Here is a 57,118-nt window from a genome sequence, read left to right on the forward strand (position 1 = left end):
GTCAACCGACTGCCCGCCTCAACTACTTCCACCCCAAGAACAAACAAAGAACAGAGATTTGAGATGTGGCTGAGCCGGGTGGGGAGCTGGCTGCTGGTCGGGGGTCGTGCAGGGCAAGTGCAAGTGCGAAGAACAGAGCTCTGAGGAGTGGCTGGCCTGAGTGGGGCGCTGGCGGCTGGTCAGGGGTCGTGCAGGGAAAGACCAAGAGCGAAGAACAGAGTTCTGAGATGTGGCTGGGCTGGGTGGGTAGCCGGCGGGTCGCGGGGCTCGAGGAGGGGAAGCAGGGGACTGAGGACGGGACTGGTGGTGGGCTATGACTTGGGACCGATGAAGGCGTCTAGTTGGGTGACTGCTTCGCGGTGGGCTACGGAGAGGGCGTTGGGGCGAGGCACGCGCCAAGGGATCTTGAGTAGGTCTAGGGACCGTTGGCAGAGGTGCATGATGTCGGTGGATTCGTTGGAGAACATGTAGCGGGGGTATTCGTAGCGTTTGAGGTGGCCGGCGACGGTGCGGGTTGTCCAGTTGGCTACTCGGCAGCCGTCGGAGTTGAAGAGGCCGCGGAGAAAGAGTTCGGGGTACTCGGCAACGATCTCCTGCTGCCAGCCTTCGAGTTCGATCCTCCGATGATGCTTGGGCCCCGGACCGTGCTGAGGGAACAAGCACGGCCAGTGCTTCCAGTAGGCGACGACGGACGTGTAGCCGACGGCCTGGATGCGGTGCACCGGGCGGGTTGGATGTACGGCGAGAACGGCCTCCGCCGCCTCGTCGATTAGTCGGGGGTAGGAGTCGTCGCAGGCGATCCGCAGCGCGTACACCTCGCGCCGGTGCTTCGACAGGCAGCCATCGCCCAGGTAGAGGCCTAGTAGATGCGCGTACGGACCTCGGGAGAGGTGCCCGTTCGAGCAGCGTGGGCAGGCGGTGGGGTCGTTCGTGGGTGCCGGACGGTCCCGCCAATTACGGAGCGTCGCACGATTCATGCCGAAGCGCTTGCTGATCGACGACAAGCTCTCGCCTCGAGCCATCGCAGCAACTGCGGCGGCACGGACCTGCGCGTCGTACATGACGAGAGATTCGCAGGCAGCACCGACAGATCTTGTGCCCTGGGTGGGACTCGAACCCACACTGTACGGGTTTTGAATCCGCATTCTCTGCCAATTGGAATACCAGGGCGTGGCCTGAAAGATGTTAGCGCATCGCCGCCGGTGCTCGCGCATCGGCACGACGGCCCGAAACTGTCGGTGGGCGACGCGAGTATGTCGCATGGCTCACTTCAGGTCGCAGGAGACGGTGGACTCCGCGTTGCGGATGTCGGACAACGGCGTTAGTGACAAGACGAACGCCGAGATCCACGGTGTTGCTGTCAAGACGATCCGGCGTTGGCGGCGGCTGTATCAGCGTCAAGGCCTGCCGCGGGGGACCCCGTATCCGGGGACGCCTTGTCCCAGGTGTGACGGAGCCGAGCTGGACGAGTCGGCGTACGCGCTGTTGCTCGGTTGGTACCTGGGCGACGGCCACATCGCGAAGGCCAGGCGAGGTGTCTACGTCTTGTCGATCTCGAACGATCCGAAGTACCCGATCCTCAACCAGGAGATCGCCGCGACGATGCGACTGGTGAAACCTACCGCGAGCCCTTGTCTGCGGAACGGTAATGCGATCCGGATCGAGGCGCGTTGGAAGCATTGGACGTGTCTCTTCCCGCAGCACGGCCCTGGGCTGAAGCATCTGCGGAAGATCGAGTTGGCTGACTGGCAGCGGGAGATTGTTGCCAAGTACCCCGAACAGCTCTTGCGGGGGTTGTTTCACTCGGATGGGTGTCGGTTTGTGAACTGGGCCAGTAAGCCGGCGACGGGGAAGCGGTACTACTACGTGCGGTACATGTTCTCGAACGAGTCGGAGGACATTCGGAAGATTCTCACTGATGCGTTGGATCTGCTCGGGATCGCCTGGCGGCAGCCGAGGCGGAACGTGATCGCGGTCAGTCGGAAAGAGGGGGTGGCTGTGTTGGACGGGTTCGTGGGGGCCAAGGCGTGAGGTCGCTAAGGTGTGGGCGTGACTGCTAAGCGTGTGGTGATCGCTGAGGACGAGGCTCTGATTCGGATGGATCTGGCTGAGATGCTCGCGGAAGAGGGGTATGACGTCGTCGGGCAGGCGGGGGACGGGGAAGAGGCGATCCGGCTGGCTGAGGAGCAGCGGCCGGATCTGGTGATTCTCGATGTGAAGATGCCCAAGCTGGACGGGTTGAGCGCGGCGGAGAAGATCGCGGGGGAGCGGATCGCCCCGGTGCTGATGCTGACCGCGTTCTCGCAGCGGGAGCTGGTCGAGCGGGCGCGGGACGCCGGCGCGATGGCGTACCTGGTGAAACCGTTCTCCAAGGCCGATCTGCTGCCCGCGATCGAGATCGCCGCGTCCCGGTACGTCGAGCTCGCCGAGCTCGAGCGGGAGGTCGCGGACCTGGCCGAGCGGCTGGAGACGCGCAAGCTGGTCGACCGGGCCAAGTCGATCCTGCAGACCAAGTTCGGGTTGTCCGAACCGGACTCGTTCCGGTGGATCCAGAAAACCGCAATGGACAAAAGAGTTTCGATGCGACAGGTCGCGCAGTTGGTCGTTGACGAGGCTGGCAGTAGCGACTGAATCACTCTCCGCTCATCGGGCTGAGCGCGCGTACAGTAACCACTACTCCCCATGCTGCTTACCGCTGTAACGACCTCACAACACACGCTCTGTCACATCGCCTGAAGAGCCACCCGAGGTCTAACCTGCGGATGCTCGCGGCAAACGCGAGAGTCCGGGGATTTGCCGGACTATCCAGACATGGGAGGAACAGTGCACCAGCGTTCCGTAGTAAGGGTCGGCGCGTCGCTGATCGTTGCGTCGTTGGCTCTGACTGCCTGCGGCTCACGCAGTGGCAACGACTCCGGGGGGAGCTCCGGAGGTTCGACGAAGACTGCCAAGATCGGTGTCATCGCGCCGCTGTCCGGAGACTTGTCGGCCCTGGGTCTGGGTATCCAGCACTCCGTCGAGCTGGCCGTGAAGCAGGCCAACGATTCCAACGCGATCCCGGGCTGGAAGCTCGAGGTCGTGCCGAAGGACGACGAGGCGAAGCCGGACCCCGGTAAGAACGCCGCCACCGCCCTGGCCGGCGACGCGGACGTGATCGGCGTGGTCGGCACGCTGAACACCAGCGTCAGCCAGCAGGTCCAGCCGGTGCTCGCGCCGAAGAACATCGTCCAGGTCTCGCCGGCCAACACCGGTCCCGGCCTGACCCAGGGTGCCAACTGGCAGACCGCGCCGCAGCGGCCGTACAAGACGTACTTCCGCACCTGCACCACCGACGCGGTCCAGGGTCCGTTCGCGGCCCGGTACCTGTACGAGACGGCGAAGATCACCAAGGTCGCCACGATCCACGACAAGAAGGCGTACGGCCAGGGTCTGGTCGGCACCTTCACCGAGGAGTTCAAGAAGCTCGGCGGTCAGGTCGTTGCGGCCCAGACCATCAACCCGGACGACTCGAACTACCAGGCCGTGATCTCTGCGATCAAGCCGTCCGCCCCGCAGGCGGTCTACTACGGTGGTGAGTACCCGCAGGCCGGTCCGCTCTCGCAGCAGATGAAGGCAGCCGGTCTGAACGTCCCGCTGATGGGCGGCGACGGCATCTTCGACCCGAAGTACATCACCCTGGCCGGCAAGACCTCCGACAACGACCTGGCCACCTCGGTCGGCGCGCCGGTGGACTCGCTGGAGTCGGCGAAGAAGTTCGTCTCCGACTACAACGCGCAGGGCTACAAGGAGCCGTACGCGGCGTACGGCGGTTACTCCTTCGACGCGGCCAACGCGATCATCGCGGCGCTGAAGACCTCGCTGAAGGACGCCAAGGACGTCGAGTCCGCGCGTCAGGCGACGGTCGATGCCATGAGCAAGGTTTCGTTCGACGGCGTGACCGGCAAGGTCTCCTTCGACCAGTACGGTGACACCACGTCGAAGGTGCTGACCGTCTACAAGGTTGCCGGTGGCAAGTGGGCCACCGTCGAGACCAAGGCGTTCGAAGACAAGTAAGCGAAGTCGACCTCATGTCTCGGGGGTGGGAGCGATCCTCCCACCCCCGTGGCGTGTCATAACTGAGGCAGATGGGAGGTCGACGTGGACCAGTTCCTCCAGCAGCTCGTCAACGGGCTGACCTTGGGCTCGCTCTACGCCCTGATCGCGGTGGGTTACACCGTGGTCTACGGCATCGTGCAGCTCATCAACTTCGCCCACGGCGAGGTCTTCATGATCGGCGCGTTCGGCGCGCTGACCACGTACTTGCTGTTCTTCAACGGTCATACCAGCGTCTGGATCCTGCCGGTGATGATCATCGGCGCGATGATCGCGTCGGTCGGCACCGCGGTGCTGATGGAACGTGTCGCGTACCGTCCCCTGCGGAACGCGCCACGGCTGGCACCGCTGATCACCGCGATCGGTATCTCGGTGTTCCTGCAGGAGTTCATCCGGCTCTTCTACGAGCAGCCGGGCTGGACCGTCGCGGTGTTCGCCGGCCTGGCGATCGCCATCGGTTACGTCGTCGGCGCGCGGCAGGCCAAGGTCAACCTGAACCACCCGGTGTCCAAGTGGAACGACCGGGCCCCGTTGCTCGGCGCCGCGGTCGGCGCCGTCGTGCTGTGGGGCGTCGTCCGGCTGTACAACGGCGACGTGTCCGCGCTGTACATCGTGGTGGCCGTCGTCGGCGGTGCCATCGTCGGTACGGCGGTCGGCGTGCTGGCCGGCCGGCTCGCGAAGAAGGGCGCGCGGGTCGAGATCAACGTGCAGGCCGTGGCTGCCACGGCCGTCGCGTCCGCACTGACCGCGGAGATCGGCTGGGTCATCTTCAAGGAACTGATCAACAAGGTCGAGTGGCCGAGCGCGAAGCAGCGCATCCCGTTCCCGCAGCTGGACGTGGTGACCGGTACGGCGCTGCAGGTCGGCGGCGTGACCATCCAACGGTCCGCGATCTTCACCGTCGCAGCCCTCGTGGTCTGCGCCGTACTGCTGTGGTTCTTCATCAACCGGACCCGGCTCGGCCGCGGTATGCAGGCCGTGTCGCAGGACCCGGACACCGCCCGGCTGATGGGTATCAACGTCGACCGGATCATCGTGGTCGCGTTCGCACTCGGTGCGGTGCTCGCGGCGATCGCGGGTGTCTCGCAGGGTCTGCAGAACAACAACATCGACTTCCGGATGGGCTTCCTGGCCGGTCTGAAGGCGTTCACCGCGGCCGTGCTCGGTGGTATCGGCAACGTGTACGGCGCTGTCGTCGGCGGTCTGGTGCTCGGTGTGGTCGAGGCGATGGCCACGCAGTACATCCCGGGTCAGTTCGGCGGAAGCACCTGGAAGGACGTCTGGGCCTTCGTCATCCTGATTCTGGTTCTGGTCTTCAGGCCGCAGGGCCTGCTCGGCGCGAGGGTGGTGGACCGGGCATGACGGATGTGAAAACTCCGGTGCCGGAGGCAACGGAAGCGCCGCCGGCGAAACCGGTCAGCCCGATCGCGTGGCCGTTGGGGATCGCGGGCGTCGTGCTCGTGATCGTCGGCTCGTTCCTGTCGTGGAGCTACGACAAGACGATCCTGAACGACCTCTCGATCAACTTCTATCCGGGCGGGCTGCAGATCCTCGCGATCATCACCGCCGTCCTGGCGCTGGTGCTGCTGCTGGCCGAGAAGGGCCCGCTGACCAGGCTCGGCGCGTGGCTGGACGCCACGCTCGGGATCCGGACGCTCGGCGCCGGTCTGACGCTCTACATGGTGCTGATCCTGGTTGCGATCGGCACCGAGTCCGACGGCCTGATCAACGTGAACCCGGGTGCGTACATCACGCTCGTCGGTGCCTTGGCGATCGCGGTCTCGGGCTGGATGCTGCCGTTGCGGCAGTTGCGGGACATGAGCGAGGCGAGGCTGCCGGGCTGGTTCGAGATCCTCACGATCGCGGTGCTGATGGCCGCGGTGCTGTTCGCCGCGGCGTACGCGCTCGGTCTGCAGGACGCCTGGTCGTTCGTGCTCTGTCTGGTGTTCATCGCCGTGATCGCGACGGCGTTGTTCCGGACCGGCACGATGACGTTCGTCGGTCACGTCGGGCAGCGGCACCGCAAGGTGCTCACGCTCGCCGCGTTCGTGGTGGCGTTCCTGTTCCCGTTCACCCAGAACGGGTCGGACGCGAACATGTCGATCGCGAACCAGGTGCTGATCTTCGGCGCCACCGCGATGGGCCTGAACATCGTGGTCGGTCTGGCCGGCCTGCTCGACCTCGGGTACATCGCGTTCCTCGGGGCCGGCTCCTACACGGCCGCGGTGCTGTCGAACTCGGCGTTCGCCACCGTCGGGTGGAAGCCGCCGTTCCTGGTCGTGATGCTGGTCGGTGCGGCGGTGTCCGCGACGCTGGGTCTCATCATCGGTACGCCGACGCTGCGGGTCTCGGGTGACTACCTGGCCATCGTGACGCTCGGCTTCGGTGAGATCTTCCGGTTCTCGATGGGCAACCTGGACGGCAACAACGGCCCGAACCTGACCAACGGACCGAACGGTATCCCGGGTATCCCGGACCTGGAGATCGGCGGGTTCAACTTCGGTGACGAGCACGCGATCGCCGGGATCGAGCTGGGCCGGTTCTCGAACTACTACTTCCTGCTGCTGATCCTGATCGGCTTCGTCATCCTGGTCTTCGCCCGGCTGAACAACAGCCGGATCGGCCGCGGCTGGGTCGCGATCCGGGAGGACGAGAAGGCCGCCGAGGCGATGGGCGTGAACGTGTTCGGGCTGAAGCTGCTCGCGTTCGCGGTCGGCGCGTTCCTGGCCGGTCTGGCCGGCACCATCAAGGCGCACCAGGACGCCGCGGTCAGTCCGGACCAGTACCAGTTCATCGAGTCGGCGTTCCTGCTCGCCGCGATCGTGCTCGGCGGTATGGGCACCATCGCCGGTGTGTTGCTGGGAGCAACGATCCTGAAGCTGCTGCCGGAGAAGCTGCGGTTCTTCTCGGAGTACCGGCTGCTGATGTTCGGCCTGCTGCTGGTGCTGATGATGCGGTTCCGGCCCGAGGGCCTGGTCGCGAGCAGACGGAGACAGCTCGAGTTCCACGAAGAGGACGAGGAGCTGGCCGTCGAGATCGAAGAGGAACGCCTGGCCGTCGGGGAGGCGAAATGACAGTGACCGAGTCCCGGCCCGCGGCCTCCCGGCCGATCGGCGAGCCGGTCCTGGAAGCCTCCGGCGTGACCATGCGGTTCGGTGGTCTGCTGGCGGTCAACAACGTCAACCTGACCGTCCGCGAGGGTGAGATCGTCGGTCTGATCGGCCCGAACGGGGCCGGTAAGACGACGTTCTTCAACTGCCTCACCGGTCTGTACAAGCCGACCAGCGGTCAGGTCCGGTTCGCCGGCGTACCGCGGAAGGCGCCGAAGGCCCCGAAGCTCAAGAAGGGCGAGGAGCTCGATCTGGAGGCTGTGCCGGTCCAGGAGCTCGCCGCGCTGTCGCCGTTGCCACCCAAGCCGCGGGCGGTCGTCCGGGCCGGGATGGCGCGGACGTTCCAGAACATCCGGCTGTTCGCGAACATGACCGCGCTGGAGAACGTGATGGTCGGGCGGTACTGCCGGACCAGCGCGGGCGCGCTCACGTCGGTCCTGCGGGGGCCGAAGTTCCGGCGCGAGGAGGAGGCGACCCGGGCCCGGGCGCAGGAGCTGCTCGACTTCGTCGGTCTCGGCCGCTCGACCGAGCACCTGGCCCGGAACATGCCGTACGGCGACCAGCGCCGGCTCGAGATCGCGCGGGCGCTGGCCACCGACCCGAAGCTCATCCTGCTGGACGAGCCGACGGCCGGTATGAACCCGCAGGAGACCCGGCAGGCGATGGACCTGATCTTCAAGATCCGGGACTCCGGGCTGTCGGTCGTGGTGATCGAGCACGACATGCGGTTCATCTTCAACCTGTGCGACCGGGTGCTGTGTCTGGTCCAGGGGGAGGCCCTGATCGAGGGCAGCCCGGACGAGGTGCAGTCCGACCCGCGGGTGATCGAGGCCTACATCGGCACCGGCGAGGACGACGAGGACGAGGCAACGGGAGAGGAGACCTCATGACCGCCATGCTCGAGGTCAAGGACCTGGAAGTTGCCTACGGCAAGATCCTTGCGGTGAAGAAGATCAGCTTCAGCGTGGAGCAGGGGCAGGTGGTGTCGCTGATCGGCACCAACGGCGCCGGCAAGACCACCACGCTGAAGACGATCTCCGGTCTGCTCCGGCCGACCGGCGGCGAGATCTGGTTCCAGGGTGAGCGGATCGACCACGTGGCGGCGCACGACATCGTCACCCGGGGTCTGGCCCACTCGCCCGAGGGCCGGCGGATCTTCCCGCGGCTGTCGGTCGAGGAGAACCTGATGCTCGGCGCGTTCTCGCGCCGGGACCCGACCGGCGTACGGACCGACCTGGAGTCCGCGTACGAGCTGTTCCCGATCCTGGGGGAGCGGCGCAAGCAGCCGGCCGGTACGTTCTCCGGCGGTGAGCAGCAGATGCTGGCGATGGGCCGGGCGATGATGAGCCGGCCGAAGCTGCTGATGCTGGACGAGCCGTCGATGGGTCTGTCGCCGATCATGATGAAGCGGATCATGTCGACGGTGACCGAGCTGCAGCGGCAGGGTACGACGATCCTGCTGGTCGAGCAGAACGCCCAGGCCGCGTTGAAGCGGGCCGACTTCGGCTACGTGCTCGAGGTCGGGAAGATCGTGCTGTCGGGCTCCGGCAGCGATCTGTTGGTGAACGACTCGGTCCGTAAGGCCTATCTCGGCGAGGACTGAGGGTTCGTCGCTGCTGGTTCAGTTGCGGATGACAACGAGCAACTGAACCAGCAGCGGCGCCACGATCAAGGCAGGTAGCAGGTCGGCGACTGCTACCTGCTTCAGTTTCAGCAGCCTGAGCGCCACGCCGATCAGCATCACCCCGCCGGTCGCGCCGAGTGCGGTCACATGAGCATCGGGCAGTACGTCGCCCAGCACCGCACCCACAGCCGTCATCGAACCCTGGACCACGAGTACGACGAGAGCCGACGCCGCCACGCCCCAGCCGAACGACGCGGCGAAGGCGATCGAGGTGAAGCCGTCCAGAACCGCCTTCAGGTACAGCTGATCCGCGCCGCGGCCGAGCCCGTCGGACAGCGAACCGAGGAACGTCAGCGGCCCGACGCAGAACACCATCGACGCCGACACGAACCCTTCGACGAACGTGCTCTGTCCCTCGCCGCGGTCGAAGCGGCGCTGCATCCAGGCGCCGAAACCTTCCAGCCGTTCCTCGATGTGCAGCAGCGAGCCGGTGATCCCGCCGATCAGCATCGCGCCCAGCACGATCAGCACCGGGGCGCTGTCACCGACCGCGTCGCTGAGCGCCTTGTCGCCGACGGTGAGTGCCGAGGAGATCGCGATCAGCAGCGTGACCAGGCCGATCGCATCGGTGACCAGGTCCCTGGTGCGGTGACTGAGCCGGTGTCCGACGAGTACGCCGAGTACCGAACCGACGAGCACTGTCGCGACGTTCACGACGGTCCCGATTCCGATGAACAAACTGGTCCCTCCGGACAGCTCTGGTCAGCTTTGCATGTGACCCCCGAGGGCCTACTGTTGCGCGAGGACGAGCGTATCGGCCCGTCCGTTCACCTCGGGGGTGGACCGGACCCAGGAGGTCGCTGTGGTGGCAGCCATCGAGGTGAGGGACGCACGCGTGGGTGACGCCGGCGCCCTGGTCGCGTTGTGGCGTGAGCTGACCACCGCCGGGCTACCGTCCCGGTTGCCCGCGCCGCCGTCGACCGCCGCCGCCGAGGTTGCCGTCAGCAAGCATGTGGACGATCCGTTCGGCCGGCTGCTGGTGGGCGAGCTGGACGGCGACATCCACGGCATGGCCTACCTGCGCAAGACCGCCGTCAGCCCGCTGCACGACGACACCACGGTCACGGTCGAGTACCTGCATGTCAGCGACACCGCCCGCCGGCACGGTCTCGGCAAGGCCCTGATCGCCGAGGCGGTCACCTGGGCCGAGCACGAGAGCTGCGCCCACCTCGCCGTCGTCGCGCCCGCGATCGCCCGCGAGGCGAACCGGTTCCTGGCCCGGCTCGGTCTCGGCCAGGCCGGCGTACTGCGGTTCGCGAACACGCACACGGTCCGTCGCCGGCTCGCCGCCGAGCACGCGCCGAACCTGCTGGCCCTGCTCTCGTCCCGCCGGTCCGCGTTCGCCCGCCGCGCCCAGCTCAGCGGCACAGTCGGCGGCTCGGTGGGCGGCACAGTAGGCGGCGCCGTGGTCAGCTCCCCGGCGGAGCCTGAATCAGCTGGCAAGTGATCCGCGCGGTGCAGACCCGCTTGTCCCGCTCGTCGGTGACGATCACTTCGTACGACGTCGTCGTCCGGCCGAGGTAGATCGGGGTCGCGACCCCGGTGACCACTCCCTCGCGGACCGCCCGGTGATGGGTCGCGTTGATGTCGACACCGACCGCGACCTTCCCGTACGTCGCCGCGTGCAGCGCGGAGCCGATCGAGCCGAGGCTCTCGGCCAGCACGCAGGACGCGCCGCCGTGGAGCAGACCGTACGGCTGCGTGTTGCCCTTGACGGGCATCGTGGCGACCACCCGCTCGGGTGACGCTTCGCTGACAACGATTCCCATCAGCTGGAGGAGCGTGCCCTCCATGCCCATACCCGGTCCGAGGTTCGTTTCATCTGTCACGGAAGCAGTGTGTCAGAACTGTCCACGGGACCCACTAGAGTCGGTGTGTGGCTCCAGATACCGACACCTCGACGATGACAAAGGACACCGCGACCCCGGGCACCGGGCGACCGCGGATCCTGCTGCTGGACGGGCACTCGCTGGCGTACCGGGCGTTCTACGCGCTCCCGGTGGAGAACTTCTCCACCACCACCGGGCAGCACACCAACGCGGTGTACGGGTTCACCTCGATGCTGATCAACATGCTCCGCGACGAGCAGCCGACGCATATCTGCGTGGCCTTCGACGTGTCCCGCAAGACCTTCCGCTCCGAGCAGTACGCGGAGTACAAGGCGGGCCGGTCGAAGTCGCCGGACGAGTTCAAGGGGCAGGTCTCGCTGGTCAAGGAGGTGCTGGAGGCGCTCCGGATCCCGACCACCGAGATCGACGGCTGGGAGGCCGACGACATCATCGCCACGCTGGCCACGCAGGCGTCCGAGCAGGGCTTCGAGGTGCTGATCAGCAGCGGTGACCGGGACGCGTTCCAGCTGGTCAGCGACGACGTCACAGTGCTCTACCCGAAGCGCGGTGTCTCCGAGATCGCCCGGATGGACCCGGCCGCGATCGAGGAGAAGTACGGCGTCCCCCCGCGGCTGTATCCGGATCTGGCCGCGCTGGTGGGGGAGCAGAGCGACAACCTGCCCGGCGTGCCCGGGGTCGGGCCGAAGACCGCGGCCAAGTGGCTGAACCACTTCGGCTCGCTGAACGACGTGGTCGACCGGGTGAACGAGATCAAAGGCAAGGCGGGCGAGTCACTGCGTGAGCACCTCGCGGACGTGATCCGGAACCGGCAGATCAACGAGCTGGTCCGCGACCTGACCCTGGACGTCGTGGTGGACGACCTGGCCCGGACACCGTGGGACCGGGACAAGGTCCACACGCTGTTCGACAGCCTGGAGTTCCGGGTACTGCGGGAGCGGCTCGTCGCCGAACACGAAGAGGTCGACGCGACAGTCGACCACGGGTTCGAGCTGGAGGGCGCGCAGCTGAAGCCGGGCGAGGTGGCGGCCTGGCTCAAGGAGCACGTGAGCACGGGCGAGCGCGTCGGCGTCGCGGTCCAGGGCAGCTGGGGCGGCGGGACCGGCCAGATCACCGGGCTCGCGCTGGCGAACACGTCCGGCGCCGCGGCCTGGTTCGACCCGACGATGATGACGCCGGACGACGAGGCCGCGTGGAAGACCTGGCTCGCCGACGAGAAGCAGCCGAAGGCGCTGCACGACGTGAACGGTCCGCTCCTCGGCTTCCTGGAGCGCGGCTGGACGCTCGGCGGCCTGAGCTCGGATACCCAGCTCAGCGCGTACCTGGTCCGTCCGGACCAGCGTGCGTACGACCTGGCCGACCTGACCGTGCGGTACCTCAAGCGCGAGCTGCGCAACGAGGAGGCCGACAACGGCCAGCTCAGCTTCGACGACGTCGAGGGCGGCCCGGCTGCGGACCACACGATGCTGCGTGCCCGCGCGATCGCCGATCTCGCCGACACGCTCGACACCGAGCTCGAGAAGCAAGCCGGTACTCCGCTGCTCGCGGACGTCGAGTTGCCGTTGATCCAGGTGATCGCGGCGATGGAGCGTGACGGCATCGCGGTCGACCGGCCGTACCTGGAGCAGCTCGAGGAGCGGTTCGCGACCGGGGTGCGGGAGGCCGCGACCTCGGCGTACGAGGTGATCGGTAAGGAGATCAACCTCGGGTCGCCGAAGCAGCTGCAGGTGGTGCTGTTCGACGAGTTGCAGATGCCGAAGACGAAGCGGACCAAGACCGGGTACACCACGGACGCGGACTCGCTGCAGGCGCTGTTCGAGAAGACCGAGCACCCGTTCCTCGCGTACCTGCTGGCGCACCGGGACGCGACCCGCCTGCGGCAGACGGTCGAGGGCCTGCTGAAGACGATCAGCCCGCGCGACGGCCGGATCCACACGACGTTCAACCAGACGATCGCGGCGACCGGGCGGCTCAGCTCGACCGACCCGAACCTGCAGAACATCCCGATCCGGACCGAGGAGGGCCGCCGGATCCGGCAGGCCTTCATCGTCGGCGAGGGCAACGAGTCGCTGATGTCGGCGGACTACAGCCAGATCGAGATGCGGATCATGGCGCACGTGTCGAAGGACCAGGGCCTGATCGACGCGTTCAACTCCGGGATGGACTTCCACTCGGTGACCGCGTCCCGGGTGTTCTCGGTCGAGCCGGGTGACGTGACGCAGGAGCAGCGCGCGAAGATCAAGGCGATGAACTACGGCCTGGCGTACGGACTGTCGGCGTACGGGTTGAGTCAGCAGCTGAAGATCGGCGTCGACGAGGCCAAGGGCCTGATGGACGAGTACTTCGAAGGCTTCGGCGGCGTGCGGGACTACCTGCGCTCGATCGTGATCGACGCAGGCAAGACCGGGTACACCGAGACGATCCTGGGCCGCCGGCGGTACCTGCCGGACCTGACCAGCGACAACCGCCAGCGCCGCGAGATGGCCGAGCGGATGGCACTGAACGCCCCGATCCAGGGCTCGGCCGCCGACGTGATCAAGATGGCCATGCTCAAGGTCGATGCGTCGCTGCGCGAGTCCGACCTGAAGTCGCGGATGCTCCTTCAGGTCCACGACGAACTGGTCTTCGAGATCGCCCCCGGCGAACGCGAGGCGCTTGAGGAACTGGTCCGCCACGACATGGGCCACGCGGTCGAGATGGACGTCCCGCTGGACGTCTCAGTGGGCGTCGGCCGCACCTGGCACGAAGCCGCCCACTAGCTCGGCTCCGCGGTCAGATACACCGGCGTCGGATCGGGGGAGAGGGCGTTCTGGATGGACGCCTGCTCCCGGTCCGTCAGCTCGGGCAGGTCGTTCAGCGGCCACCAGCGGACGTCGAGAGACTCGTCGTCGTTGACCCGCGGCTCGCCGCGCAGCGGGCGGCAGCGAAAGCACAGGTCGAGGAACTGGACCTGGTCGCCGTTCGGGTAGCTGGCCGGCGGGAGCGACTCGAGACTGACCAGGCGCACGATCTCGGCCTCGACGGCAGTCTCCTCCTGGATCTCGCGGATCAGGCCGACAGCCGGCTGCTCGCCGGGCTCGAGGATGCCGGAAACCAGGCTCCAGCGGCCGTTGTCGGCACGCCGTACCAGCAGGACCTGTTCATGCTCGTCCAGGACCACGGCGGTGACGCCGGTCAGCCACAGCAGGTCGTGGCCGATCTTCTCGCGCAGGTCGAGGATGAACTTCGGTGTCGGCATGCCCAGCACCCTATAGAACGGCCCGGCGCGGGTTTCTTGACGCAAGAAAGTTGGATCGTCCAGCGCAAGCGGTAAGCGCTTGCCGCGCAAGATACCGACAGTGATGGACCGATCTCGGTCAGTGCTCGTCGAGGCCTTCCGTGCAAGCGCTTTCTATGTCATTCTCCGGGGCAAAGATCCGAGATCCTATCGGATATCGCTCTCGGATATTTCGTCTTTTGTTCCGACCAGCCGCCAGGAGGAACCATGCCGAACGATGACGCGCGCCCTGGAGTCAGCCGTCGATCATTGATCGCGGGAGCACTCGGCCTGACCGCGGCGACTGCCGGCGGCGGCCTGCTCAGCGGGTGCAGCGGCAAGAGCAACGCCGGCGCCGCGGCCGCAGGTGCCGGCGAGGCCGCTCCGAGCGTGACGCTCGGCCCGAAGCTGACCACCGTGCAGTACCCGGAGGGGTATGTCGGGCCGGTCGCCCGCACGCTGAAACCGCTCACAACCGAGAAGGTCACGTTCAAGATCGTCGTCCAGCAGGACGTGACGATCGGCGACTGGAAGACCAACGCGTTCACGAAGTGGCTCGAGCAGAAGACCGGTGTGCACATCGAGTGGAGCCAGATCGGCGGCACCGACGACGACGTGATGACCAAGGTCAACGCGATGATCGCGGCCGGCGACATCCCGGACGCGTTCCTCGGGATCGGGTTCACCCGCTCCCAGCTCTTCCTGTACGGCGCACAGGGACTGTTCACCGACGTCGGGCAGCACCTCGACGCCTATGCGCTGAACCTGCAGCAGGCGATGAAGGACTACCCGGAGACCCGCAAGCTGATCCAGGCGCCGGACAAGAAGATCTACTCGTTCCCGGGGATCAACGACTGCTTCCACTGCCGGGCCATCGACGGCCGCGCGTGGCTGAACGTCGACTGGATCAAGCAGGTCGGGCTGGCGATGCCGAAGACCACCGACGAGTTCCGCGAAGTACTGCGTGCGTTCAAGAAGGCGGACCTGGCCGGCAACGGTAAGACCATCCCGTTCGCGGGCTACAACGAGGCTCCGATCGACCCGTTCTTCATGAACGCGTTCCTCTACGATCCGGGCGAGCCGTGGCTGGTGGTCAAGGACGGCAAGGTCGACGTCGCGTTCGACAAGGACGAGTGGCGCGAGGGCCTGAAGTACGTGAACGGCCTCTACAAGGAAGGGCTGATCAGCCGGGACGTCTTCACCGCCGATGGCGACCAGTTGAAGCGGTACGGCAACGCGCCGGGCAAGCCGCTGATCGGCGGCGCCCGGTCGAACTACTGGGGCAACTTCCTCGACATCGACCAGAAGGACCCGAACGCCCGCTGGCGTCAGTACGAGGCCTGCCCGCCGCTGAAGGGTCCGAACGGCGTCCAGTACGCCGCCTGGGACTACCTCACCGTCGGCGTCGAGGTCGCGCATCTGGTGATCACGAAGAAGTGCGCCAAGCCGGATCTGCTGGTCCAGTGGGCCGACGCGCAGTACGAGCTGGAGGCGATCCTGCGCGGGTACGGCGGCCCGAAGTTCGCGTGGGCGAAGAAGGGCGATCTCGGGATCAACGGCAAGCAGGCGGTCTACGGCTTCGACGCGACCTGGAACTCGCAGAAGAACCTCAACTGGGGCCAGGACAACCCGATGTACCGCTCGCAGGACTTCCGGCTGGGCGAGCGGGTGGTGCCTGGTGACCTCACCTTCGAGAAGCCGTTGTACGAGCAGACCAAGGAGCGGTTCTTCCCGCTCAAGCAGCCGCAGGAGATGCAGTTCCCGCCGGTGACGCTGGACGAGGATCAGGCCGCGCAGGAGGCCGAGCTGCGGACGAACCTCAAGGGCGAGGTGAACCAGTCGTTCGCGAAGTTCCTCACCGGGCAGCTCGACCCGAACGACGACGGCGCTTGGAACGACTACAAGGACCGGGTCAGCAAGATCGGCGTGAAGCCTTATCTCGAGCTGCAGCAGGCCGCCTACGAGACGTACAACGGATGAGCGCCGGGACACTGCCGCCTGACGAGACGCGGCTGGCGGTCGGCTCTTCGATCCAGGACACCCGCGGCGACAAGATCGCGATGGCGTGCATCTACACCGCGCTGGGTCTGTTCTGCCTGGCGATCCTGTATCCGCTCGTCTACGTCCTCAGCGCCTCGGTGAGCAACACCAGGAAGGTGTCGGCCGGCGAGGTCTGGCTGTGGCCGGTCGGGTTCACGCTGGATGCCTACCGGGCGATCTTCGACTACAAGGCGATCGTCAGCAGCTTCGGCAACTCGGTGTACTACGCGGTCGCCGGCGCGCTGGTGGCGACGGTCCTGACCCTGCTCGCGGCGTACCCGTTGTCCCGGAAGGGCCTGCCGGGCAAGGGCATCATCATGGGCGCGTTCGTGTTCACGATGATGTTCAACGGCGGACTGATCCCGACGTACCTGGTGGTGGATCAGCTCGGACTGCTGAACACGCGCTGGGCGATCATCCTGCCGACCGCGCTGGCGGTCTGGAACGTGATCATCACCCGGACCTACTTCATGGTGACGATCCCGGAGGAGCTGGTCGAGGCCGGGAAGGTGGACGGCTGCAGCGACTTCAGCTTCTTCTGGCGGGTGGTGCTGCCGCTGAGCAAGCCGATCATCGCGGTGAACCTGTTGTTCTACGCGGTCGGGCAATGGAACTCGTTCTTCAACGCGCTGATCTACCTGACCAACGAGCACCTGTTCCCGCTGCAGGTGGTGCTGCGGCAGATCCTGATCCAGTCCAAGGTCGACCCGTCGCAGATGCAGGACACCAGCAAGCTGCTGCAGATGCAGGAGTTGCAGCAGCAGCTGAAGTACTCGCTGATCGTGATCGGGATGATCCCGCCGCTGCTGGTCTACCCGTTCGTGCAGAAGCACTTCGTCAAGGGAGCCATGGTCGGCTCCTTGAAGGGATAGCCGATGGCGACCTCGACAGAAGCTCGCTCGACCGTCCGGTCCGCCACCCACAAGCGGACCCGGAGCGCGAAGAACGCGGTCGGCCTGGGGCTGCGGATGCGGCGCAACTGGCAGCTGTACGCGATGCTCGCGCTGCCGCTGATCTGGCTGGCGATCTTCGCCTACTGGCCGATGTACGGCGTGATCATCGCGTTCAAGGACTACAACGTGGTGCAGGGGATCTGGGGCAGCCCGTGGGCCGGGATGAAGTACTTCCACCGGTTCGTGGAGTCGTACCAGTTCTGGCGGCTGATCAAGAACACCGTGTACCTGCACGTCTATGAACTCGTGGCGACGTTCCCGCTGCCGATCATTCTCGCGCTCTGCCTGAACACCGTCCGGAAGAAGTGGTTCAGCCGTGCGTCGCAGCTGATCACCTATGCGCCGCACTTCATCTCGACCGTGGTCGTGGTGGGTCTGCTCGTCGTACTGACCAGCCCGAACACCGGCGTGACCAACAAGTTCATCGGCCTGTTCGGGTTCGGTCCGGCCAACGTGATGGGTGACTCCGGCATGTTCCGGCACCTCTACGTGTGGTCCGGGGCGTGGCAGACGATGGGGTTCGCCGCGATCATCTACCTGGCCGCGCTGACCAGTGTGCCGCCGGAACTGCACGAGGCGGCGATCGTGGACGGGGCGTCGCGGTTGCGGCGGATCTGGCACATCGACCTGCCGGCGATCGTGCCGGTGGCGGTGATCCTGCTGATCCTGGACATCGGCAGGATCCTGTCCGTCGGGTTCGAGAAGGTGCTGCTGATGCAGAACAGCCTCAACCTCGATGTCGCCGAAGTGATCGATACGTACGTCTACAAGATCGGTCTGGCCTCGGCGGTACCGCAGTTCAGCTATGCGACCGCGATCGGGCTGTTCAGATCGGTGATCGGGTTGGTCCTGCTGGTGCTGGCGAACACCTTCGCCCGCCGGTTCGCGAAGTCCAGCCTGTGGTGAGCTAGTCGCCGGCCTGGCGGTGGAGTCCGGTCGCCAGGGCGGCGGAGAGCAGGAGCGCGCAGGTGCTGGTCATTGCGACCAGCACCTTCACGCCGTTCAGGCCGGTGGCGATGCCGGTGCCCAGGACGATCCCGGCCGCCACCGCGAGTACGACGAGGCCGATCCAGATCAGCAGCGCGGCGCGCTTCTCCTGCTGCGCGATCGCGGCGTACACGACGAGTTGGAGTACGGCGTACGCGGAGCCGGAGACTGCGAACAGCCAGGTGTACGGGCCGAGTGGCGCGTACTTCTCCTTGCCGCCGATCACCTCGACGACGACGCCGGGCAGGATCAACGTACCGACGACCGCGCAGACACCGAGGCCCGCGACGGCCATGATCGCGCGCCGCAGCCGGACGGTGTCGCCGGGGGAGTTGGCGAGCGACGGGAACACCAGCACGATGACGAACTGCGGCAGGAACAGACAGGCCTTCGCGATGATCAAGCCGGCCGCGTAGTACCCGCTGTCCTTCTCGTCGAGCAGGGCGCGGGCGAAGAGCACGTCCGCGTTCGCGAGCGCGAAGAACGCGAGCAGCGTGTGCGTGCCGTGCACGGACTCTCGCAGTACGTCCTTGACCTGCTGGCCGGTCGAGCCCGTCGATCCGCGGAGGAAGAACTGACCCAGCAGGGCCGGTACGGCGGCGCCGAGCGCGAGACCGGCCATGGCCCAGTCCAGCGACGGGTGGATCAGCAGTGCGCCGCCGCCGAGCACCAGTCGACCGACGCCGGTCGAGAAGTAGACCGCGGCCAGCTCTGTCCAACGCTTGCTGCCCTGCAGTACGCCGAGCTGCGAACCCATCAGCGTGAGGCCGCCCAGCGTCGGCGCCAGCAGCAGGATCGCAACGACCGAGTCGATGTGAAGCAGCCACATGAACAGCGGCGTCAGTACTAGGCAGAGCGCTGTGAGTCCCAGAGCAGATCGGCGGCCTGCGCGCAGCATCGCGTCAGCCAGCGCGGCCGCGCCGTCGCCGGTGTGCGTAGCGAGCTGGCGAGCACCTGCGGCCTGCAGACCCAGTGAGGCGACGTTGCCGATCAGCAGCAGACCGAGGAGAGCGGTGATCGCTCCGAACTCCTCGGGCATCAGCAGGCGCGAACCGATCAGCGTGAACCCGTAGGCGGCCACATTCATGATCGCCATCGCGACGGCGACCACGGTGGCGCTGCGCAGGAAGGCACTGCGCGGCGCCTGCGGTTGGGTGGTGCCCGACGTCATACTGCGCTGCCTCAGATCGGTGGGGTGATATTGCCGACCTCACGGTACGGCAACGATGCCGTCCGGAAGCCGCCGGATCCGTTAATGTCCCGCCGGTGGGGAGGCTGAAAGCAGGTAGTTCGGAGCAGGTGGTCTGGCGAGCTCGGCTCGTGCTGGGCTGCCTGGCTCTGGTGGCGCTGTGCTTTCAGCAGGCTCCGGGCAAGATCCTTGCGGACAGCAGGATCGAGCTGACCGCGGCACCCGGACGGTTCCTCTCGCGAGCTCTGCACTTGTGGGACCCGCACACGGCCTTCGGTCAGGTGCAGAGCGACGCCTTCGGCTACCTCCTGCCGATCGGGCCGTTCCACTGGCTGCTGGACGCGTTGTCAGTTCCGGACTGGATCACCCAGCGGCTCTGGTGGTCGCTGGTCCTCTGCGTCGCCTTCCTCGGTATCTGGAAGCTCTGCAGCGTCCTGGAGTACGGCGTGCCGTGGACCCGTTTCGCGGTGGCACTGCTCTACGCGCTCGTGCCGCGCGTGTTCGGCGAGTTCCCGATCGAGGTGTGGCCGATGGCCATGGCTCCGTGGATCCTGCTGCCACTCGTCTCACCGCGTGCCCGCTCCGGCTGGTGGCGCGCCAGCTGGTCGGCTCTGGCGTTCGCGCTGATCGGCGGCGCGGACCCGGTCGCGGGTGCGGCGACGCTCGTCGTACCGCTGGTCTGGCTGATCAGCCATGCGAAACTGAAGCTCGCACTGGGCTGGCTCGGCTTTGTGGTGGCCGCGTCGGTCTGGTGGCTGGTGCCGCTCGCGTTGCTGTTCCAGTACGGCGCTGCGCCGCCAGGCCCGCGCTGGCTGCCGGTGATCGGTGTGGTCGTCGGAGTGCCGCTCGCAGTCGCCGGAGCGCACTACCTGCGTCGCCTGGCCAATGTGTCCGTGTCCCGAGGCGTCAGCCGCCGTGTCGTACCGGCCGTCGTCGCGTGCCTGGCGGTGGCTGCAGCCGCGCCCGTGGTCCTGCTGCGACCGGACGGCGCGTCGGCTGCGATCCCAGCGCACTGGAACGCGGCGGCAGCGTGGCTGGACGATCAGTCTGCCCCGGGCAGTGTGCTGCTCCTGTCCACCACGACCGAGCCCCTCACGGCATTGGTCAAGCGACCGATGGCCGCGCTGACGGCTGACGTGCAGCGCCGCGTCGACTCCGGTGTCGGCGACCAGACGCTGCGGCAGGAGCTCAACCACGACGGCGTCCGGTACGTCGTCGTACGCAATGACCTGGCGGACACGCTCGCGATCCACGAGAGCCTGGCCGACGCCGGCATCGGACGAGTCGCGTACTTCGGTCCCGGCGGGCCGACCCGGATCGCGTACCCGAGCGTGGAGATCTACGACGTCGGCGCGACCACGCCGGGGCGCCTGATCCCGCGGTCCCGGCTCGTGGCGGTCGACGGTACGGCTGACGACGTACCGACCGTCGTGACGGCGCTCGGCGGGAGTGGGAGCGCAGTACTGCGTGAGGACAACAAGCTTGACGGACTGCCGTTGATCGATACCGATGTGAGCCAGGCAGTCGATCAGCAGCCGAGTGCGGTCGTGTTGCGGAGTCAGCAGATCGGGCGCTCCGGCTGCTTGCACCTCGGGGTACGGGCGCTGTGCAGCCAGGATCAGGCTGCTGATGAACCACGTGGTCTTTCTCGGACGGTGCAGTTGCCGCAGGCCGCGTCGTACGAGCTGCGGGGTATGGCCTTGCCGAAGGACGGTGAGGCGCTGGAGCGGCTGTTGCCGGTGGCCGGCGCGATCACCGCTACCGCGTCCTCGCGGGCCGTCACGGCGCCGGAGGGACGGCCGGGGGCAGCGGTCGACCGCGACCCCGGGACGAGTTGGCAGGCGGATCCGGATGACCCGAAGCCGAGCCTGACGCTGAAGTTGCCTGCGGCAAGGGATGTGCGGGGGCTGCGCTTCCAGTCCGACACCTACCTGGACGGCTCGCGGCCGGCCGAGGTCGCGCTGCACTTCGACGGTGGCGGGTCGATCCGGGCCACGGTCGACGCCGACGGATACGTCCGGTTCGCGGCGCGGCACGTGCAGACGATCAAGATCGACTTCACCGCGACGAAGCCGTTGCAGGACGCGCATCGCAGCCCGGTCGGGGTCACCGAGGTCGCCGTGCTGGGCGCGGACGAGCTGCGCAAGGCAGTCGATCCGGACCGACGCGTCCCGTCGTACTGCGGGAACGGGCCGGTGGTGCGCATTGACGGTGTAGCTGCGACGACGCAGGTCGCGGCGACGATGCGGGACCTGCTGAAGCGGCGGCCTGTGCCGTTCAGCCTGTGTGGTGCGACTTCGGTGTCGCTGCGGTCCGGGAGCCACCGCGTCGAGGTGCTCGCAGGCGGTGGGGTCGTGCCGATCGAGACGACGCTGGTCAAGGCCGGGTTCGGCGACGTGTCCGTGACGCCGGTGCAGGGTGTGGACGTGTGGCGTCCGAACCCGGCGGAGCTGACGGTCGAGGTGCCGGACGCCGACGAGCAGTCCGTGCTGGCGGTCGCGCAGAACTACAACGCGGGCTGGGAGGCGTACGACAGCACCGGCCACAAGCTGACGCCGATCCGGATCGGCGGCTGGCAGCAGGGATGGGTACTGCCCGCTGGACCCGAGCAGGTCGTCACGGCCAGCTTCATGCCGGCTCGGAGCTATCGCGCCGGGCTGCTGCTCGGACTGGTCACACTGCTGGCAGTCCTGGCCACCGCAGTGTTCTTCCCGAAGCGCAGGACCGGCCGCTCGATCAGGCGGTAACTCGCGGCGGCCAGCACGACCGCACCCACCAGCGTCACCAGCAGCTGTACTGCGAACGGCCCGCGCATCACTCCCAGTACGACGAACCCGTACACCACCACGCCGTACGACAGCCGTGCACCGATCTGCGCCGGGCGACCACCCAGCACGCGGACTGTCCTCGCCGAGGGCGTCAGGATCGGGAAGAGCGCGCATGCGACGACTGCGGTGTAGAGCAGGCCCTTGAGCAGTGCCTGCGCCGGTGTGGGCGCGGAGTGGTCGTACGGTCCCGCGAGCGGGGTCGCGGAGATCAGTAGCAGCGCGGCGGCGATTCCCCAGAGCGTTCCGGGGACTCTGGTCAGCGTGTCGAGTGCAGACGGGCCCAGGCGACCTGTGGCGCGGGCGACCTGCCAGAGCGCCAGGCCCATGCCGACCGCGAACCAACCGAGGTACCCGGGTAGCCAGAGGCCCGCCTGCGGGTGATCGGTTGCCGTGACTGCTGCCATCCACACCGGGCCGAGCACGGTCAGCGCGACCAGCACCAGGAGCCGCCAGCGGACACTGCGGCGGGTCGGTCGCTCGTAGCCGGTCAGCAGTCGGCCAAGTCCGGGGAGGAGCAGATAGAAGGGCAGTGGTGTGAGGACGGCCCACCGGAGGTACGTGGTCGCCGGGTGTGGGACGAAGGCGATCGACAGCACGATGGTGATCAGCAGCGCGGGCAGGATCCGCAGCGCACGGCCACGCAGGTAGGGCAGCGTGAGCGGCGGCTCGGTGGCCGAGAACCAGGCGACGACGTGCGGCCGGTAGAGCAGGAAGCCGGAGATCGCGCAGAAGATCGCCCAGCCGACGTCCAGCCGGGACACGACACCAGCAAGTGGCGCATGCGTCTGCAGGCCGACCTGTGCGATCACCACTGCGATCGCGGCGATCGCTCGCAGCCCGTCGACTGCCGGGAATCGGGTCATGCGCCCAGCGCCTTGTGTGCGGTCCAGATGGCAGTGCCGGGTACGAGCGGTCCGCGTTCGGGACCCCAGCCGCCCCAGATCAGCTCGTGCCCGGCCGGCCACTCCGGCTCGAGCAGGTCGTCGACGACAAAGCCGGCGCCGGTCAGCTCGCGGATCCAGTCGCCGGTGGTGCGGTGGTGCTCGGCATACACCGGCGTACCGGAGTCGTCGACCTCGACGTACGGCGTCCGGTCGAAGTACGAGTGGGTGATGCGCAGTCCGGCCGGCGACGGGTCGTCGGGCATCGTCCAGCGGAAGGGGTGGGTCACCGAGAACACCAGCAGGCCGCCGGGTCGCAGCACGCGGGCCAGCTCGCGGAACGCCGTACCGACGTCGGCGACGAAAGGCAGTGCGCCGAAGGCGGAGCAGGCGATGTCGAAGGTGCTGTCGGCGTACGGCAGGGCTACCGCGTCTGCCGCGACGGTGCGGACCGACGTACCGGTCTGGGCGTCCAGGTCCTTGGCGACCCGGAGCTGCTCGAGAGAGATGTCGAAGGCAACCACATCCGCTCCCTGGCCGACGAGCCAGCGTGAGCACTGGGCCGCGCCGCAGCCGACCTCGAGGATCCGCCTGCCCTTGACCGGACCGAGCAGCCGGGCCGACTCCTCGTCCACACCCTCGGGAGACCAGATGAACCGGTCGTCGCCGAGGAAGTCGCCGTGCTCCTCCAGGTACTCGTCAGCTGCCGAGTCCCAGTAGGTGCGACTGGCCCGCGAGGTCTCCACCTCGGTCAGTTCCACCCGTACCGGCCTGTTCACCCCGCACACTCTAGTGTCGAAACCATGAGCGACTTCGCCGCTAGTGCTGTTCCGTTGCCAGGCGGTTACCAGGGCCAGACCTACGCGGTCAGTGCGGGCGGTGAGGACGCCGTACTGAAGCTGTACGTGAAGGACCCCGCGCGGGCAGCTGTGGATGCCGCACTGCTCCAGTTGGTGCGTGGGCTGCTCCCGGTACCGCGGGTGCTCGACGTGAAGCGGGAGGGCGCGCCGGACGATCCGCCGTACCTGCTGACCGAGAGGTTGCCGGGCGTGAACCTGGAGGTCTACCTGGCGACGGCCGGGGAGGACGAGCGGCGGTACGTCGGGCAGCAGTTGGGCGAGCTGCTCGCGCGGTTGAGCGGGATGCCGTTCCGCTCCTTTGGGCTGTTCCGGGACGGGGACCTCGGGATCGAGCCGCTCCGCGGGGACCTGGAGCAATACCTCGACAGCCTGGACCTCGGGATGACTCCGGCGCAGCGGGAGGGCCTGGAGAGCGTGTTCATGGACGCCGAGGACCTGCTGGCCGAGGGCGTCGACCGGTTCTGCCTCGTGCACAGCGACTTCAACCCGAAGAACCTGCTGGTGGACCCGGAGACGGTCCGGATCACCGGGCTGATCGACTGGGAGTTCGCCCACGCCGGCTCGCCGTACGCCGATCTGGGCAACCTGCTGCGGTTCTGCACGGACCCGGTGCTGGCCCGGCCGGTGCTCGACGTACTGCGGGGGAGTGGGCTGCTGGGGTCCGACCGGCTGGTCGATCTCGGCCGGGCGGCGGATCTGTGGGCGCTGCTGGACCTCGCCGCGCGGACGCCGCGGCATGAGGTCGCCGCCGCGGCGCACCGGCTGGTCTTCCGAATGGCGGACACCGGACACCTCTCCGCAGGCCGTCCGGACCTGGAGGTCGTACTCTGAGGTCAATGGCATGTGGAGAGACCTCGGCAGGCGCTCGGTAGGCACCGGGTGCCCCAGGTTGTGCTGCCTTCGTAAAGACCGGTATTCTGTCAGATGCGCTATGGGCCCGCGCGACCTCGGACCGAGCAGGCTCGTGACTCGCAGCAGTCGGTGGTGAATCTGTCGTCTTCAGGCAATCCCGCGGTTTGGTGCGATCCAAAGGTTCATGACGCAACCGCACGACACCACCAGTCCACGGAGCAACCCACCACATGACGGCCAGCATCGAGGCTCCCCTCGACCCCGCAGTGCGCAACACCCCGCAGGTAGCGGTCAATGACATCGGGTCGGAGGAAGACTTCCTCGCGGCGATCGATCAGACCATCAAGTACTTCAACGACGGCGACATCGTCGAGGGCACCATCGTCAAGGTCGACCGGGACGAGGTCCTGCTCGACATCGGTTACAAGACCGAAGGCGTGATCCCCTCCCGCGAGCTGTCGATCAAGCACGACGTCGACCCGAACGAGGTCGTCAACGTCGGCGATCACGTCGAGGCCCTGGTTCTCCAGAAGGAGGACAAGGAAGGCCGTCTGATCCTCTCGAAGAAGCGCGCCCAGTACGAGAAGGCCTGGGGCACGATCGAGAAGATCAAGGAAGAGGACGGCGTCGTCACCGGCACCGTCATCGAGGTCGTCAAGGGTGGACTCATCCTCGACATCGGCCTCCGTGGCTTCCTGCCGGCCTCGCTCGTCGAGATGCGCCGGGTCCGCGACCTCCAGCCGTACGTCGGCCAGGAGATCGAGGCCAAGATCATCGAGCTGGACAAGAACCGCAACAACGTGGTCCTGTCCCGCCGGGCGTGGCTGGAGCAGACGCAGTCCGAGGTGCGGATGAACTTCCTCACCCAGCTGCAGAAGGGCCAGATCCGCAAGGGTGTCGTCTCCTCGATCGTCAACTTCGGTGCGTTCGTGGACCTCGGCGGCGTCGACGGTCTGGTGCACGTCTCGGAGCTGTCCTGGAAGCACATCGACCACCCGACCGAGGTCGTCGAGGTCGGCCAGGAGGTCACCGTCGAGGTGCTGGACGTCGACATGGACCGCGAGCGCGTCTCGCTGTCGCTGAAGGCGACCCAGGAAGACCCGTGGCAGCAGTTCGCCCGGACCCACCAGATGGGCCAGATCGTGCCCGGCAAGGTCACCAAGCTGGTTCCGTTCGGTGCGTTCGTCCGCGTGGAGGAGGGCATCGAGGGTCTGGTGCACATCTCCGAGCTGGCCGAGCGGCACGTCGAGATCCCGGAGCAGGTCGTCCAGGTCAACGACGACGTCATGGTCAAGATCATCGACATCGACCTGGAGCGGCGCCGGATCTCGCTGTCGCTCAAGCAGGCCAACGAGGGTGTGGACCCGGTCTCGGACGACTTCGACCCGACGCTCTACGGCATGACGGCGACGTACGACGACCAGGGCAACTACATCTACCCCGAGGGCTTCGACCCGGAGACGGGCGAGTGGCTCGAGGGCTTCGACGCGCAGCGTGAGGAGTGGGAGCGGCAGTACGCCGAGGCCCACACGCGCTGGGAGGCCCACAAGAAGCAGATCGAGGACGCCAAGACGGCAGACGTCGAGGCCGGCGAGGCATCGACGTACTCCTCCGCTGCTGCCCCGAAGGACGACGCCCCCGTCGAAGGCGCCCTCGCCTCCGACGAGGCCCTCCAGGCCCTCCGCGAAAAACTGACCGGCCAGGGCTGATCAGTTAGTTAGCACCCACGAAGCCCCCGCATCCTCTCCGGATGCGGGGGCTTCGTACGTTTTTGGGGCCTATTCAGAAACAAGGAAAGAAGAACAACAAGAAGAAGAGATATAGATTGGTGGCGGCTTCGGTGGTGAACCACCACTCTGAAGAGAGAGAACAAGAAAAAGACAGAGAAATACAAAAGATGGAGTGGGAGTTGGGTGCGTGGCCGGTCCGGCGGTCCGGTAGCGGTCGGCCTTGCTTCACACCCGCGCCGGATCGGCTGCCACTCTCGACCCGCTCCGTGTGCTACAGCCGGCCGGCGGAGGCCCGTTCCGCCTCCAACCGTGATCGGAAAGCCGAGCCCAGCCAGGCACCCAACTCCCTCTCTATCTTCTCTTTCTCTTTTCTTTAAATATTCTTGTCCTTGAAGGTCTTCAGTGTTTCTGCGCCGACCGTCACCGGACCGGCGGACTCAGCCAGGCAGCCAACTGCCTCTCTATCTTTTGTTTCCTTTGTTCTTGTTTTTGATTATCTTCTTTGCTTTTAGTCGTATGGGCGGCGGATGCGGGGTTTGCCTAGGTCGGTGCCCCATTGGCCTCGGCCTTCGCCTTTTAGGCGCATTTTTAGTTCCATTACGTGGGCTCGGGCGCCGCTGGCGGAGAAGAAGCCGATGCGGTAGGGCTCGTTGGGGGCGCCTGCCTCCCACGCCGGCACCTGTTGCTCGCCGTAGCGGACGAGGCGGACAGGCGGGTCCTCGCCGGCCTGGATTCGCGCCGCGTCTTGCGCGCACGCCGGGACCTTGCGGGTCGGGCCGCTGCGTGGGGTCCAGACGACGTCTCGTGCGGCCGGGCCGTGCTGGGGGTTGAAGAAGCACGGCGTACGGCGTTCCGGCGGCGGATCGCCCGCGACCCGCGCGCGAACGCACGCCAGCGCGTACCTGCCCGCCGTCAGCGTGTCGACGATCGCACTGATCGCCTCGAACGAGCTGAGCCGATCGACCAGCCGCTCGGCGGTCTCGTACGCATCCAGCGCGGTCTGGTAGTCGTGCCGAGTCTCGGCATCGAGCGCACTGCCCTCCAGCAGCTCACCGAGCCGAGCCAGCTCCTCCCCGAACTGGACAACGTCCTCCTCGGCCATCACCCGGACGTGTCTCAGCTCCTGCGCATCCTGACGCCGTCGCCACCACCCCATAAGCCATGCTAGGCCCGTGGATAGGGTGCTGGGGTGCTGAGAGTAGGACTGACTGGCGGGATCGGGGCCGGGAAGAGTGCCGTCTCGTCGCGGCTGGCCGAGCGGGGCGCGGTCGTGATCGACTCCGACGTACTGGCTCGGGAGGTGGTCGCGCGGGGGACCGACGGGCTCGACGAGGTGGTCGCGGCGTTCGGTTCCGGCGTACTGACGGCCGACGGGGACCTGGACCGGCCGGCGCTGGGGAAGATCGTGTTCGGCGACGAGACCGCCCGGCGGAAGCTGGAGGCGATCGTCCACCCACGGGTCCGTGCGCGGGCCGCCGAGATCGAGCACGAGTCGCCCGAGGACGCGATCGTGGTGCACGACATCCCGCTGCTGGTGGAGACCGGCCAGGCCGGCAGGTTCGACGTCGTACTCGTGGTCGACGTACCGGTCGAGGTGCAGGTCGAGCGGCTGACCGCACAGCGCGGGATGACTGACGCGGAAGCGAAGCAGCGGATCGCCAGCCAGGCGTCCCGGGAGGACCGGCTCGCGGCAGCGGACGTGGTGGTGGACAACTCCGGCAGTCTCGCCGAGCTGGACCACCGCATCGACCAGGTGTGGGAACAACTCACAGGCCACGGTCCGGATACGAAAAGGTGACCCTCGCGCGGTAAATGATGAATCCGGGACCGGCTGTACAAGAATCTGTCCCGGTCCGGCCCGGGGTGACTCCTGCAGGCCGGCCACCGACGGCGCGCCCCGCGCCGGTCCGGACGTCCGAAGTAGGGAGGATGGCGTGGTGTGTCCGCGCTGCAGCTCTGACGTCCCCGAGGTCTCGCATTTCTGCCACCACTGTGGCAACGACATGCGTACCGGGGATGCCGAGCGCAAGAAGGCGTACGCCGCCAGGCCCGATGAGCCGGTGGCGTCGTTCAAACTGGTCTCGACGATCATGCCCCAGGGCTCCGGCCAGCAGCCGTACACCTACAAGGTCGCGCTCGGCATCGCCCTGCTGCTGACCGTGGTGACGGCCGCGCTCGGCGCGCTCCCGGTGGCGATCATGATCGCGGCCTTCGCCATCCCGATCGTCTACATCATCTACTTGTACGACGTGAACCTCTGGGAGGACGAGCCGATCCCGGTGGTCGCTGCGGCCTTCGTGCTGACCGGCGTACTCGCGGCTGTCTTCACCTGGCTGTGGAAGGACAAGCTGGCCCTCTCGCTGGACACGATCGGCGGTAACAGCGCCGGTCCGTCCGGGCGGGACCTGCTGATCCTGCTCCTGCTGGTGCCGGTGGTGTCGGAGCTGATCCGGCAGATCGGCCCGCTCTATCTGGCCTCGCGGCCGCGGTACGACGACCTGATGGACGGCTTCACGTTCGGTGTGGTGGCCGGTGTCGGGTACGCCTGCTTCGAGACGCTGGTGCTGCACTGGGGCTGGATCAGCGGCGGCTTCGCCGGTCCGGGCAGCAGTGCGGGCACGTGGATCTCGATCGTGCTTCTGCACGGCTTCATCAAGCCGCTGGTGTACGGCTCGGCGACCGGTCTGGCCGGTGCGGAGTTCTCCGGCCTCGGCGAGGGGTACGACGGGTTCACGCCCCGCTGGGTGGCCGGTCTGCTCCAGGCGATGGCGGTGAACGCGCTCTTCCAGGGCGGTGTCTACCTGCTCGGTTTCGTCGGCGGACACGGCTCGACCATCGGTTCGGTCCTCGGTGTGGTCTGGGGCCTGCTGCTGCTCGGCGCGCTGATCATCCGGGTGCGGACCGTGCTCCACAAGGGCCTGCTCGAGGCTGCGCTCGAGTCGGCCGCGCGGGGTGGTTCCAACCACGCGTCGGGCGACCTGGCGTTCTGCTCGCGCTGTGAGATGCCGCTGCTTCCGCAGTCCGACTTCTGCTCCGCCTGCGGCAACTCGGTGCGTTCCGTGCCGAAGTCCGCTCGCGGGGTGACAGCACCGACCGCCGCGACGACTGGGGAGACGCAGGCATGAGCAACCAGCAGCCGCCGTACGGCGGTGGCCAGGGCAACCAGCAGCCGTACGGAGGCCAGCCGGGCCGGCCCCCGGGTCAGCCGCAGGGTCAGCCTGGTCAGCCGGGTTATGGCCAGCAGCAGCCCGGGTACGGGCAGCCGCCGCAGGGTCAGCCTGGTTATGGGCAGCAGCCCCCGCCTGGGTACGGGCGTCCGCCGCAGGGCCCGCCGCCTGGCTACGGCCAGCCGGGTCAGCCGGCTCAGCCTGGTCAGTCGCCGTACCCGCAGCAGGGTCAGCCGCAGCAGACCTTCCCGGGCCAGCAGCAGTATCAACAGCAGCAGGGCTACCCCGGCCAGCAGCAGTACCCGGGTCAGCAGCAGTACCCAGGCCAGCAGCAGTACCCCGGCTACCAGCAGCCGCGGCGCAAGAGCGGTGGCAGCAAGACCCTGCTGATCGCCGGCGGTGCGTTCGCCGTGGTCGCGGTGATCGGCGTCGTACTGGCGCTCGTCTTCAAGGGCGGCGACGACAAGAAGGCCGACCCGAGCCCGACGCCGACGACCCAGCCGACAACCGGCCAGAGCACCGAGCCGACGAATGTCGACGAGGGCATCGAGGTCGGCCAGGGCGTGTACGTGAAGCCTCAGCCGGGCTACATCCGGAAGAGCCTGGACGGGTTCGACGGCGTGTACCTGCTGAAACAGGGCGAGGCGTACTTCATGGTGAACGCCTGGAAGGCCGGGCCCGGTGAGAACACCGACACCGTGCTGCCCAAGCTGCTGAACGCCGAGACCAAGGACCTGTCCTCGGTGAAGACCGGCGACCCGAAGGTGACGAAGCCGGGTCCGGACGACAAGACCACGGTCAAGGTCGTCACCACCCAGAACTTCGACGCGATCTCCAGCAGCCAGAACGGCAGCCTGCCGGTGGTCGGGTTCGTCGGCGTGATCGAGCGCAACGACGGCGTGATCACGATCGTGCGGGTGTACGGGCGTAAGGACAAGGTGTCGTCGATCCGGACGGATTCGGACGCCATGCTGCTGTCGGTGGTCAAGAGTCAGTGAGCGGAAAGCGCGACAAGGGTTCCAGCAGCAACCCCTGGGTCAACCAGCCCGGGCCGGACGCGGACGACGTCGAGCCGGAGGAACAGCTCCCGCCGTCGCCGTGGAACCTCGAGGTGCCACCACCGCCGTCGCCCTGGGGTGACGGCGGTGCACCCGGTCCGGGGCCAGGTCCCGGCCCGGGTCCGGCCACGGAGACGTCGTCGGCGTGGGGTGAGAACGTCGGCCCGCAGTCGTTGCGCCGCCCGCCGCCGGAGAAGAAGCGCGGCTTCCGGATCCCGCCGCTGCTGATCCCGGTCGGCGCCGGCCTGATCGTGGTCGCGCTGGTGGCCGTCGCGCTGGTGCTGCTGTCCGGTGGTGGCGACGACAAGGCCGATCCCACACCGAGTACGCCGGTCGGTACGCCGACCGCGCCGAAGTCGTCGTACCAGCCGCCGCCGAACGCGATCCCGGTCGGGTTCGGTGTCTCGATCGTCCCGGTGCAGGGCTGGAGCCTGTTCACGAAGGAGACGCAGGGCAAGCAGGTGGCGACGTACCCGCCGAACGACAGCGTGCACGCACGGGCGTTCCTGTGGGTGCGGCAGAAGCAGAACGTCACCGCGAACGCGTACCTGCTCGGGATCGTCGAGGGCGAGACGCAGGAAGAGGTCGCGCAGCTCGGCAACGTACGGAACCTGCCGTGCCCGAAGGACGTCTTGGTGGAGTGCGTCGCGATCGACTACACCTCCACGGCCAAGGAGAACGGCGTGGACGTGAAGGTCCAGGGCTCGGTCGAGGTGTACCGGCGCAAGGACAACGTGGTCACCGCACTGGACTTCCGGACCCGGGTCGACTTCGCCCAGAAGGCCGAGGCGGACGCCGCGATCATGAAGAAGTCCGTGATCGACAGCCTGTGACGAACCACCGGAACTACCGCGAGGAAACACTATGAGTCAGCAGTACGGTCCGCCCCCGGGCCCGCCGCCCGCACCTGCTCCCGCTCCTGGTGGTTGGGGTACGGCGCCGCAGGCGCGCCCGGGCGGTCCGGCGCCCGGTGGCTGGGGGCCGGGGCCGCAGCGGCCGCACCAGCCGCCGAAGTCGAACCGTACGGCGTGGATCATCATGGCCGGCGCGATCGTCGCGGTGCTGCTGGTCGCTACCGGTGTGGTGCTGCTGGTGAACGGCAGCGGGAAGGACAAGCCGGTCAGCCAGCAGACGCCGGACCCGGTCGGCACGCTGTACACGCCGTCGCCGACTCCCACGCCGAACGACTCCAAGGGATCGAACGACGCCGGTGTCGAGGTCGGCTGGGGCATCTGGTTCATCCCGTCCAAGGGCTGGCTGAAGTCCCCGGACAAGACCTACGCCGGGCAGAACTGGATCCTGCAGCAGTTCAGCGCACGCGGGCTGATCGACGGGTACTACTGGGTCCGCCAGACCGAGCTGTACAACGCGAAGGGCTTCGCCGAGCACCTGGTCGACATCGAGTCGAACAGCATGCAGGGTGTGCGGATCGGCAGCGGGGTGGCGTGCACGCCGGCCAACCCGAACATCAAGGCCTGCTACGCGCTGTCGTACACCGGCGTCTGGGTCGGCAAGACCGGCGCGAAGATCGCGATGAAGGGCTTCGTCACCGCCTACCAGGACCAGTTCGGCCGGGTCACCGCCACCGACGCCGCCCTGGAGTCCCGGGTCTACCAGCGCCGCGTCAACGAGCTCATCTACATGAACAACAGTGTCGTGAAAAGCTTCTGACCTGGGGTTTTTAGAAACTGTCGGCGACGGGCCGTACGGTGGAGGGCATGAGACAGGTCTCGGATCTTCAGCGTATGGTCGCCCCGCTGAAGGTAGTGTCGGATTTCGATCCGGCGGGTGACCAGCCCACTGCGATCGCGGACCTGGAGCGGCGGATCAACGCCGGCGAGCAGGACGTCGTACTGCTGGGCGCCACCGGTACGGGTAAGACCGCGACCGTCGCCTGGCTGGCCGAGAAGATCCAGCGCCCGATGCTGATCCTGCAGCCGAACAAGACGCTCGCCGCCCAGTTCGCGAACGAGTTGCGCCAGTTCTTCCCCGCCAACGCCGTCGAGTACTTCGTGTCGTACTACGACTACTACCAGCCCGAGGCGTACGTACCGCAGACGGACACCTATATCGAGAAGGACTCCTCGATCAACGAGGAGGTCGAGCGCCTCCGCCACTCCGCGACCTGGTCACTGCTGACCCGCCGCGACGTGGTCGTGGTCGCGACCGTGTCCTGCATCTACGGCCTGGGCTCGGCCGATGAGTACCTGAACCGGATGATCCACGTGAAGGTCGGCGCCGAGATGGACCGCGACGGCCTGCTCCGCAAGCTGGTCGGCGTGCAGTACGCGCGCAACGACCTGGCCGGCACCCGCGGCACGTTCCGGGTCCGGGGCGACACGCTCGAGGTCTTCCCGGTGTACCAGGAGCTCGCCGTCCGGGTGGAGTTCTTCGGTGACGAGATCGAGCGCGTGATGACGCTGCACCCGCTGACCGGTGAGGTCATCAGCGAGGAGGACGAGGTCTACATCGGCGCTGCCACGCACTACGTGACCGCGCCGGAGCGGATGGAGCGCGCGATCACCTCGATCGAGGCCGAGCTGGAGGAGCGGCTGGCCGAGCTCGAGCGCAACGGGCAACTGCTGGAAGCACAGCGGCTGCGGATGCGGACGACGTACGACATCGAGATGATGCGCCAGATCGGGACCTGCTCGGGTATCGAGAACTACTCGCGGCACACCGACGGGCGTGAGGCCGGGACGGCGCCGCACTGTCTGCTGGACTACTTCCCCGAGGACTTCCTGCTGGTCATCGACGAGTCGCACGTGACCGTCCCCCAGATCGGCGGCATGTACGAGGGCGACATGTCCCGGAAGCGGACCCTGGTCGAGCACGGGTTCCGGCTGCCGTCGGCGATGGACAACCGGCCGCTGCGCTGGGAGGAGTTCCTGGAGCGGATCGGCCAGACCGTGTACCTGTCCGCGACCCCGGGGCAGTACGAGCAGGACAAGTCCGACGGGTTCGTCGAGCAGATCATCCGGCCGACCGGTCTGGTCGACCCCGAGGTGATCGTGAAGCCGACCAAGGGCCAGATCGACGACCTGATCCACGAGATCCGGATCCGCGTCGAGCGGAACGAGCGGGTCCTAGTCACCACGCTGACCAAGAAGATGTCCGAGGACCTCACCGACTACCTGCTCGAGATGGGCATCCGGACGAGGTACCTGCACAGCGAGGTCGACACGCTCCGGCGAGTCGAGCTGCTCCGCGAGCTGCGCATGGGTGAGTACGACGTACTCGTCGGTATCAACCTGCTGCGTGAGGGCCTCGACCTGCCGGAGGTGTCGCTGGTCGCGATCCTCGACGCGGACAAGGAAGGCTTCCTCCGCTCGGGCCGGTCGCTGATCCAGACCATCGGCCGTGCGGCACGAAACGTCTCCGGCCAGGTCTTCATGTACGCCGACAAGATCACCCCGTCGATGGAGCAGGCGATCGACGAGACCAACCGGCGGCGTGCGAAGCAGATCGCGTACAACGAATCGCACGGAGTCGACCCGCAGCCGCTGCGGAAGAAGATCGCCGACATCACCGACATGCTCGCCCGCGAGGACGCCGACACCGCCGAGCTGCTGGGCTCCGGCCGCAACCAGTCCCGCGGCAAGGCACCGGTTCCCGGTGGCGGCAAGGCGAAGGCCGGCGAGAAGGCGAAGGAGCTGGCCGGCGGTCTCCCGTCGTCGGACCTGGCCGACCTGATCCAGCAGCTCACCGACCAGATGCACAACGCCGCCGCCGAGCTCCAGTTCGAGGTCGCCGCCCGCTACCGCGACGAGATTTCCGAGCTGAAGAAGGAGCTCCGCCAGATGACCAACGCCGGCGCCAAGTAGCCCCGGACCGTCGTACGCCGGACCTCTCAGCCCCGGCGTACGACGGTGTGGCGCGGCGCCTCGTCCACGGTCAGGGTGAAGATGTCCGGCCGCGCGTAGTGCCCGACCGAATCGAAGTCGAAGTACCCCCGGTCCAGCTCGGCCAGATCCAGCTCCGCGAGCAGGACGCCTTCCTCGCCGCGGAGTGGGCCGGCCAGGATCGCGCCCAGCGGGGCGATGATCGTGCTGCCGCCGTTGATGAGAACGGTGTCGCCATCGGTCAGGTATTGGTTCGCGCTGATGACGAAGCATCGGCCTTCGAGCGCGATGTGACGCATGGTTGCCTGCCACTGGTCGCGGTCGTCGACCGTGGGCGCGCACCAGATCTGCACACCCTTGGCGTACATCGACTGCCGGAAGAGCGGCATGTAGTTCTCCCAGCAGATCGCCGCCCCGAGAACGCCGAGGTCTGTCGCGATGGCAGGCATCGTCGAGCCGTCGCCCTGCCCCCACAGGTACCGCTCGGCCGCGGTCGGCATCAGCTTCCGGTGGTGCGCCACCAACCCGTCTCGCGGGTCGACGAACACGGCCGTGCAATAGAGCGTCCCGCCGTCGCGTTCGATCACCCCGGCGACCAGATGCACGTCGAGCTCGGTCGCCAGTTGGGCCAGCCGCGCGGTCTCCGGCCCGTGCAGTTGTACGGCGGACTCGCGGTACCGCCGGAACAGCTCGCGCCCCTCGGCAGATCGCGACCCGACGGTGATCCCGAAGTCGGCGCCTTTCGGGTAGCCACCGAGGAACGCCTCCGGCAGCACGACCAACCGAGCGCCGGCCGCAGCAGCCTCCCGGATGTACTGCTCCGCCTTCACGAGCGTCGCGGGCGTGTCGAAGAGCGTGGATCCGGCTTGGACCGCAGCAACCACCACAGATGCCATGCTCCGCAGCGTACGACGACGGTACGGTGAACCATGCTGGATCATGTGTCGCTGCAGTGCGACGATCTCGGTGCCGCTCGGGAGTTCTACGAGACGGTGCTGGCGCCGCTCGGGATCACCGTGAACATGGATTTCGGTGATGTGCTCGGGATGTCGGGCACGGACGGCTAGGTGCCGAGGTGCTGCATGAGCCGAAGGAGTGGCCGCAGTATCACCCGGGGTACTACGCGGTGTTCATGCGCGATCCTGATGGCAACAACGTCGAGGTCGTTTCTCACAGTTGACGGAGGTCTGCGGTGGCGCGGATGGGCGGGGACGAGCTCCTCGAGTACTGCCTGGGGAAGCCCGGTGCGTGGCAGGACGAGCCGTGGGACGGGGACGTGGTCGCGAAGGTGGGCGACAAGATCTTCGCGTTCCTCGGCAGCGGGGACAGCGGCGGAGTCGGGCTGAAGTGCGGCGCCAATCGGGAGGAGGCCGACGAGTTGGTGGACACCTACCCGGACGACGTCAGCAAGATGGCGTACATCGGCCGCTCGGGGTGGAACACCGTGCGGCTCGGGGGAGCGGTGCCCGACGACGAGATCCTCGAGCTGATCGACACGTCGTACGAGACGATCGTCGGGAAGTTGCCGAAGAGCAAGCGTCCTGCAGTCGGCGGCTGATCACTCGCTGCAACTATTCCCTGAACCGAATGTGATCATTTCGACGGTCCGACACGGTCCCGGGGATTTGGAGACTGAGACGTTCACCCGTCACAATGATGGTGGAGAAGGGGAGTATTCCTTCGCGGCGGCATCGTCATCACGGTCAAGGGCTTGTGCCCCGCGCCCGGTGCCCTCGGCTGGACTCACTGACTGAGTGCAGCGGAAGAGACCTTCGGAGTCGATATTTCATCTGAGCTCCGGAGGATTCTGTGCACGTAGCTGACTACGTTTGGTACATCACCGTCGGCGTGCTGCTCGCGCTGTTGGCCTTCGACGTTTTCGTCATCGGCCGTCGCCCGCACGAGCCGAGCACCCGTGAGTCGGCGACCGCGATCGCGTTCTATGTCGGTCTCGCGGTGGTCTTCGGCCTCGGCGTCTGGTTCTTCTCCGGCGGGCAGTACGCCGGGGAGTTCTTCGCCGGCTGGCTCACCGAGTACAGCCTGAGCGTCGACAACCTGTTCATCTTCCTGATCATCATGAGCAGATTCGCGGTGCCGAGGAAGTACCAGCAGACCGCGCTGCTGGTCGGCATCATCCTGGCGCTGGTGTTCCGCGGCATCTTCATCGCGGTCGGCGCGGCCGCGATCAACCAGTTCTCGTGGATCTTCTACATCTTCGGCGCGTTCCTGGTCTACACGGCGATCCACCTGGCCAAGCAGGGTGAGAACGACGATGACGACTTCAAGGAGAACGCGGTCATCCGGTTCGCGAAGAAGCGGCTGAACGCGACGGACGAGTACAACGGCGTGAAGCTCACGCTGAAGAAGAACGGCAAGCGGCTGGTCACGCCGATGGCGATCGTGATCATTGCCCTCGGCACCACTGATCTTTTGTTCGCGCTGGACTCGATTCCGGCGATCTACGGGCTGACGCAAGAGCCGTTCCTGGTGTTCACGGCGAACGTGTTCGCGCTGATGGGGTTGCGGCAGCTGTACTTCCTGCTCGGGGATCTGCTGAAGCGGCTGGTGTATCTGTCGCTTGGTCTGTCGGTGGTGCTTGCGTTCATCGGCGTCAAGCTGGTGTTGCACGCGATGCACGTGAACGAGTTGCCGTTCATCAACGGCGGTCACCACATCGACTGGGCACCGGAGATCCCGATCTGGTTCTCGCTCGGCTTCATCATCATCACGCTCGGCATCACCACGATCCTGAGCCTGCGCAAGTCGCGCACAGTCGCGGCCGAGGTCGAGACGACGGACGAGCAGCCGGAGCTGCACCACAAAGAGTCCTGAAACACGTACGTCGCCCCGGATCGGAGTCGATCCGGGGCGACGTACGTCTCCTCAGAAGCGGGCGGCCGTTACCAGCGTTGCTCGGCGGTCGTCGGTTAGGGGGCCGTCTTCTAGGCGTTTGCCGGTTTCGGAGGCGTGGAGCATGCCTGCTTCGGAGACGAAGCCGACGTGGTGGATCTGTTTGCCGGGGCGGCCGAAGAAGTACAGGTCGCCGGGGCGGGCCTCGTCGATCGGGATGTTCGGGAGCGTGTCCGCCTGGTCGTGCGCGTCGCGCGGCGTACGCATCCCGAGCACTCGGCTGACCGTGTGGATCAACCCGGAGCAGTCGAGCCCGTGCGCCGACGTACCGCCCCACAGGTACTCCAGCCCGAGGAAGAGCTCACCAAGCCGCAGCCGATCCTCAGGTCCCGACGGCTCTACCGCGGACCGCAGTACGCCGTCCGCGAGCCAGCCGGTCCCACCGTCCGGTGTCGCGACCCGCGTGTACCCGTCGGCCTGCTCTACCGACGCCAGCACGGTCGCGAACGACAGCTCCGCCAGCGGACGACCACCAGGCTCGGCCAGCAGCGCCGCAGTCGGTACGGCGATCGCAACCGGGTCGGTCGCGCTCTGCGGCAGTTCACCCAGGTGGCTCGATGGGATCCAGCCCGGGTACCCCAGCTCGTCCTGCGACGACGGCTGCCACGGCGCAAGGATCTCGGACCAGCCATCGCGTTCAGTACGCACCAGCACGGGCTCGGCGAACAGCAGCTGGGTCAGCGCCCGTCCGTGCAGACCGAGTCGAGTTTCGGTGTCCATCGACTTGGCCCAGGCGGCCACGTCGGGTTGTTCGGCGGTCGCCGGTGCGTCGATGTCACGTGGCGCGTCCGGCGCGGTCCAGACCGTGCTGATCGGGACCTTGGTAGCGGCTAACTTCATGCGGTCAAGCCTGTCACGCCGAGTCCAGGAGCAGAAGGCAGGTGGATCAGCGAGCCGTCGTACCGGATCCCGCCGGTCACCGGCGCCTCCCGCAGCCACCAGGCGGCGTCCAGGTCGTTGACCGTTGTCGTCGGGTACGCCGACACCAGCGCGGCCGCCGCGCCGACGCCCACGTGGCTCTCCATCATGCAGCCGACGATCGCGCCCAGCCTGTGCTCGCGAGCCAGCTCGAGCAGCGTCCGCGCCGGCGCCAACCCGCCACACTTCGCCAGCTTCACGTTCACCAGGTCGGCCGCACCCTGCCGGATCACAGCAACCAGATCGCGTACGCCGTACACGGACTCGTCGGCGAGGATCGGCGTACTGACCCGGTCGGTCACCCACGCCATCCCGTCCAGGTCCGCCGCGGCGACCGGCTGCTCGACCAGCTCGATCGCGCACCCGGCGTCCTCCAGCGCCCGGATCACCGTGACCGCATCGCGCCGCGTCCAACCCTGGTTGGCATCCAGCCGCAACCGCGGCTCCGGCCCGATCGCATCACGCACCCGCCGGACCCGCTCGATGTCGCCGACCGCATCCGTGCCGACCTTGATCTTGAGTACGTCGAACCCGTCCGCGACCCGATCCCGCCCCGCAGCCGCCAGCGCCGACGCATCGCCGACCGACAACGTCACATCGGTCCGTACGACGTCAACCGTCGACCCGAGGAACCCGTGCAGCGTCTGACCCCGCCGCCGCGCAGCCAGGTCGTGCAGCGCAACGTCGACCGCATCCTTCGCGCCGAAGTTGCCGACCGCCGCACCCTGTACCCGGCGCAGCGCCTCGGTCAGATCGTCCGGACCGAGCCCGTCCAACGCGGTCGTGATCGGGCCCTCGATACACGCCTCCGACCCGGCGAGCGAGTCGCCGGTCACCTTCCACACCTGCGGTGCCTCGCCCCAGCCGCTCAGCTCGCCATCACTCACCTCGACGAGGAGCGACTCGACATGCGTCGCCGTACGCAACGCTGTGATGAACGGGGTGTGCAGCGGCGCCGACACCCGATGAGTCGTGATCTTCACCGCACCGCTCCGAGGTCGTGTCTGTTGTTCCAACCTTCCAGGGCGATGCCGGCGATCAGCTTCTGCGCGTCGACATCCGGTAGATCCGAGGTGGTGCAGACGACGAGCACGAACGGGTCCGCGTCGTCCGGCCGCATGATGCCACCGTCGTGCCGGATCCGCGTGTCCCAGCCGTTCTTGTGCTCGACCCGCGTACCGCTTGGCAGCAGCGCCGGGATCTCCCCGTTCCACTGGTTGCCGGCCAGCAGGTCGCGCAGGTAGTCGCCGGAGGCACCTTTCTGGTTGCCGACCGCAACGAGTACGCCGGCGAGTCCGGCCGGGCTCATCAGGTTGCTGATCCCGGCGCGCTGCGCGGGACCGTCGTCGATACCGCGCTGGATCTTGGAGGCGGGCGAGGGCGAGCTGGGTAGCGTCGCCTCGCTCAGGGCGGTGTGGGCCGCGGGGATCCCGACCTGTTCGAGCACGAGGTCGGTCGCCAGGTTGCTGGAGCGGGTGATCATCTCGGTCGCGAGCCAGCCGAGCGGCACCTCGGCGCCCAGCTTCTCCCAGGTCGCCGGCGCCTCGTCCTCGTCCGCGTTCACGGCGAACCGGCCGCTGCCCGCCGACGCGAAGTCGTTGTGCACGGTCACCGGCTGGTCGAGCGCCAGCTCACCCGACTCGACCTTGCGCATCATCGCCATCGCCACCGGCAGCTTCATCGTGCTGGCCGAGTAGTGCGGCCGCTCCGCCTCGTGCTCGAACACCGGTACGCCGTCCAGCCGGCCGAGCCACACCCCGAACTCCCCGCTCCCGTCGACCCCCTGGAGCAGCTCCGCGATTCCCATGCCGTCACCCAATCACAAGCAACCACCTGGCAGACTGCTGAGGGTGCGCCTGACCAACCCCCTCGACACCCGCCCGGGCGCGCCGCGAGCTGTGGGGGCCCGTCGGCCCGCCGCGAGCGCTAGGTCCCACGCGGGTCTATCGCGGGCTCTGGGGATTCTTGTGGGGTTCGCCGCCGATCGTCTGCTCGGCGATCCCCGCCGGTTCCACCCGGTTGCCGGCTTCGGCCAGACCGCGGCCCGGGTCGAGCGCCGCCTGTACGCCGACTCGCGCCCCGCCGGAACCGCCCACACAGCGATCCTCGTCGGCTCCGCCACGCTCCTGGGCCTCGCGATCGAGCGAGGGACCCGCAAGCATCCGATGCTCCACACAGCAGCCACCGCCGCGGCAACGTGGACCGTGCTCGGCGCCCGCAGCCTCGAACGCGAAGCCGAGACGATGGCCGCGCATCTCGAGGAGAAGGACATCCCGGCCGCCCGCGACCGCCTCAGCCACCTGTGCGCCCGCGACGCCACCGACCTGGAGGCGGACGAGCTGGCCCGCGCAACGGTCGAGTCGATCGCCGAGAACACCTCGGACGCGTGCGTCGCACCACTCCTGTGGGGCGGAGTCCTCGGCATTCCCGGCCTCCTCGGCTACCGAGCGGCGAACACCTTGGACGCGATGTTCGGTTACAGGTCACCGAAGTACCAGAACTTCGGCTGGGCGTCGGCACGCCTGGACGACGTACTCAACCTGGTGCCGGCCCGCGTCTGCGCGGTGCTGACCGGCGTCGCAGCCGGCAGACCACGTGAGGCAACAGCTGTCTGGAAACGGGACGCGGCCAAGCATCCGAGTCCGAACGCCGGTCCGGTCGAGGCGGCGTTCGCCGGTGCGCTCGACCTCACGCTTGGTGGCACGAACAACTACGGCAGCTACCAGGAGGACCGCGGCACGCTGGGTGATGGGCCTACTCCGGCTGTCGCGGACGTCCGGAGGACGGCCGCGCTGGCGCGCCGGGTCGGCATGGCGGCAGCGGGCGTCGCCGCCCTCGCCGCCCTCCTGAGTCGGCCACCGCGCCGGGCCGGCCGGCATGAGGAGAGGGTGTAGATGGGACTGAGCCACCGGCCGATGCGGATTGTGCTGATTCGGCATGGGGAGTCCGAGGCGAATCTGGACAAGACGGTGTACGAGCGCATCCCGGATCACGCCGTACCGCTGACGCCGCACGGGCACGAGCAGGCGGTGAAGGCGGGTAAGGACCTGCGGGAGCTGTTCGAGAACGAGCCGGTGCGCGTGTACGTCTCGCCGTACCTGCGGGCGCGGCAGACGCTGGAGTCGCTCGGGCTGGACGACCTGATCGAGCTCCCGCGCGAGGAGCCGCGGCTGCGTGAGCAGGACTGGGCCAACCTCCAGGACACCGCGGACATCGAACGGCAGGAGAAGCTGCGCGACTCGTTCGGGCACTTCTTCTACCGGTTCACCCAGGGCGAGTCGGGTGCGGACGTGTACGACCGGGTGTCGACGTTCCTGGAGACTATGCACCGCGACTTCGAGCAGCCGGACGCACCGCGGAACGTGCTGCTGGTCTCGCACGGGCTGACGATGCGGTTGTTCTGCACGCGCTGGTTCCACTGGTCGGTCCGGTTCTTCGAGTCGCTGCGCAATCCGGGTAACGCCGAAACACGCGTCCTGCTGCGGCAACCCGATTTCCGGTACAAGCTGGACCGGCCGTTCGAACAGTGGACGCCTTACGAACCGACGGAACGGGAGCGATCGGCATGGTTGTAGCGCAGACGCGGGACACGGTCCTCGAACTGCTGGCGAGCCTGTCGCCGGCCCAGCTCGAGAAGATCCGCGCTCCGTTCGACATTCCGGACCACCAGCAGTGGACGTACCTGCCGGGGGCCGTACCCGGGCTGGCACTGACCGAGCTGAATCCGACCCAGCAGAAGCTGGTCGAGCGGCTGGTCGCGACCGGTTGCAGCGACCGGGGTGCGGCCGATGTCTGGGCGGTGCTGGACGCGGAGGTCGTCGTACGCGAACTGCCGGACCTGCCGCCGTCGGGGGAGTGGGAGGGCGCGACCGTCGCCGACCGGTACTTCCTCCGGGTGCTCGGCGACCCGAACGGGACCGATCCGTGGGCCTGGCGGCTGAACGGGCACCACCTCGCGCTGCACGTCACGCTCGTCGACGGCGCGATCGCGTTCACCCCGCAGTTCCTCGGGTCGAACCCGGCCGAGGTTCGCAGCGGTCCGAAGGCCGGGCGACGGTTCCTGGCCGCCGAACAGGACCTCGGCTTCCAGCTCCTGCACGCGCTCGAGCCAGGTCAGCTCGCCACAGCCCTGGTCGCGGACGAGGCGCCGGACGACATCCTGACCCGTCATGACCCGGTCGCCGACGCGTCGCTCCTGCACCGCGGCCTGGCGTACGGCGACATGAACGAGGACCAGCGCCAGCTCCTCAGCCTCCTCATCGGCCAGTACGTCGGACGCGCCGCCGGGCCGATCGGGCTGCAGACCTGGCAGGACATCACCGAGCGCGGTATCGAGCGGCTGACCTTCGCGTGGGCCGGCGAGACCGAGCCGGGCATCGGGCACCGGCACTACTACTCGATCGCCGGCCCGAGCTTCCTGGCCGAGTACGACAACACCCAGGACAACGCCAACCACATCCACTCGGTCTGGCGCGACCTCCGCAACGACTGGGGCACAGACCTCCTCGCCGCGCACTACGCGATGCACCGCTGACGCAGCACGCGGCGAGGAACACTCAGTGGTGCCGTGGCTGGAACTCGTGGCCGATCGTCCACGAGGCGGAGCGATGGCCGAGCTGGTTGGCGTCGGTCATCGCCTTCCGGAAGTGGAAGCCGAGCCAGATCCTGGCATTCATGGTCTCTGCATCCAGGGCCGCGGCGCTGTCGAAGTGCCGGGATGCCGTGGACACCAAGGCGGGTACGTCGAGGTTGAGCGACCGCGCGCCGAACAGGTAGCTGAAGGTGCCGGTTGCCGCGCCGGTGATGGAGGCGTGCCCGCTGACGTAGTCCGGATACGGCGGCGTCTGCAGCAGCGACATCCAGCTGGCGTCGGCTTCGGTGGCCGGGTTGCCGTCCGTGTCGGCCAGCCGGATGGCCGTGATCGGGCGCCAGTAGGCGTAGTCGTACTTGGCTCGCCAGCAGGCGATCAGCGCATCGGCGACGCTCGTGCTGAGCAGGGCGAACGCGCGGGCACTGTCGACGATGTCCATCCCTCGCGCGGTGACCTGGCCCCGGAGTGCCGTCTGGTACTGCAGCACGGCGTTCGCGTTCCAGAAGACCGCGGTCTCGGTCTGTGCCGGGGTTCGGGCGGATCCGACCAGCGCACCCATCGACTTCACCTCGGCGAAGTCCCGGGCATAGGCCTTGGACGTGATCCGATAGGGGCCGGGAAGCCGGAACTGGGTGGGTGACCGGAGCGCCAGCGGTACGACGAATCCGAGCCACGGGGCGAGCATCGGTGCGAGGGCGTCGGGTGTCGGGCGCCAAACTCCCGGCGCGGGTGTCACCGTCAGCTGGATGTTCGCGCCTCGGCCGTCGTTGGCCCGCGCCTGGATCAGCGTCTGCGCCGCGTGCCGGCCGACCTCGGTTCCCCGGGTCTTCGCGCGACCGTCCGGGATGGTGCCGAGCGAGGCGGCGTAGTCGGTGGCGAGGTTCGTGGCCGAGGCCGGGAAGTAGTACCGCAGCACCTCGTACGCTGCGGTCGCGGCCGCCGCCTCGGAGGACGCCCTGGCGCGGACCTTCGGTTGCTTGAGGTACGGCTCGTAGCGGCCCTCGATCGCGACCACCGCGTCGTACACGGCCAGCGACACGAAGCCGAAGTACAGGCTGCCGACCGGGACCGGGGTGGCGTTCTCCGCGTAGATCGTCCGGCCGGCGATGGTGTTCCACTGGGTGATTACCGCCGGGCCCGCCCGGACGCCGCCGGCCTGACTCGGCGCGGCGACGAGGGCAGGTGTGACGAGGCCGATCGTCAGCACGACGACCAGGAGTCTCCAGGCCTTCAAGCGCATGATTGTCTCCTTCGGCTCAGGTAGATCAGAACCGGCCTGCGCTGAAGAAGACGTTGCCGTACGACGCCGGAGGGCGTCCGCAGTACAAACCCTGTGATTCCGCCCTATACCAATGCGGTGCAGGGGTCAACGCGACAACGTGGGACGACTTCCACACCCGGTACGCCGCGGCCGTCGGCTAGAGTCTCGATCGTCATCGACGGCATCAGCAGGAACCCGGTGTGAATCCGGGACGGTCCCGCCACTGTGACCCGCAAGGGGAGTCAGGAACTGCCGCCGTCGTACCTCCGTTCGGGGCGTGGACACCCCGGGGAAGGAACTCCTCCGTGCTCCTTTTGCTCTCCACCGCCGACACCGACCTGCTCGCTGCCGCCGAGGCGGACGCCGGCTGGAAGGTCGCGAACCCGGCCCGCCTCGAGCTCGCCGAGCTCGGACCGCTGCTGGACGCCGCAGAGATCGTCGTCGTCCGGCTCCTCGGCGGTCGCCGCGCGTGGGAAGAGGGCCTCGACGCGGTTCTGGCATCCGGCAAACCGGCAGTGGTGGTCAGCGGCGAGGCAGCGCCGGACGCCGAGCTGATGTCCCTGTCGACCGTGCCCGCCGGTGCGGTCACCGAGGCGCTCGCGTACCTGCGCGAGGGCGGCGCGGACAACCTCCGCAACCTGGCCGGCTTCCTGCGGGACACGCTGCTGCTGACCGGCGACGAGTTCGAGCCGCCGCGCGCGCTCCCGGCGTACGGCCTGCGGGGTGCGTACGTCGAGGACGAGCGGCCCGTCGTCGGGATCGTGTACTACCGCGCGCACGAGATCTCCGGCAACACCGCCTTCGTCGACGCGCTCGCGGACGCGATCACAGAGGCTGGTGCCCAACCACTTCCGGTGTACTGCGGAACGCTGCGCGGGCTCGACCCGGCCGAGAACGTCGGGCTGTTCGACCTCCTGCGGAAATGCGACGTGCTCGTCACGACCCTGCTCGCGGCCGGTGGAGCCGTCGCTGCGAACGCGAGCGCGGGCGGTGCGGACGATGCCTGGGACGCCGGTGCGCTGGCGTCGCTCGACATCCCGTTGATCCAGGGGCTCGCGCTGACCTCGACCCGCGAGCAGTGGGCGGAGAGCGACGCCGCGCTCAGTCCGCTGGATGCGGCGACGCAAGTGGCGATCCCGGAGTTCGACGGGCGGCTGATCACGATCCCGTTCTCGTTCAAGTCGTACGACGCCAACGGGCTGGCCCGCTACGCGCCGGACGTCGAGCGGTGTGCGCGGCTGGCCGGGATCGCGGTGGCGCATGCCCGGTTGCGGCACGTGCCGGCGGCCGAGAAGCGGATCGCGCTGGTGCTGTCGTCGTACCCGACGAAGCACGCGCGGATCGGGAACGCGGTCGGTCTGGACACACCGGCTTCGGCCGTCGTCCTGCTCGGGCAGCTGGAAGCGGCCGGGTACGACCTCGGCGGGCTCGACCTCAGTGAGCTGCAGGGCGCGGACGGCGCCGACGGGCTGATCCACCGCTTGATCGCGGCCGGCGGGCACGACGTCGACTGGCTCACCGACGAGCAGCTCGCCAACGCTGTCGCGAAGATCCCGCTGTCCACCTACGCCACCTGGTTCGGGCGTACGCCGGAATCGTTGCAGACGGCAATGATCGAGTCGTGGGGCGAGGCGCCCGGAGAGTTGTACGTCGACACGTCGGGCGACGAGCCGGCGATCGCGCTGGCCGCCTTGCAGTTCGGGAACGTCGTGCTGATGATCCAGCCGCCGCGGGGGTTCGGCGAGAACCCGGTCGCGATCTACCACGATCCCGACATGGCGCCGTCGCACCACTACCTGGCGGCGTACCGCTGGCTGGAGTCGTCGCGCGACGAGGGCGGTTTCGGCGCGCAGGCCGTCGTACATCTGGGCAAGCACGGGACGCTGGAATGGCTGCCGGGCAAGGGGATCGGGATGGCGGCCGACAGCGCGCCGGACGCCGTACTCGGGAACCTGCCGATGGTGTACCCGTTCATCGTCAACGACCCGGGTGAAGGCACGCAGGCCAAGCGGCGGGCGCACGCGACGGTCGTGGATCATCTGGTGCCACCGATGGCACGGGCCGAGACGTACGGCGACATGGCCAAGCTCGAGTATCTGCTGGACGAGTACGCGACGGTGTCTGCGCTGGACCCGGAGAAGGTGCCGACGTTGCGGGCGCAGATCTGGACGCTGATCCAGGCGGCGCAATTGCACCACGATCTGCACACGTCGGAGAAGCCGGACGACGAGGAGTTCGACGAGTTCGTCCTGCACCTGGACGGATACCTGTGCGAGATCAAGGATGTGCAGATCCGCGACGGGTTGCACATCCTGGGTGGTGCGCCGGCTGGTGAAGCGCGGGTGAACCTGGTGCTCGCGGTACTGCGGGCCCGGCAGCTATGGGGTGGGTCGTACTCGATTCCCGGCCTCCGCACTGCACTCGGCGAGACCTTCGGGGTCGACGAGGCCGCGCTGCTTGCGAACCCTGGTCAGGCCGCGAACCTTGCCGAGCTTGCGACCCTCGCGGACCTACCCGCGGTCACCGGCGCGGACGGCGTCGACATCCTGGAAGCCGCCGCGCGCAAGCTTGTCGTCAGCATGGAGACGCTCAGCTGGGACGCCGCGAAGGTGCCGGTCGTCGTGACCGAGGTGCTCGGTCGGTCCTCGGACGCAGTCGCTGCATCGCTGACGTTTGCTGCAACCGAGGTGGTTCCGCGGCTAGCCCGGACCGGGGACGAGTTGGTCAACGTGGTGCGAGCGTTGGATGGACGGTTTGTCGAGGCGGGACCGTCTGGCTCGCCGACGCGCGGGCTCGTGAACGTGCTGCCGACCGGCCGCAACTTCTACGCCGTCGACCCGAAGGCGATTCCGAGCCGCAACGCCTGGGACGTCGGCGTCGCGCTTGCCGACTCGCTCCTCGCGCGGCATCAGACCGAGACGGGGGAGTACCCGCGGTCGGTCGGCCTGACGATCTGGGGTACGTCGGCCATGCGGACCCAGGGCGACGACCTCGCCGAGGTGCTCTGGCTGCTCGGCTGCCGACCGATCTGGGACGAGGCGTCGCGACGGGTGACGAGCTTCGAGGTGGTCGGGCTGGAGGAGCTCGGCCGGCCGCGGATCGATGTGACGATCCGGATCTCCGGGTTCTTCCGGGACGCGTTCCCGCACGTGGTCGCGCTGCTCGACGAAGCCGTGCGTACCGTTGCCGCCCTGGATGAGTCCGCCGAGGACAACTTCCTCAAGGCCCACGTCGACGCAGATGTTGCTGCGGGCAACGATATGCGTCAGTCGACGGCCCGGGTCTTCGGCTCCAAGCCCGGCTCGTACGGCGCCGGTCTGCTGCCGCTCGTCGACGCGCGCAACTGGCGCACCGACGCCGAGCTGGCCGAGGTGTACGCCGTCTGGGGCGGGTACGCGTACGGCAAGGACCTCGACGGCGCGGAGGCCCGCGGCTCGATGGAACGCGCGTACGCCCGGATCCAGGTCGCGGCGAAGAACGCGGACACGCGTGAGCACGACATCATGGACTCCGACGACTACTTCCAGTACCACGGCGGCATGATCGCGATGGTCCGCCACCTGACCGGTTCCAATCCGAAGGCGTACGTCGGCGACTCCGCCGTACCCGCACAGGCGAAGACGCGGACGCTGGAGGAAGAGGCGAAGCGGGTCTTCCGTGCCCGGGTGGTGAACCCGCGGTGGATGTCCGCGATGCGGCGGCACGGGTACAAGGGCGCCTTCGAGATGGCGGCGACGGTCGACTACCTCTTCGGGTACGACGCGACCGCGGGTGTGGTCGACGACTGGATGTACGAGACGCTGACAACGGAATACGTCAAAGATCCGGAGATGGCGGAGTTCTTCCGCAAGTCGAACCCGTGGGCGCGGCACGGTATCGCGGAGCGCCTGCTGGAGGCGGCTCAGCGCGGGCTGTGGGCGGAGCCGTCGGCCGAGGCGCTCGAGACGCTGCGGAACGCAGTCCTTGAGACGGAGGGTGACATCGAGGATCGCGGCTGATTGGGTGGAGTCATGCCCGCTGAGCAGCTACGAGTCCTGATCACCAACGACGACGGCTATCTCGCACCAGGGATCCGGGCCCTCGCGCCGGCGATCGCCGAACTCGGGTACGACGTACTCGTGGTCGCCCCGTTACTCGACGAGAGCGGTGTCGGCTCGGCGCGGGCCGGGATGATCGGCCGGCCGATCCGGACCGAGTCGGACGTGGAGAACGGCGTCACGTTCACCGGGATCGAGGGGACGCCGGCACTCGCGGTGACGCTGGCGAACGTCGGGGCGTTCGGGCGGGCACCGGATCTGGTGCTGTCCGGGATCAACCGCGGGCACAACATCGGCGTACCGATCTTCCACTCCGGCACGGTGGCCGCGGCGCTGACCGCGGCCGGGCAGGGTACGTCGGCCGTTGCCGTGAGCATCGACTCGGAGAACCCGGCCCACTGGCCGACCGCGGCAACGATCGCCGCCGAAGCCCTCGGCTGGATCGCCGACGAACCGGCCGGCACGGTCCTCACGATTAACGTCCCCGACCGCCCGCTGGCCGAGCTGTCCGGCGTACGCCACGCCTCGCTCGCGCCGATCAAGCGCTCCCGCATCGTCGGCACCACCGCCCCCACCGGCGAGCCGATGATCGAACTGGAACCCCCGCACGCCAACCCGGTCCCCGACTCCGACGAGGCCCTCCTCGCCGCCGGCTTCGTTACCGTCACACCTATCGTCGGCATCCGCGAAGTAAAGGACGACGCAGCCGCCACAGCCCTGGCGAAACGCCTCAGTTCAAGCTGACCGGGCGAGGTGATCGGCGGCGTGTGAGCCTGGTCGCTGGCGGGGGCAGCCTGGTGTGCCATGATCGGGCGGACGGTTGTGGAGGAACACCGGTGACCAGCTTGCTGGGAGTCCGGGGCGGTCCCGCCACTGTGACCGGGAGGTAACTTCCGGGAGCCAGGACATCTGCGGTCGTCCGCCGGGTCGCGTTGTGGGCCGGTGTACCAGGCGTGGCGGGCGTGGATACCCGCTCGACGAAGGGACCCACCGCCGATGCGGCCTGCTTCAGCTTCCACCGGATTCCCGTTCACCGCAGTGGTCGGCATGGAGGACCTCCAGCTCGCGCTGATCCTGGCCGCGATCTCGCCGGCGATCGGCGGCGTACTGATCCGCGGCGAGAAGGGTACGGCGAAGTCGACCGCGGTCCGGGCGCTGACCGAGCTCCTGCCGCCGGTGGACGTCGTACCCGGGTGTCGTTTCTCGTGTGATCCCGATCGGCCGGATGCGGACTGTCCTGACGGTCCGCACAACGGCGAGGGGACCGTGCGGGCGGCGCGGTTGGTGGAGTTGCCGGTGGGGGCGACCGAGGACCGGGTGCTCGGGTCGCTGCACCTGGAGAAGGCGCTCGCGGAGGGCGTCACGGCGTACGAGCCTGGTCTGCTGGCGGCGGCGCATCGGGGGTTGCTGTACGTCGATGAGGTCAACCTGCTGCATGACCACCTGGTCGACGTACTGCTCGATGCTGCCGCGATGGGGCGCGCGACGGTCGAGCGGGACGGGGTGTCGGTGACGCACCCGGCGCGCTTCGTGCTGGTCGGGACGATGAACCCGGAGGAGGGCGAGCTGCGGCCGCAGTTGCTGGACCGGTTCGGTCTCACTGTGGATGTCGTTGCCAGCAGGGATCCTGCGGTGCGGGTCGAGGTGATGCGGGCGCGGTTGGGGTATGAGGCGGATCCTGCTGGTTTCATCGCGCGGTACGACGGTCGCCAGCGCGAGCTCGCGGAGCGGATCGTGAAGGCGCGCGACCTGATCACCGAGGTGATCCTGACGGATGCCGCGCTGAGGCAGATCGCGGAGATCTGCGCGTCGTTCGACGTGGACGGGATGCGCGCCGATCTGGTCACCGCGCGTACGGCGGTCGCCCACGCGGCCTGGTCCGGACGCACGGTCGTCGAGGTCGAGGACGTCCGCGCCGCCGCCAAACTAGCCCTCCCACACCGCAAACGCCGCAACCCCTTCGACGCACCGGGCCTCGACGACGAGCAACTAGAAGAAGCAATCAACAACAGCACGCCGCCGACTGATCCCGACGACGACCCGCCCGGCCCTGGCGGGCCGGGCGGGTCGTCGTCGGGGGAGGACGCTGGAGCCGATGAGTCGCGAGCGGGCGAACCGGACCCGGCGCAGCCGGCTGACCGGACGCCTGCCGACTCGCCGCAGAGCGACTCGGCGCAGGGCGAGTCGGCGGAGGCCGACCTCGGGCGGGACCGGTCCGCGCCCGGCGACTCGGCGGAGGACGGCTCGGCCGCGGAGGACCAGGCGCGCGCCGGGTCGGCGCCTGTTGGGGACGTTGTCGGTAGCTCGGCGCCTTACAAGGCTCGGCTTTTGAGTGTGCAGGGGGCGGGGGCTGGGGTTGCGGGGCGGCGGTCTCGGGCTATTACTGAGGTGGGGCGGGTGGTGGGGGAGCGGGCTCGGGTCGGGCGGGAGTCGGGGCGGCCGCATCTGCTGGCCACGCTTCGGTCTGCGGCGCCGTATCAGCAGGTTCGGGGGCGGAGCGGGCCGGGGCTCGTCGTACGGCCGGCCGACGTGCGGCTCGCCGTACGGGAAGGGCGCGAGGGGAACCTCGTGCTGTTCTGCGTGGACGCGTCCGGCTCGATGGGGACGAAGAAGCGGATGGGTGAGGTGAAGACCGCGATCGTCTCGCTCCTGCTCGACGCGTACCAGCGGCGCGACACCGTCGGCCTCGTCACGTTCGCCGGCGCCACCGCCACGGTCGCGCTCCCGCCGACGGGCAGCGTGGAGACCGCCGTACGTCGGCTCGAATCCCTCCCGACCGGCGGACGCACCCCGCTCGCCGAAGGACTCCTCCAAGCAGCAGAGGTACTGCGGATCGCCGCGATCCGGGACCCGCGCCGCCGCCCGCTCCTCGTACTCGTCACCGACGGCCGCGCCACCCACGGCGACAGCGCATTCGCCCGCGCCCGCCAGTCCGCCGGCTGGCTGGCCGAGCGCGGGATCGCCACCGTGGTCGTGGACTGCGAACCTCGCCGCGGCGTCCGCCTCGGCCTGGCGGCGGAGCTCGCGGCCGACCTCGGCGCCGAGTACCTCGATCTCGGAGACGTTGCTGCTGGCAACCTTGTCCGCACGGTGACCGAGCGGAAGGTGGCCTGACATGCCGAAGGGGCAACCGGTCGCCGTACCCGAGGACGGCCTGACCACGCGCCAGCGTCGCAACCGTCCGCTGCTGATGGTGCACACCGGCGAGATGAAGGGGAAGTCGACCGCCGCGTTCGGGATGGCATTGCGCGCCTGGAACCAGGGCTGGAACATCGGCGTCTTCCAGTTCGTGAAGAGCGCCAAGTGGAAGGTCGGCGAGGAGGGCGCGTTCAAGGCGCTCGGTGAGTTGCACGAGGCAACTGGTCAGGGCGGCCCGGTCGAGTGGCACAAGATGGGCGAGGGCTGGAGCTGGTCGCGCAAGGCCGGCACCGAGGAGGACCACGCCGCCGACGCACTCGAGGGCTGGCGCGAGATCCAGCGCCGGCTCGCCGCCGAGACGCATGACCTGTACGTCCTGGACGAGTTCACCTACCCGATGAAGTGGGGCTGGGTCGACGTGGACGAGGTGCTCGACACGCTCGTCAACCGCCCCGGTCATCAGTACGTCGTGATCACCGGTCGCGACGCGAACCCCAAGCTCCTCGAGGCCGCGGACCTCGCCGCCGAGATTACCAAGCTGAAGCATCCGATGGACGCCGGCCAGAAGGGCCAGAAGGGCATCGAGTGGTGATCCCGCGGGTCGTGGTCGCGGCGCCGTCGTCCGGCGCGGGGAAGACGACGGTCGCGGTCGGGTTGATGGCGGCGTTGCGACGGGCCGGGCACGTGGTTGCCGGGTTCAAGGTCGGGCCGGACTACATCGACCCCGGTTTCCACGCGGTCGCGACCGGGCGGCCGGGGCGCAACCTCGACCCGATGTTGTCGGGGGAGGAGCGCGTCGGACCGCTGTTCGCGCATGGGTCCGCGGGTGCGGACATCGCGGTGGTCGAAGGCGTGATGGGCCTGTACGACGGCGCGCTCGGGACGGAAGGGTTCTCGTCGACGGCGCACGTCGCGAAGTTGCTGAAGGCACCCGTGGTGCTCGTGGTGGACGCGTCCGCCGCGGGCCGGAGCGTCGGCGCTGTCGTCCAAGGTTTCGTTGCTTTCGACACCGAAGTATGGATCGTCGGGGTGATCCTCAACAAGGTCGGCTCCGACCGCCACGAGACCGAAGTACGCGCCGGCATCGCACCCACCGGCGTCCCCGTCCTTGGCGTCCTCCGCCGCGACCCCCGCCTAACCGTCCCCAGCCGCCACCTCGGCCTCATCCCCGCCACAGAACAACGCGAACAGGCGGAAGACGCAGTAGAAGCAGCCGCCGAACTCGTCCACCAAGGCGTAGACCTCCAAGCCTTCATAGCTGCAGCCGAGGCAGCCCCTCACCACACCACCACCCCGTGGGATCCCACTGAGGAACTCACCCGCCTCGCCCCGGCATCCACCACCGTCCCGGGGCGTCGCCCGGTGGTTGCGGTTGCGGGCGGTCCGGTGTTCTCGTTCCGGTACACGGAGACGACGGAGCTGCTCGACGCCGCGGGCGCCGACGTCGTGACCTTCGACCCACTGGCCGACACGTTGCCGGAGGCAACCTCTGCGCTCTACCTCGGTGGCGGCTTCCCGGAGTTGCATGCTGAAGCGCTGTCAGCGAACGCCAAGTTGAGGGAGCAGGTCGCCGCTCAGGTGCTGGCCGGGTTGCCGGTGGTTGCTGAGTGTGCGGGGCTGCTTTATCTGTGTCGTGAGCTCGACGGGCATCCGATGACGGGAGTTCTGCCCGCGACCGGGCGGATGACGAGTCGCCTCACCCTCGGGTATCGGACGGCGGTCGCCGCGACCAGCACCGACTTCTTTGACGAAGGACGCCGCGTGCGCGGTCACGAGTTCCACCGCACCGCGATCGACCTCGACGCCGACGTACGCCCCGCCTGGCACCTCCCCGCCGGCGTCGAAGGCATCACGCTCCCGCACGTGCACGCGTCGTACCTGCACCTGCACTGGACCGCCACCCCCGACGTACCAGCCCGCCTGGTCGCCGCAGCCCGCGCACACCAGCGATGAAGCTCGTCGTAGGAGTCGGCCTCCGAGCAAACACGCCGTACGCCGAACTTCGCGCCCTCGTGGACAGCGCGCTGAAGGAAGCCCCGGGCGACGTCCAACTCATCGTCACCGTCACAAGCAAAGAAGCCGAGCTAGCGCTGCACCGTCTCGCCGACGACCTGAATGCCGAGCTCCGAGCGATCCCGCCCAACGAGCTGGCCGAGCAAACACCGCCCAACCCGAGCGAGCACGTCGAGCAGCTGACAGGTACGCCGAGCGTCGCCGAAGCCGCCGTCCTGGCCGTCGGCGCCGAACTCATCCTCCCCAAACGCCGCTCAGCCAACGCGACCGCTGCGATCGGCCGCCTCCCTGCACCCGGCTACCAGCCAGCGGATCGCGAGGTCGTACATCGCGTGATCGCCGAGCGCCGCGACGTACGACGAGGTTTCCTCAACCTCCCCATCGACAACGACCTCCTCACCAGAGTCCTGGAATCAGCGCATCGAGCGCCAAGCGTCGGGCTGAGCCAGCCATGGGACTTCCTGGTCATCCGCGACCTCGCGACCCGGCGGAAGGTGCACGATCTCGCCACCGCGCAGCGGGACGCGTTCGCCGCATCGCTGCCGGACGACCGCCGGGCCAAATTCGACGGACTGAAGATCGAGGCGATCCTCGACACCCCGGTGAACATTGCGGTGACGTGCGACCCTGGCCGCGGCGGACGGCACGTACTCGGCCGGCACGCGGATCCACGGACCACCTGGTTCTCCGCCGCGATCGCGATCCAGAACCTCTGGCTGGCCGCACGAGCGGAAGGACTCGGCGTCGGCTGGGTCTCGTTCTTCGAACCGGCCGAAGTCGCAGACGTCCTCGACCTGCCCGCACACATCGAGCTCGTCGGTTATCTCTGCGTCGGGTACGTCGAGGAGTTCGCCGCCGCACCGGAGCTGGTGCGGTCGGGCTGGGCCAAGCGCAGGCCGCTCGAATGGGCGATCCACCACGAGGAGTGGGGCCGGCGCGAGGCCTCGATCGTCGAGGACGCGATCCAGGCCGGGCACAACGCAGTACAGGCAGTCGGCCAGCGCGTACGTCTGATCGTTGGCGGCGATAAAGCAGACCTCCAGCAGGCAGATGCGCTCGTCATCGATCTCACGCCGACCAAACCGCAAGCCGACTTCGGTGTCCTGTGGCGACCCGCGCGGACGCCGGCCGAGGCCGTCGAGTTCGGTGTCGAAATCGCGCGCGACCTGGCCCTGCAGGGTGTCGGCCAACTCGTCGTACAGCTCGCAGACCCGTCAGCGGAAGCGACCGCGCTCGCCCACGGGCTGGAAGTCGGTGCGTCGGCCTGTGGTCTGACACACTCCCGTGCATGACAGACCAACCGCCCATGTACGTTCCCGCGTTCTCGATGAAGCAGCGGATCACGATGATGGCGAACAAGTACGAGCTGATCGCCACCAACCCAGACGGGAGTGACGGGGCGCTGCTCGCGTTCGCGCAGCAGAAGCGGATGGCGTTCAAGGAGCAGGTGACGTTCTACACCGACGACACCAAGACCCGGCCGGTGTTCTCGTTCAAGGCGCGCAAGACGATCGACCTCGGTTCGGGGTACGACGTCTTCGACGCGAACGGGCAGACGATCGGCTGGTTCAAGAAGGAGTTCGGCAAGAGCCTGCTCCGGTCCAGCTGGCAGCTGAGCGCGCCGGGCGTGGACGCGAGCGGTACCGAGCGGAACCCGACGATCGCGATCGTCCGCCGGGTCTGGGAGTTCGTCCCGTTCGTCGGCGAAATCCCGCTGCCGTTCATCTTCCATTTCGACTTCACCGAGGCGGGCTCCGGTCAGCCGGTGCTGTCGGTGGAGCGCAGGCTCTCGGTCCGGGACCGGTACCGGATCACCGTCCAGGACCAGCGCCTGGACTTCCGCGTCGCGGCCGCGATGACGGTCGCGCTGGACGCGCTGCAGTCCCGCTGAGCCCCACCTGAGCGCCATCGGGGCCCGTCTGAGTCCCGCCTGAGGGCCGGCGTACGACCAGGGTCGTACGCCGGTCTCACTCTTTCGGGTGAACCTACCCTGACAACACTTGGTTCAGCCTCCGCCGGGTGCGAGGCTGTATCCATGGGCGTAGCGCAGCGCAGTCGACGGTGGACGGTTCCGATCGCAGCAGTCGCGGTAGTGGCAGGGGTGGGGACACTCGGGCCGGTGGTCGCGGATGCCTCGCCGAAGCTGCCGAGCATCTCCGCGCAGGATCTGCTCGCGAAGGTGCAGACCGCGAAGGTGGACGGTCTGAGCGGCACCGTGCGCTCGAACGCGGACCTCGGCCTGCCGGCGATCCCCGGTATGGCGCCCGGCAGCCGCGAGCTCACCGACCTGCTGAGCGGGCAGCACACCGCGCGAGTCGCGTTCGCGAGCCCGGACAAGGCCAAGGTCTCCCTGATCGACAACCAGGCCGAGCAGCTCTGGACCACGGACGGTACGTCGGCGTGGGCCTACGACTCGTCCAAGCGTGAGGCCACGAAGCTGACGCTGCCGGCGCACAAGACGGCCAAGCCCGAAAAGACCCTGCCACAGTCGTACGACCCGCAGGCGGTCGCCAAGCAGTTCCTCGACGCGATCGACCCGACCACCAAGGTCCAGGTCAGCGGCACCGAGAAGGTCGCCGGCCGCGACGCCTACAAGCTGCGCCTGGTCCCGAAGACCGACAAGACGACCGTCGGTTCGGTGACCCTGGCGATCGACTCCAAGACCTGGGTCCCGCTGGACGTGACCGTGATGCCGCGGACCGGCAACGACCCGGCGGTCGAGCTGGGCTTCACCTCGGTGTCGTTCGACGTACCGTCGGCGAGTTCCTTCACCTTCACCCCGCCGAAGGGCGTGAAGGTCACCGACCAGAAGGTGCCGGCCAACCGTGAGCGCCCGAAGAGCGTCCAGCCGAAGCCGGTCAAGCCGGTCAAGCCCGGTACGGCGCAGGCCGACAAGCCGACCGTGATCGGCACCGGCTGGGACAGCGTCGCGATGATCCGCGGAGCCAACGCCGCCGGCCTGGCAGCGAACCCGGCAAGCGGTCCGCTCGGCCAACTGCTGGCGAAGGCGCCGACGGTGCAGGGCTCGTGGGGTAAGGGCAAGGTGCTGACCACCAAGATGGTGAGCGCGCTGATCACCGACGACGGCCGGGTCTTCGTCGGACTGGTCACCCCGGACACCCTGCAGGCCGCCGCAGCGAAGGCCCCCCGCTGAACAGCGACGTGGCGAGCGCTCCGGTCGTCACCCGCGGGCTGACCAAGCGTTTCCACGGCGGGCAGGTGGCGGTGGACGCGGTCGACCTCGAAGTACCGGCCGGGAGCGTGTACGGCTTCCTCGGCCCGAACGGGTCGGGGAAGACCACGACGATCCGGATGCTGCTCGGCCTGATCGCGCCCACCTCCGGTGAGGTCGAGCTGCTCGGCGAACCGATGCCGAAGGCACACCTGCGGGTCCTCCCGCGGGTCGGAGCGCTGGTCGAAGGACCGGCGTTCTACCCGTTCTGGACCGGCCAGGCGAACCTGCTCCGCTTCGACGCCGCCGACCGCACCGCCGACCCGAAGACCCGCAAGGCCCGCGCCGGCGAGGCGCTGGAGCGGGTCGGTCTCTCGAATGCGGCCGGCAAGAAGGTCCGCGCGTACTCGCTGGGAATGCGCCAGCGGCTCGCGATCGCCGTCGCGCTGATGCAACGGCGCGAGCTGCTCGTGCTGGACGAGCCGACCAACGGCCTCGATCCGCAGGGCACCCGCGAGGTCCGCCACCTGATCCGCGACCTGGCCAGCGACGGTACGACGGTCTTCACCTCTACCCACCTGCTGGCCGAGGTCGAGCAGGTCTGCACGCACGCCGCGATCATGAGTCGCGGCAAGCTGCTGAGGCAGTCCACAGTGGCGGATCTCCGCGCCGAGCTCCGCCCACGCCTGGTCGTCCGTACGC

At 68.0% G+C, this 57,118-nt stretch carries 49 protein-coding genes, 1 tRNA gene and 2 riboswitches (1 of these 52 running past the window's edge); of the genes, 36 read left to right on the forward strand and 14 right to left on the reverse strand.

Annotated elements, in window-relative coordinates:
• Positions 1-311: 311 nt before the first annotated feature.
• Positions 312-1,061 carry a helix-turn-helix domain-containing protein gene (locus tag FDA38_RS15340; RefSeq protein WP_137254707.1) on the reverse strand — a complete coding sequence of 250 codons (750 nt, stop codon included), beginning with the start codon at positions 1,059-1,061 and terminating at the stop codon, positions 312-314.
• Positions 1,062-1,096: 35 nt separating this feature from the next.
• Positions 1,097-1,170, reverse strand: a tRNA-Leu gene (locus FDA38_RS15345).
• 90 nt (positions 1,171-1,260) lie between these two features.
• On the opposite strand from FDA38_RS15345, the gene FDA38_RS15350 reads away from it, so the two are divergent.
• From FDA38_RS15350 to FDA38_RS15380, 7 genes are all read left to right on the forward strand, one after another.
• The gene (locus tag FDA38_RS15350) at positions 1,261-2,031 is read left to right on the forward strand and encodes a helix-turn-helix domain-containing protein (protein ID WP_137254708.1); all 771 of its coding nucleotides are present in this window, start codon (positions 1,261-1,263) and stop codon (positions 2,029-2,031) included.
• 18 nt (positions 2,032-2,049) lie between these two features.
• Positions 2,050-2,631 carry an ANTAR domain-containing response regulator gene (locus FDA38_RS15355; protein WP_134098654.1) on the forward strand — a complete coding sequence of 194 codons (582 nt, stop codon included), beginning with the start codon at positions 2,050-2,052 and terminating at the stop codon, positions 2,629-2,631.
• A 180-nt stretch (positions 2,632-2,811) separates the two neighbouring features.
• Positions 2,812-4,053 carry a branched-chain amino acid ABC transporter substrate-binding protein gene (locus tag FDA38_RS15360; RefSeq protein WP_233714727.1) on the forward strand — a complete coding sequence of 414 codons (1,242 nt, stop codon included), beginning with the start codon at positions 2,812-2,814 and terminating at the stop codon, positions 4,051-4,053.
• A gap of 84 nt (positions 4,054-4,137) precedes the next feature.
• The gene (locus FDA38_RS15365) at positions 4,138-5,454 is read left to right on the forward strand and encodes a branched-chain amino acid ABC transporter permease (RefSeq protein ID WP_233714728.1); all 1,317 of its coding nucleotides are present in this window, start codon (positions 4,138-4,140) and stop codon (positions 5,452-5,454) included.
• Positions 5,451-7,166 carry a branched-chain amino acid ABC transporter permease gene (locus FDA38_RS15370; RefSeq protein ID WP_137254709.1) on the forward strand — a complete coding sequence of 572 codons (1,716 nt, stop codon included), beginning with the start codon at positions 5,451-5,453 and terminating at the stop codon, positions 7,164-7,166. Before FDA38_RS15365 ends, FDA38_RS15370 begins: the two co-directional genes overlap by 4 nt.
• Entirely contained in the window at positions 7,163-8,092 is a 930-nt protein-coding gene (locus tag FDA38_RS15375; RefSeq protein ID WP_137254710.1) for an ABC transporter ATP-binding protein, read from the forward strand. The genes FDA38_RS15370 and FDA38_RS15375 overlap by 4 nt, the downstream gene beginning before the upstream one ends.
• Positions 8,089-8,805: an ABC transporter ATP-binding protein gene (locus FDA38_RS15380; RefSeq protein ID WP_137254711.1), complete on the forward strand. Its 717-nt coding sequence runs from the start codon at positions 8,089-8,091 to the stop codon at positions 8,803-8,805. The genes FDA38_RS15375 and FDA38_RS15380 overlap by 4 nt, the downstream gene beginning before the upstream one ends.
• Positions 8,806-8,823: 18 nt before the next feature.
• Here FDA38_RS15380 and FDA38_RS15385 read toward each other — a convergent pair whose 3' ends face one another.
• Positions 8,824-9,564, reverse strand: coding sequence for a DUF554 domain-containing protein (locus tag FDA38_RS15385; protein ID WP_137254712.1), 741 nt, complete (start codon positions 9,562-9,564; stop codon positions 8,824-8,826).
• A 127-nt stretch (positions 9,565-9,691) separates the two neighbouring features.
• Here FDA38_RS15385 and FDA38_RS15390 point away from each other — a divergent pair, with 127 nt between their 5' ends.
• Positions 9,692-10,333 (forward strand): GNAT family N-acetyltransferase, encoded by a 642-nt coding sequence (locus FDA38_RS15390; protein WP_233714729.1) that lies wholly within the window; start codon positions 9,692-9,694, stop codon positions 10,331-10,333.
• On the opposite strand, the gene FDA38_RS15395 is transcribed toward FDA38_RS15390, so the two are convergent.
• Entirely contained in the window at positions 10,296-10,685 is a 390-nt protein-coding gene (locus FDA38_RS15395; RefSeq protein WP_134103949.1) for a hotdog fold thioesterase, read from the reverse strand. The two genes, FDA38_RS15390 and FDA38_RS15395, sit on opposite strands and share 38 nt — an antisense overlap.
• Positions 10,686-10,789: 104 nt before the next feature.
• Between FDA38_RS15395 and polA the strand changes: the two genes are divergently transcribed.
• Positions 10,790-13,492 carry a DNA polymerase I gene (polA, locus tag FDA38_RS15400; protein WP_137255480.1) on the forward strand — a complete coding sequence of 901 codons (2,703 nt, stop codon included), beginning with the start codon at positions 10,790-10,792 and terminating at the stop codon, positions 13,490-13,492.
• Here polA and FDA38_RS15405 read toward each other — a convergent pair.
• A complete protein-coding gene (locus tag FDA38_RS15405; protein WP_137254714.1) occupies positions 13,489-13,971 on the reverse strand; it encodes an NUDIX hydrolase in 483 nt (160 codons plus the stop codon). The genes polA and FDA38_RS15405 overlap by 4 nt on opposite strands.
• A gap of 246 nt (positions 13,972-14,217) precedes the next feature.
• On the opposite strand from FDA38_RS15405, the gene FDA38_RS15410 reads away from it, so the two are divergent.
• The 3 genes from FDA38_RS15410 to FDA38_RS15420 are packed head-to-tail and all read left to right on the forward strand — an operon-like array spanning position 14,218 to position 17,888.
• The gene (locus FDA38_RS15410; protein ID WP_137254715.1) at positions 14,218-15,969 is read left to right on the forward strand and encodes a type 2 periplasmic-binding domain-containing protein; all 1,752 of its coding nucleotides are present in this window, start codon (positions 14,218-14,220) and stop codon (positions 15,967-15,969) included.
• The gene (locus FDA38_RS15415; RefSeq protein WP_137254716.1) at positions 15,966-16,901 is read left to right on the forward strand and encodes a carbohydrate ABC transporter permease; all 936 of its coding nucleotides are present in this window, start codon (positions 15,966-15,968) and stop codon (positions 16,899-16,901) included. The genes FDA38_RS15410 and FDA38_RS15415 overlap by 4 nt, the downstream gene beginning before the upstream one ends.
• A 3-nt stretch (positions 16,902-16,904) precedes the next feature.
• Positions 16,905-17,888, forward strand: a complete 984-nt coding sequence (locus FDA38_RS15420) for an ABC transporter permease (protein ID WP_137254717.1) — start codon at positions 16,905-16,907, stop codon at positions 17,886-17,888.
• A 1-nt stretch (position 17,889) separates the two neighbouring features.
• Here FDA38_RS15420 and FDA38_RS15425 read toward each other — a convergent pair whose 3' ends face one another.
• Positions 17,890-19,140, reverse strand: coding sequence for an MATE family efflux transporter (locus tag FDA38_RS15425; protein WP_137254718.1), 1,251 nt, complete (start codon positions 19,138-19,140; stop codon positions 17,890-17,892).
• A 95-nt stretch (positions 19,141-19,235) separates the two neighbouring features.
• Here FDA38_RS15425 and FDA38_RS15430 point away from each other — a divergent pair, with 95 nt between their 5' ends.
• Positions 19,236-21,905 (forward strand): alpha-(1->3)-arabinofuranosyltransferase domain-containing protein, encoded by a 2,670-nt coding sequence (locus FDA38_RS15430; RefSeq protein WP_233714731.1) that lies wholly within the window; start codon positions 19,236-19,238, stop codon positions 21,903-21,905.
• Here the strand turns inward: FDA38_RS15430 and FDA38_RS15435 are convergent.
• Together FDA38_RS15435 and FDA38_RS15440 are read right to left on the reverse strand one after the other, a co-directional pair.
• Entirely contained in the window at positions 21,803-22,849 is a 1,047-nt protein-coding gene (locus FDA38_RS15435) for an acyltransferase family protein (RefSeq protein ID WP_137254720.1), read from the reverse strand. The two genes, FDA38_RS15430 and FDA38_RS15435, sit on opposite strands and share 103 nt — an antisense overlap.
• Entirely contained in the window at positions 22,846-23,646 is an 801-nt protein-coding gene (locus FDA38_RS15440) for a class I SAM-dependent methyltransferase (protein ID WP_233714732.1), read from the reverse strand. Before FDA38_RS15440 ends, FDA38_RS15435 begins: the two co-directional genes overlap by 4 nt.
• A 24-nt stretch (positions 23,647-23,670) precedes the next feature.
• Between FDA38_RS15440 and FDA38_RS15445 the strand changes: the two genes are divergently transcribed.
• Both FDA38_RS15445 and rpsA read left to right on the forward strand, forming a co-directional pair.
• Entirely contained in the window at positions 23,671-24,558 is an 888-nt protein-coding gene (locus FDA38_RS15445) for a phosphotransferase family protein (protein WP_137254721.1), read from the forward strand.
• Positions 24,559-24,809: 251 nt separating this feature from the next.
• A complete protein-coding gene (gene rpsA, locus FDA38_RS15450; RefSeq protein WP_131293342.1) occupies positions 24,810-26,288 on the forward strand; it encodes a 30S ribosomal protein S1 in 1,479 nt (492 codons plus the stop codon).
• A 529-nt stretch (positions 26,289-26,817) separates the two neighbouring features.
• Here the strand turns inward: rpsA and FDA38_RS15455 are convergent.
• The gene (locus FDA38_RS15455) at positions 26,818-27,465 is read right to left on the reverse strand and encodes a hypothetical protein (RefSeq protein WP_137254722.1); all 648 of its coding nucleotides are present in this window, start codon (positions 27,463-27,465) and stop codon (positions 26,818-26,820) included.
• 33 nt (positions 27,466-27,498) lie between these two features.
• Here FDA38_RS15455 and coaE point away from each other — a divergent pair, with 33 nt between their 5' ends.
• From coaE to uvrB, 6 genes are all read left to right on the forward strand, one after another.
• Positions 27,499-28,107 carry a dephospho-CoA kinase gene (gene coaE, locus FDA38_RS15460; protein ID WP_137254723.1) on the forward strand — a complete coding sequence of 203 codons (609 nt, stop codon included), beginning with the start codon at positions 27,499-27,501 and terminating at the stop codon, positions 28,105-28,107.
• 205 nt (positions 28,108-28,312) lie between these two features.
• Complete coding sequence (locus FDA38_RS15465; protein WP_233714733.1) at positions 28,313-29,434, forward strand: PrsW family glutamic-type intramembrane protease; 1,122 nt, start codon at positions 28,313-28,315, stop codon at positions 29,432-29,434.
• Entirely contained in the window at positions 29,431-30,474 is a 1,044-nt protein-coding gene (locus FDA38_RS42655; protein WP_137254725.1) for a hypothetical protein, read from the forward strand. Before FDA38_RS15465 ends, FDA38_RS42655 begins: the two co-directional genes overlap by 4 nt.
• Positions 30,471-31,367, forward strand: coding sequence for a hypothetical protein (locus FDA38_RS15475; protein ID WP_137254726.1), 897 nt, complete (start codon positions 30,471-30,473; stop codon positions 31,365-31,367). Before FDA38_RS42655 ends, FDA38_RS15475 begins: the two co-directional genes overlap by 4 nt.
• Positions 31,368-31,398: 31 nt before the next feature.
• A complete protein-coding gene (locus FDA38_RS15480; protein WP_202877695.1) occupies positions 31,399-32,205 on the forward strand; it encodes a flagellar basal body-associated FliL family protein in 807 nt (268 codons plus the stop codon).
• Between the two features lie 47 nt (positions 32,206-32,252).
• A complete protein-coding gene (gene uvrB, locus FDA38_RS15485; RefSeq protein ID WP_137254727.1) occupies positions 32,253-34,358 on the forward strand; it encodes an excinuclease ABC subunit UvrB in 2,106 nt (701 codons plus the stop codon).
• 26 nt (positions 34,359-34,384) lie between these two features.
• Here uvrB and FDA38_RS15490 read toward each other — a convergent pair whose 3' ends face one another.
• A complete protein-coding gene (locus tag FDA38_RS15490; protein ID WP_137254728.1) occupies positions 34,385-35,272 on the reverse strand; it encodes a nitrilase-related carbon-nitrogen hydrolase in 888 nt (295 codons plus the stop codon).
• 33 nt (positions 35,273-35,305) lie between these two features.
• On the opposite strand from FDA38_RS15490, the gene FDA38_RS42660 reads away from it, so the two are divergent.
• The 3 genes from FDA38_RS42660 to FDA38_RS15505 all read left to right on the forward strand — a co-directional run bounded on the left by FDA38_RS42660 (position 35,306) and on the right by FDA38_RS15505 (position 37,208).
• Entirely contained in the window at positions 35,306-35,443 is a 138-nt protein-coding gene (locus tag FDA38_RS42660; protein WP_202877696.1) for a VOC family protein, read from the forward strand.
• Positions 35,444-35,577: 134 nt separating this feature from the next.
• Positions 35,578-35,934, forward strand: a complete 357-nt coding sequence (locus FDA38_RS15500) for an MmcQ/YjbR family DNA-binding protein (protein WP_137254729.1) — start codon at positions 35,578-35,580, stop codon at positions 35,932-35,934.
• 251 nt (positions 35,935-36,185) lie between these two features.
• On the forward strand, positions 36,186-37,208 hold the full coding sequence (locus tag FDA38_RS15505; protein ID WP_137254730.1) for a TerC family protein: 1,023 nt from the start codon (positions 36,186-36,188) through the stop codon (positions 37,206-37,208).
• 51 nt (positions 37,209-37,259) lie between these two features.
• Here FDA38_RS15505 and FDA38_RS15510 read toward each other — a convergent pair whose 3' ends face one another.
• Genes FDA38_RS15510 through FDA38_RS15520 form a run of 3 tightly spaced genes read right to left on the reverse strand, consistent with a single transcriptional unit; the run spans position 37,260 to position 40,011 of the window.
• The gene (locus FDA38_RS15510; RefSeq protein WP_137254731.1) at positions 37,260-38,126 is read right to left on the reverse strand and encodes a C40 family peptidase; all 867 of its coding nucleotides are present in this window, start codon (positions 38,124-38,126) and stop codon (positions 37,260-37,262) included.
• A complete protein-coding gene (locus FDA38_RS15515) occupies positions 38,123-39,187 on the reverse strand; it encodes a mandelate racemase/muconate lactonizing enzyme family protein (RefSeq protein WP_137254732.1) in 1,065 nt (354 codons plus the stop codon). Before FDA38_RS15515 ends, FDA38_RS15510 begins: the two co-directional genes overlap by 4 nt.
• Positions 39,184-40,011: a serine hydrolase gene (locus FDA38_RS15520; RefSeq protein ID WP_137254733.1), complete on the reverse strand. Its 828-nt coding sequence runs from the start codon at positions 40,009-40,011 to the stop codon at positions 39,184-39,186. The genes FDA38_RS15515 and FDA38_RS15520 overlap by 4 nt, the downstream gene beginning before the upstream one ends.
• Positions 40,012-40,102: 91 nt before the next feature.
• On the opposite strand from FDA38_RS15520, the gene FDA38_RS15525 reads away from it, so the two are divergent.
• Genes FDA38_RS15525 through FDA38_RS15535 form a run of 3 tightly spaced genes read left to right on the forward strand, consistent with a single transcriptional unit; the run spans position 40,103 to position 42,738 of the window.
• The gene (locus FDA38_RS15525) at positions 40,103-41,098 is read left to right on the forward strand and encodes a cobalamin biosynthesis protein (protein ID WP_267901757.1); all 996 of its coding nucleotides are present in this window, start codon (positions 40,103-40,105) and stop codon (positions 41,096-41,098) included.
• The gene (locus FDA38_RS15530; RefSeq protein ID WP_137254735.1) at positions 41,099-41,779 is read left to right on the forward strand and encodes a histidine phosphatase family protein; all 681 of its coding nucleotides are present in this window, start codon (positions 41,099-41,101) and stop codon (positions 41,777-41,779) included. It begins immediately after the preceding gene.
• Positions 41,770-42,738, forward strand: coding sequence for a DUF3500 domain-containing protein (locus tag FDA38_RS15535; protein ID WP_137254736.1), 969 nt, complete (start codon positions 41,770-41,772; stop codon positions 42,736-42,738). The genes FDA38_RS15530 and FDA38_RS15535 overlap by 10 nt, the downstream gene beginning before the upstream one ends.
• A gap of 22 nt (positions 42,739-42,760) precedes the next feature.
• Here FDA38_RS15535 and FDA38_RS15540 read toward each other — a convergent pair whose 3' ends face one another.
• Positions 42,761-44,035 carry a vanadium-dependent haloperoxidase gene (locus FDA38_RS15540; protein ID WP_137254737.1) on the reverse strand — a complete coding sequence of 425 codons (1,275 nt, stop codon included), beginning with the start codon at positions 44,033-44,035 and terminating at the stop codon, positions 42,761-42,763.
• A gap of 152 nt (positions 44,036-44,187) precedes the next feature.
• Positions 44,188-44,327: riboswitch (cobalamin riboswitch) on the forward strand.
• A gap of 34 nt (positions 44,328-44,361) precedes the next feature.
• Between FDA38_RS15540 and cobN the strand changes: the two genes are divergently transcribed.
• The 9 genes from cobN to FDA38_RS15585 all read left to right on the forward strand — a co-directional run.
• Positions 44,362-48,054 carry a cobaltochelatase subunit CobN gene (gene cobN / locus FDA38_RS15545; RefSeq protein ID WP_170989746.1) on the forward strand — a complete coding sequence of 1,231 codons (3,693 nt, stop codon included), beginning with the start codon at positions 44,362-44,364 and terminating at the stop codon, positions 48,052-48,054.
• A 12-nt stretch (positions 48,055-48,066) separates the two neighbouring features.
• Positions 48,067-48,837, forward strand: a complete 771-nt coding sequence (surE, locus tag FDA38_RS15550; protein ID WP_137254738.1) for a 5'/3'-nucleotidase SurE — start codon at positions 48,067-48,069, stop codon at positions 48,835-48,837.
• A gap of 59 nt (positions 48,838-48,896) precedes the next feature.
• Positions 48,897-49,024, forward strand: a riboswitch (cobalamin riboswitch).
• A gap of 65 nt (positions 49,025-49,089) precedes the next feature.
• Entirely contained in the window at positions 49,090-51,207 is a 2,118-nt protein-coding gene (locus FDA38_RS15555) for a magnesium chelatase subunit D family protein (protein WP_202877697.1), read from the forward strand.
• Between the two features lies 1 nt (position 51,208).
• Positions 51,209-51,823, forward strand: coding sequence for a cob(I)yrinic acid a,c-diamide adenosyltransferase (cobO, locus tag FDA38_RS15560; protein WP_137254739.1), 615 nt, complete (start codon positions 51,209-51,211; stop codon positions 51,821-51,823).
• Positions 51,817-53,184 carry a cobyrinate a,c-diamide synthase gene (locus FDA38_RS15565; protein ID WP_233714735.1) on the forward strand — a complete coding sequence of 456 codons (1,368 nt, stop codon included), beginning with the start codon at positions 51,817-51,819 and terminating at the stop codon, positions 53,182-53,184. Before cobO ends, FDA38_RS15565 begins: the two co-directional genes overlap by 7 nt.
• Complete coding sequence (gene bluB, locus FDA38_RS15570; RefSeq protein WP_137254740.1) at positions 53,181-54,536, forward strand: 5,6-dimethylbenzimidazole synthase; 1,356 nt, start codon at positions 53,181-53,183, stop codon at positions 54,534-54,536. The genes FDA38_RS15565 and bluB overlap by 4 nt, the downstream gene beginning before the upstream one ends.
• Positions 54,533-55,135, forward strand: a complete 603-nt coding sequence (locus tag FDA38_RS15575) for an LURP-one-related/scramblase family protein (RefSeq protein WP_233714736.1) — start codon at positions 54,533-54,535, stop codon at positions 55,133-55,135. The genes bluB and FDA38_RS15575 overlap by 4 nt, the downstream gene beginning before the upstream one ends.
• A 210-nt stretch (positions 55,136-55,345) precedes the next feature.
• Positions 55,346-56,398, forward strand: a complete 1,053-nt coding sequence (locus FDA38_RS15580; RefSeq protein WP_233714737.1) for a LolA family protein — start codon at positions 55,346-55,348, stop codon at positions 56,396-56,398.
• A gap of 8 nt (positions 56,399-56,406) precedes the next feature.
• Positions 56,407-57,118: the 5' portion of an ABC transporter ATP-binding protein gene (locus FDA38_RS15585; RefSeq protein WP_233714738.1), read on the forward strand. Its footprint extends 224 nt past the window's final position; the window shows 712 of its 936 coding nt (coding positions 1-712); its start codon is at positions 56,407-56,409; its stop codon lies off the right edge, out of view.

Origin of the sequence: Kribbella jiaozuonensis (assembly GCF_005233875.1) — a bacterium.
In the GTDB taxonomy this organism is placed as follows: Bacteria; Actinomycetota; Actinomycetes; order Propionibacteriales; family Kribbellaceae; genus Kribbella; species Kribbella jiaozuonensis.

Excerpts from the sequence above, each read along its gene's own strand:
- FDA38_RS15340 (WP_137254707.1), bottom strand. The coding sequence starts at position 1,061 with ATGTACGACGCGCAGGTCCGTGCCGCCGCAGTTGCTGCGATGGCTCGA.
- FDA38_RS15350 (WP_137254708.1), top strand. The coding sequence starts at position 1,261 with ATGGCTCACTTCAGGTCGCAGGAGACGGTGGACTCCGCGTTGCGGATG.
- FDA38_RS15360 (WP_233714727.1), top strand. The coding sequence starts at position 2,812 with ATGGGAGGAACAGTGCACCAGCGTTCCGTAGTAAGGGTCGGCGCGTCG.
- FDA38_RS15370 (WP_137254709.1), top strand. The coding sequence starts at position 5,451 with ATGACGGATGTGAAAACTCCGGTGCCGGAGGCAACGGAAGCGCCGCCG.
- FDA38_RS15375 (WP_137254710.1), top strand. The coding sequence starts at position 7,163 with ATGACAGTGACCGAGTCCCGGCCCGCGGCCTCCCGGCCGATCGGCGAG.
- FDA38_RS15380 (WP_137254711.1), top strand. The coding sequence starts at position 8,089 with ATGACCGCCATGCTCGAGGTCAAGGACCTGGAAGTTGCCTACGGCAAG.
- FDA38_RS15395 (WP_134103949.1), bottom strand. The coding sequence starts at position 10,685 with ATGGGCATGGAGGGCACGCTCCTCCAGCTGATGGGAATCGTTGTCAGC.
- polA (WP_137255480.1), top strand. The coding sequence starts at position 10,790 with ATGACAAAGGACACCGCGACCCCGGGCACCGGGCGACCGCGGATCCTG.
- FDA38_RS15405 (WP_137254714.1), bottom strand. The coding sequence starts at position 13,971 with ATGCCGACACCGAAGTTCATCCTCGACCTGCGCGAGAAGATCGGCCAC.
- FDA38_RS15410 (WP_137254715.1), top strand. The coding sequence starts at position 14,218 with ATGCCGAACGATGACGCGCGCCCTGGAGTCAGCCGTCGATCATTGATC.
- FDA38_RS15415 (WP_137254716.1), top strand. The coding sequence starts at position 15,966 with ATGAGCGCCGGGACACTGCCGCCTGACGAGACGCGGCTGGCGGTCGGC.
- FDA38_RS15420 (WP_137254717.1), top strand. The coding sequence starts at position 16,905 with ATGGCGACCTCGACAGAAGCTCGCTCGACCGTCCGGTCCGCCACCCAC.
- FDA38_RS15425 (WP_137254718.1), bottom strand. The coding sequence starts at position 19,140 with ATGACGTCGGGCACCACCCAACCGCAGGCGCCGCGCAGTGCCTTCCTG.
- FDA38_RS15435 (WP_137254720.1), bottom strand. The coding sequence starts at position 22,849 with ATGACCCGATTCCCGGCAGTCGACGGGCTGCGAGCGATCGCCGCGATC.
- FDA38_RS15445 (WP_137254721.1), top strand. The coding sequence starts at position 23,671 with ATGAGCGACTTCGCCGCTAGTGCTGTTCCGTTGCCAGGCGGTTACCAG.
- rpsA (WP_131293342.1), top strand. The coding sequence starts at position 24,810 with ATGACGGCCAGCATCGAGGCTCCCCTCGACCCCGCAGTGCGCAACACC.
- FDA38_RS15455 (WP_137254722.1), bottom strand. The coding sequence starts at position 27,465 with ATGGGGTGGTGGCGACGGCGTCAGGATGCGCAGGAGCTGAGACACGTC.
- FDA38_RS15465 (WP_233714733.1), top strand. The coding sequence starts at position 28,313 with ATGCGTACCGGGGATGCCGAGCGCAAGAAGGCGTACGCCGCCAGGCCC.
- FDA38_RS42655 (WP_137254725.1), top strand. The coding sequence starts at position 29,431 with ATGAGCAACCAGCAGCCGCCGTACGGCGGTGGCCAGGGCAACCAGCAG.
- FDA38_RS15480 (WP_202877695.1), top strand. The coding sequence starts at position 31,399 with ATGAGTCAGCAGTACGGTCCGCCCCCGGGCCCGCCGCCCGCACCTGCT.
- uvrB (WP_137254727.1), top strand. The coding sequence starts at position 32,253 with ATGAGACAGGTCTCGGATCTTCAGCGTATGGTCGCCCCGCTGAAGGTA.
- FDA38_RS15490 (WP_137254728.1), bottom strand. The coding sequence starts at position 35,272 with ATGGCATCTGTGGTGGTTGCTGCGGTCCAAGCCGGATCCACGCTCTTC.
- FDA38_RS42660 (WP_202877696.1), top strand. The coding sequence starts at position 35,306 with ATGCTGGATCATGTGTCGCTGCAGTGCGACGATCTCGGTGCCGCTCGG.
- FDA38_RS15500 (WP_137254729.1), top strand. The coding sequence starts at position 35,578 with ATGGGCGGGGACGAGCTCCTCGAGTACTGCCTGGGGAAGCCCGGTGCG.
- FDA38_RS15510 (WP_137254731.1), bottom strand. The coding sequence starts at position 38,126 with ATGAAGTTAGCCGCTACCAAGGTCCCGATCAGCACGGTCTGGACCGCG.
- FDA38_RS15520 (WP_137254733.1), bottom strand. The coding sequence starts at position 40,011 with ATGGGAATCGCGGAGCTGCTCCAGGGGGTCGACGGGAGCGGGGAGTTC.
- FDA38_RS15530 (WP_137254735.1), top strand. The coding sequence starts at position 41,099 with ATGGGACTGAGCCACCGGCCGATGCGGATTGTGCTGATTCGGCATGGG.
- FDA38_RS15535 (WP_137254736.1), top strand. The coding sequence starts at position 41,770 with ATGGTTGTAGCGCAGACGCGGGACACGGTCCTCGAACTGCTGGCGAGC.
- FDA38_RS15540 (WP_137254737.1), bottom strand. The coding sequence starts at position 44,035 with ATGCGCTTGAAGGCCTGGAGACTCCTGGTCGTCGTGCTGACGATCGGC.
- surE (WP_137254738.1), top strand. The coding sequence starts at position 48,067 with ATGCCCGCTGAGCAGCTACGAGTCCTGATCACCAACGACGACGGCTAT.
- FDA38_RS15555 (WP_202877697.1), top strand. The coding sequence starts at position 49,090 with ATGCGGCCTGCTTCAGCTTCCACCGGATTCCCGTTCACCGCAGTGGTC.
- cobO (WP_137254739.1), top strand. The coding sequence starts at position 51,209 with ATGCCGAAGGGGCAACCGGTCGCCGTACCCGAGGACGGCCTGACCACG.
- bluB (WP_137254740.1), top strand. The coding sequence starts at position 53,181 with ATGAAGCTCGTCGTAGGAGTCGGCCTCCGAGCAAACACGCCGTACGCC.
- FDA38_RS15575 (WP_233714736.1), top strand. The coding sequence starts at position 54,533 with ATGACAGACCAACCGCCCATGTACGTTCCCGCGTTCTCGATGAAGCAG.